Origin of the sequence: Modestobacter altitudinis, from assembly GCF_005930475.1 — a bacterium.
GTDB lineage: Bacteria > Actinomycetota > Actinomycetes > Mycobacteriales > Geodermatophilaceae > Modestobacter > Modestobacter altitudinis.
In genome coordinates this window covers 1-50,713 of sequence record NZ_SJEW01000034.1, presented here as the reverse complement: position 1 = coordinate 50,713, position 50,713 = coordinate 1, and the positions used below count along the sequence as shown (strand labels likewise).

Here is a 50,713-nt window from a genome sequence, read left to right as displayed (position 1 = left end):
CTCCGGCCCGCCCCAGGACCGTCCGGCCGCCCCGGCGCCGCCGCCCCCGCCTGGCTGGCGCCGCTGGCTGATCCCGATCGGGGTGGGCATCACCGCGCTGCTGCTGCTCCTCCCGCGGATGGGCGCCGCGCCGGAGCAGGTCGACTACGGCCAGCTGTCGCAGCAGGTCGCGGCCCGGCACGTGGAGTCGCTGACGCTGACCGCCGACGGGGCGATCAGCGGCGCCTACCGGTCGGACTACCGCGGCGGGGACGAGTTCACCTCGCACTACCCGACCGGCGTCCAGGGCGTCGACGAGACGTTCCTGACCCAGGTCAGGGACCCCGACGTCGTGCCGCACTTCTCCGCGACCGGCGCGACCGGGTCGCTGCTGGGCACGCTGCTGTCCTTCCTGCCGATCCTGCTGTTCGTCGGCTACTTCGTCTACATCGGGCGGCAGGCCCGCAAGGGGGCGCTGGGCGGCGGGCTGGGTGCGATGGGCGTGGGCCGGTCCAAGGCGAAGGTCATCGACGCCGACCGGCCGACCACCACGTTCGCCGACGTCGCCGGCTACGAGGGCGTCAAGCGCGACGTCACCGAGGTCGTGGACTTCCTCCGGTCCAACGAGAAGTACGCCGCCGCCGGGGCGATCGCCCCGCGCGGCGTGCTGATGGCCGGCCCGCCCGGCACCGGGAAGACGCTGCTGGCCCGCGCGGTCGCCGGCGAGGCATCGGTGCCGTTCTTCTCCATCACCGGCTCGGGGTTCGTCGAGCTGTACGTCGGGGTCGGCGCCTCACGGGTGCGCGACCTGTTCGCCGAGGCCCGCAAGCGGGCCCCGTCGATCATCTTCATCGACGAGATCGACGCGATCGGCCAGCGCCGCGGGGCCGGGCTGTCGGTCAACGACGAGCGCGAGCAGACGCTGAACCAGCTGCTCGCCGAGATGGACGGCTTCGACCCGGCCACCGGTGTCGTGGTGATGGCCGCGACCAACCGGCCCGAGACGCTGGACCCGGCGCTGCTGCGCCCCGGGCGCTTCGACCGGCAGGTCGTCGTACCGCTGCCCACGCAGCCCGAGCGCGCCGCCATCCTGGCCGTGCACGCCGCGGGCAAGCACCTCACGGCCGACGTCGACCTGCAGGCGACCGCCCGGGCCACCCCGGGGTTCTCCGGCGCGGACCTGGCCAACCTGATGAACGAGGCGGCGATCGTCGCCGTCCGCGACGACCGCAGCGAGATCACCGCCGCCGACCTCGCCCAGGCCCGCGACCGGATCCTGCTCGGCCAGCGGCAGGGCTCGAACTTCCTGCTCGAGTCGGAGAAGCGCAACGTGGCCGTGCACGAGTCCGGCCACGCCCTGGTCGCCGCGCTCTCCCCGGCGGCCGACCCGGTCGACCGGGTCACCATCCTGCCCAGCGGCATGGCGCTCGGGGTCACCGAGCAGGTGCCCGAGGAGGAGCGCCACCTGTACTCGGCCGAGCACCTGACCACGAGCCTCGCGGTGCGGCTGGGTGGCCGGGCCGCCGAGCTGGTCGTGTTCGGCCAGGGCTCGACCGGCGCGTCCAACGACCTGGCCGGCGCCACCGACCTGGCCACCCGGATGGTCCGCGAGTTCGGGCTCTCCGCCGCGCTCGGGCCGGTGGGCTACGGCAACGACTCCCCGCAGTACCTCGGGGGCGGCGCGTCGGCGAACCGGGTCTACAGCGAGGAGACCCAGCGGGTGATCGACACCGAGGTGGCCCGGCTGCTGCGTGAGGCCGAGGAGCACGCCGTCGCCCTGCTGACCCGGCACCGCGGCGCGCTGGACGCGCTGACCCAGCAGCTGCTGGAGCGCGAGACGGTGTCCGGCGACGTCGTCCGCGAGGTCGCCCGGGCCGGTGCTCCGGCGGGGGCGGGCAGGCCGACGGCCTGACGGCTGATCCGGTCCGTCCGCGGACTGGTCGTGTGCAACCGGTCACCCCCCGTCATGCCGACTGGTGGACGTACGGATACGGTCGAGCGCGAGGACCACGGGGCCGGCTCCGGCCTGCACTCCGTGGGACCAGTCGCACTGCCCGTCCACGGGGGTGGAACGGAAGGACCTCGCATGTCGCTGTTCGAACGTCTCGGCCAGGAGGCCGGGATCGGCACCGCGGTCGACGACTTCTACGTCCGGGTCGTCGCCGACCCGCAGCTGGCGCCGTACTTCGAGGGCATCGACCTGCCCCGGCTGCGCCGCCACCAGACCGCGCTGCTCTCCCAGGTCACCGGGGGTCCGGTCGAGTACTCCGGCCGGGACCTCGCGGCCGGCCACGCCGGCCTGGGCATCACGCCGGAGGACTTCGACCGGGTCGTCGGCCACCTGGTCGGCACGCTCACCGCACTGGGCGTCTCCGGCGAGGACATCGGTGCGGTGGGGGAAGCGCTCACCGCGCACCGCGACGACATCGTCACCGCCGCCGAGCGGGTCGGCTGACCGCCGGGCTGCGAGGAGGAGTCGACGCGTGGACATCCCCGCGATGCGCGCCAGCTTCGGCAAGGCGGCCACCCACGGCGACCAGGTGCCGTCGTGGTTCTACGCGCACCTGTTCCTGACCCACCCGGAGACCCGGGACATGTTCCCGGTCTCGATGGCCCACCAGCGGGACCGCCTGTTCGCCGCGCTGGGCGAGGTCATGGCGCGGGTCGACGACCTGGACGCCCTCGTGCCCGTCCTGCAGCAGCTGGGCCGGGACCACCGCAAGTTCGGCGCCCTCGCCGCGCACTACCCGGCGGTCGGGGCGAGCCTGCTCGCGACCCTGGAGCACTTCGACTACGACTGGGACGACGCGCTCGCCGCGTCCTGGACCGAGGCCTACGGCGTCATCGCCGACGTGATGATCGGCGCGGCCGACGCCGACGCGGCTTCCCCGGCGTGGTGGGACGGCGAGGTGGTCGCCCACGACCGGCGCACCGTCGACGTCGCCGTGCTGACCGTGCGGACGACGGCGCCGCTGCCCTACCTCCCTGGTCAGGCGGTCTCGGTGGAGAGCGAGCTGCGCCCGCGGCTGTGGCGCTGGTACTCCCCGGCCAACGCCCCGCGGCCGGACAACGCCCTCGACCTGCACGTCAGGGCCCGCGACGGCGGACCGGTCAGCAGCGCGCTGGTCCGGCTGGCCCGGGTGGGCGACGTGGTCCGGCTGGGCCCGCCGGTGGGCCACCTCGCGCTGGACACCGGCTCCGACCGGGACCTGCTGCTCGTCGCCGGCGGTACCGGCCTGGCGCCGATGAAGGCGCTGGTCGACCAGGTGGCCCGGCAGGGCCCACCGCGGCGGGTCGACCTGTTCGTCGGGGCGCGCACCGAGGACGGCTTCTACGACCGGGCCGACCTGCGCCGGCTCGAGCAGGAGCACCCGTGGCTGACGGTCACCTGTGCCGTCTCCCAGGAGAAGGGCTCGGCCGTGGAGCACGGTGACATCGCCGACGTCGTCCTCCGGCACGGTCCCTGGACCAGCCGGGACGCCTACGTCGCGGGCAACCCGGCGACGGTCGAGGACACCGTCGTCCGGCTCCACCAGCACGGCGTGCCGATGGCACGCATCCGCACCGAGGTGTTCGCCCCCAGCCGACCGAGCCCGACCGTTGACGGGAAGGTGACCGAATGACCACCAGCACCACGGGCCACGGGCACGAGGTCGGGCCGCCCACGGCCGATGACCTCCGCGCCGTGCACTTCACCCCGGCGAGCATGCTGCACCCCGGCTACACCGACCGGGAGGTCGACTCCTTCGTCGCCCGGGCCGCCGATGAGCTGGCCCGGCTCTCCGAGGAGAACGCGCAGCTGCGGGAGCAGGTGCAGGCACTCCGCCGGCAACTGGACGCCGTCGCCGCCCGCCCCTCCCCCAGCGACCAGGCCGTCGGCATCCTGGCCACCGCCCAGCTGACCGCCGACCAGTACGTGGCCGAGGCCGAGGACTTCAGCCGGCAGATGACCAGCGAGGCCCGCGCCCAGTACGAGGAGCAGCTGACCGAGGCCCGGGAGCGGGCCGGGGCGATCGTGCAGGCGGCGGCCGAGGCGCGCGCGGCCATCGTGGCCTCGGGCGGTGGTGGCGCCGGTGACGCCCCGGGCACCCAGGAGCTGCAGGACCAGATCGCCTACCTCAAGGCGTTCGGCCAGGCCACCCGGGTCCAGCTGCGCTCCTACCTGGAGGCGTTGCTGGCCGACGTGGAGATCGAGTGGGGCCGGGCGCACCCCGCGGTCGTCCCCCCGGCGCTGGTCGCCGACCGGGAGCCGCACGGTGCCACGGCCCTGGACGCCGCCGTCGCAGCGGTGCCGGCCACCCGGTCGCCGTACTGACCGGCCGACCGGGTGACCGGGGCGGTCAGCCGGCCGGGGTGCGGTCCCGCGGCTGGGGCGCCACCACGTTGGGCGGGTCTGCCGGCATGCTCGCCGCCAGGGTCTCCAGCGCGTCGCCGATCCGTCCGGTGAGCAGCCGGAGGGACTCGGTGGCCCGGTCCCGCTGGCCGTGCAGCTGCTCGATCTCCCGCCGGGCCGCGGCGACCACCTCGGCTGCCGCCGCCATCTCCTGCTCCTGCTGCCGGCGGGCCTTCTCCTCGGCCGCCGCCCGAGCCGCGGCGGCCTCCTCCTCGAGCCGGCGGCGCTCCTGCGCCGCCTCCGCCGCCAGCCGCTGCTGCTCGCGCGCGGCGGCAGCCCGCAGCTCCCCGGCCTCGGCCCGAGCGGCCGCCAGCGCGTCCGCGGCCTGCACCCGGGTCGCGGTCGCGGACTCGCGCTCGGTCGCCGCCGCGTCCTCGGCCTCCCGCGCGTGCTGCATCATCGCCGCCGACCACGTCCGGGCGGCGGTCACCAGCCCGTCGGCCTCGGCCGCGCCGGCGGCCCGGGTCTCCGCGGCCTCCTCGGCGGCGAGCTCCAGGATGTGCGCCACCCGGTCGGAGACCTGGCGGGCCTCCCGGCTCGCCGCGGAGCGGGACAGCTCCTCCCGGACCCGGTCCAGCTCCGCCGAGACGGCCGCGAAGCGGGCCGCCATCTCGTCCGCCGACCGGCGGGCCGCCCGGAGCTCCCGTTCGGCCCAGGTGACGTAGCTGTCCACCTGGGAGCGCTCGTAGCCGCGGACGGCGCCGCGGAAGCTGGGCAGGAACTCCAGCACACTGTCCAGGTCGCCCTTGAGGTTCGGTCTGCGCGGTTCCGGGACGGCGGAGGGGGCCTCGGAGGCGGCACCCGGGCCGGCCGCCGGCAGGGTGGTCAGCGGCTGGGTCGTCGGCGTCTCAGGGGTCTGGGGTCCAGCGGTCTGGGGCATGGGTCCTCCCGCATCCGGTCCTGCCGGGTGGCGCCGTCCGTGGCGTCCCCGCCATGGTGGGGGCCGGGCGGTGGCCGGGCCAACCAGTCGTCGGAGCGCCGTGAGCGAAACGTGACCTGACGGAACCGGCGCGCTCAGCCCGCCGTCTCCCGGTACCCGGTGAGCCGGCGCCAGAGCCAGCCCGACGGCACCCGGCGGCCGGTGACCAGGTAGGCGGGGACGGCGTCGACCATCAACGTCTTCTCCAGCGCGCGGCGGGAGACCGGGCGCCCGGCGAGCAGCAGCTCGTCGTCGGCGCGCAGCACGAACGCGTCGTCGGGAGCCAGCACGCTCTCCCCGTCGCGGAGCAGGAGCAGCGGCACCGCCGGCAGCCGCTGGTCCCGGTCGTCGGGACTGCGCAGCAGGTCGCCCAGCACGAGGGAGCCCTCGGCGAGCCACGGGCCCAGGGACGGCGCCTCGGTGCTGTTGAGCCGCACCTTGAACAGCGCGCCGAGCCGGTCGCCGCACTCGTCGCGCAGCAGGTCGATCAGGGCGGCCGCCCACTCGTCGTCCCGGCCGGTGAGCTCGCGGACGAAGCGCCAGAGCAGCGGCGTGCTCAGCCGGGCGTAGACCTCGTGCGCGATCACCTCGGTGGGCACCAGCAGGGCGTCGACGTCCATGGCGGCGAACAGCGCCGCACTGGTCGGCTGGTTCTGCCGGGCGGCGACGAACAGGTCCGGGTTCACCCGGCGGGCCGCGGCCACCAGCGAGAGGTTGGTGGTGTCGTTGTCCGTGCCGGCCACGAAGCCCACGGCCCCGGGGAGGTCCGAGGCGGCCATCACCGCCGGGTCGGACTCGTCGCCCACGAGGAGGTGCAGCAGCGGGTCAGGCGCCGGGTCCTCCCCCGGCCGGGGCTCGATGACCGTGACCTCCAGCCCCTCGGCGCGCAGGTCGGCGGCGAAGTGCCGGCCGAAACGGCCGTACCCGCAGACCACCCACCGGCCCGGTGCCGGCGCGGAGCGGCGCGGCGGCAGCTGCGCCCCGGGCCCGCTCTCCAGCCAGGTCATCAGCTGGTAGGCGGCCGGGGAGTGCAGCGCCAGCCGCAGGTGGTCGCCGAACCGGTCGAAGGGGTTGATCACCGTCGGGCTGCCGAAGGCGCTCATCCGCTCGGCCACCACGGCCGAGGTGGTGCGGGTGACGACGGTGAGCTCCGGCCGCAGCAGGGCGGCGGTCATCGTGACGGCGAGGTTGGCCTCGTCGTCGTCGGTCAGCGCGAGCACGGCCTCGCAGCACGGGTGGGTCAGCCCGGCCACCTGCAGGTCGTGCGGGTTGCGCGCGTCGCCGGCCAGGCCGGGCACGTCGGCGCGGAGCGTGTCCAGCTCGAGGGCGTCGATCCGGGCGTCGGAGACGTCGACGACGGTGAACCGGCGGCCCAGCTCGTCGAAGGAGCGGCCGAGCAGCTCACCGGTCTGCCCGTAGCCCACGATCAGCAGGAACGGCTCGCGCAACCGGGAGACCTTGCGGCTGAAGTGCTGCAGCGCCAGCGCCGCCCGGAACGCCCGGTCCTGCAGCAGGGAGAGCAGCGCGCTGATCGCGTAGGCCCAGCCGATGACCGACAGGTAGATCGTGCCGGTCACCCACAGCCGCTGCGCGGCGGTGAACGGGAACGGCAGCTCGCCGAAGCCGATCGTCGTCGCGGTGTAGCTCATCACGTAGAACGAGTCGAAGATGCTCAGCCGGTACGGCCGGCCGGCGTCGTCGACCCCGGTGATCAGGCTCAGGCCCAGCACGCTCACCGCGAAGATGAGGACCAGCGTGATCAGCGGCGCCCGCATCCGCCGCAGCACCAGGAAGATCGGCGCGGAGGCCTGCACCCCCGAGACCAGCCCGGCCGGCACCGGCCGCTTCCCGGGCAGCTGCCGCTCCCCCATGGCCGGCCGGCGCCCGCTGCCGGGGGTGCTGGTCACCGCGGTCCGTCCTCAGGAACGACGGAACGAGCTGGTCTCGATGACCAGCAGCACCAGCGACACGACGTTGGCCAGCAGCGCGCCGCCGGACAGCGAGACGATGCTCGCGGTCGCCCCGGCGGTGAGCCCCGCGCTGGACACGTGCGCGGCGAACACCCAGAACACCGTGGCCGCGATGAGCTGCAGGTCGGCGACCAGGCTGGTGGCCAGGTGCACCGCGCCGATCTGGGTGCGGTCACCGAACTTGAGCACCGTCGCGATCAGGTTGACCACCACCGCGGCGAACAGCTCGTACTCGTTGTGCAGCTGCGGGTCGGAGATGTCACCGATGAAGAAGCCGAAGTTCAGCGTGGCGGCGAGCGTCACGAAGAACCCGAAGACCACCTTCTCGAGGTTCATCCCGCGCCCCGTCCCCTGCGGTTGATCACCGTCGGACCCTAACGCCGGTCCTCAGGAGCCCGCCGAGTGGAAGGCCTGCAGCGCCGCGAGCGTGGCGGCGGGCGCCTCCTCGACCATGAAGTGCCCGCTGTCGACGGCCTGCCCGGTGACGTCGGTGCCCCACGCCCGCCAGACCTCCAGCGGGTCGTACCAGGCAGGGAGCGCCCCCCGTCCGGCCCACAGCACCTGCAGCGGGCTGGTGATCCGGCGCCCCGCGGCCCGGTCGTCCTCGTCGAGCTGCCGGTCGCACCCCGCTCCGGCGCGGTAGTCCTCGCAGATGGCGTGCACCACCGCCGGGTCGTGCAGGGCCCGGGTGTAGTCGGCGACCGCCTCGGGCCGGAAGCCCCGGAGCACCCCGCCGAACTGGGCGTCGAGGAAGAAGTGCTCCGGGTCCCGGCCGATGATCGTCTCGGCGATCGGCTCGGGCTGGGCCAGGAAGCCCCAGTGCCAGTAGCCGAGGGCGAAGCGCGCGTCGGCGCGGGCCCACACCTCCGCGGTGGGCACCACGTCCAGCACGGTCAGCCGGCGGACGACGTCCGGGGTGTCCAGCGCCATCCGGTAGGCCACCCGGCCACCGCGGTCGTGGCCGGCCACGTCGAACCGGTCGAAGCCGAGCCGGCGCATCAGCGCGACGCCGTCGGCGGCCATCGCCCGCTTGCCGAACGTCTCGTGGGTGGGCACCGTCGCCGGCGGCGAGCTCTCGCCGTAGCCGCGCAGGTCTGGCGCCACGACGGTGAACGCGCGCGCCAGGTCGGCTGCGACGCCGGCCCACATCAGGTGCGTCTGGGGGTAGCCGTGCAGCAGCAGGAGGGGTGGACCCGAGCCCCCGGTGCGGACCCGCAGCGTCACCTCCCCGACGTCGACCCGGGAGAGCTCGAACCCCTCGAAGCCGGGCTGCGGCGCAGCCGTCATCGGTCCTCCTCGATCGCGGGCGGGTGCCGGCCGCCAGCCTCCCGCACCAGCCGCCGCCGTGGACGTCCTGCTGCGCCCGGCGCGGACCCCCGGTAGACACGGGGTCGTGACCGCGGACGCCGGCGACACCCGGACCCCCCTGCCCGCCGACCGGCACCACCTCGACCAGCTGCGGGCGGCGACCGAACGGGCGGCGGTGACCGCCGAGCCGCTCTCCTCCCCGCACACCGGCGCCCCGGCCGCGCTGCTGGACCGCGCCGAGCAGGCCGTCGAGGCGGCCGGACCCGACCTGCTCGCGCTCAGCGCCGACCTGCACGCCCACCCCGAGGAGGGCTACGCCGAGCACCGGTCGGTGCGGGCGGTGGCCGACCTGCTGGCCCGGCACGGCATCGACGCCGAGGTCGGCGTGCACGGCCTGGACACCGCGCTGCGGGCGAGCGCCGGCAGCGGGAGCCCGACCGTGGCGGTGCTCGCCGAGTACGACGCGCTGCCGGGCATCGGCCACGGCTGCGGGCACAACGTCATCTGCTCGGCCGCCGTCGGGGCGTTCCTCGGCCTGGCCGCCGTGCTGGCCGACGGCAGCGTCCCCGGGACGGCCCTGCTGCTGGGCACCCCGGCCGAGGAGGGCGGCGGCGGCAAGGAGCTGATGGCCCGCGACGGCGCCTTCGACGGCGTCGACGCGGTGGTCATGCTGCACCCCTTCTCCTACGACGCCGCCGTGCAGCCCTTCCTGGGCCGCCGCCAGCTGCGGGTGACCTACACCGGCATCGCCGCGCACGCCTCCGCGCAGCCGTTCATGGGCCGCAACGCCCTCGACGCCGTGGTCGCCGGGTACCAGGGGGTGGCGATGCTGCGCCAGCACGTGCCGGACACCGACCGGGTGCACGGGGTGATCACCGACGGCGGGCAGCGGCCCAACGTCGTCCCGGAGACCGCGAGCGCGCTGTACTACGTGCGCTCGGCGACGCCGGAGACGCTGGCCGACCTCAGCCGCCGGATGGAGGCGATCGCGGTGGCCGCGGCCGCGATGACCGGCTGCGGGTACGAGCTGCACTGGGACGAGATGCCGGCCTACCTGCCCATCCGCGCCAACCTCGAGCTCGCCGCGCGCTGGACCCGGCACCAGGCCCGCCGAGGTCGCACCGCGCTGCCGCCGGGGGTCACACCGGCGTCGCTGGCCGGGTCGACGGACCTGGGCAACGTCAGCGTGCGGGTGCCCTCGATCCACCCGATGATCGCGATCGCCGGCCCGGACACCTCCATGCACACCACCGACTTCGCCGCAGCCGCCGCCTCCCCGGCCGGGGACCGGGCGGTGCTGGACGGCGCGGTCGGCCTCGCGCTGACCGCGCTGGACGTGCTCGCCGACCCGGCGGTGCTGGCGGCCGCCCGGGCGGAGTTCGAGGCGGCCGGCGGGGTGCTCGACCTCGACGCCGTCCTCGACCGCCCGTGATCAGCAGACTGCTGCTGCTCGGCGCCACCGGCGACCTGGCCGGCCGCTTCCTGCTGCCCGCGCTGGGCTGGCTGACGGCCGCCGGAGAGCTCCCCGACGACCTGCAGGTGGTGGCCGCCGGGGTGCAGGACTGGGACGACCAGGCCTTCCGGGACCACGTCGCCGCCCGCTGGGAGTCCTCCGCCGGGGACCTCCCGACGGCGGCGCGCGAGGCGACGCTGCGCCGGCTGCGGTACCGCCGGTTCGACGCGGACGACCCCGTGACCGTCGCCGCTGCGGTCGGGGCCTTCGCCGGCGGCGGCCCGGTCGCGGCCTACCTGGCGCTGCCCCCGGCCTTGTTCCCCGCCACCCTGCGCGCGCTGGGCTCGGCCGGCCTGCCGCCGGGGAGCCGGATCGCCGTCGAGAAGCCCTTCGGCGCCGACCTGACCACTGCCGTCGCGCTCAACCGGCTGCTGGCGGAGGTGAGCGGTGGCGACGAGGCGGCGGTGACCCGCGTCGACCACTTCCTCGGCATGCCGGTCGTCACCGGGCTGCTCACCCTGCGGGCACCCGACGGCGAGCTGGGGCCGGGGTGGCACGGCGAGGAGATCGCCGAGGTGCACGTCGTCTGGGAGGAGACACTCGGCCTGGAGGGCCGGGCGGACTTCTACGACCGGACCGGCGCGGTCCGGGACGTGCTGCAGAACCACCTGCTCCAGGTCCTCGTCCTGCTCACCCTGGAACCGCCGCCGAGCCCGGGCGAGGCAGGACTGCACGCGGCGAAGCTGACCCTGCTGCGGGCGCTGCAGCTGTCCTCCTCCGACCCGGCCGCCTGCACCCGCCGTGCCCGGTACACCGCCGGCGTGCTGGCCACCGGCGACACCGTTCCCGACTACGCCGCCGAGGACGGTGTGGACCCCGCACGGGGCACCGAGACCCACGCCGAGCTGGTGTTCGGGATCGACACCCCGCGCTGGGCCGGGACGCGGTTCCTGCTGCGCACCGGCAAGGCCGTGGGGACCTCCCGGAAGGTCGTGGCGGTGCACTTCCGGGACGCCGGCCGCGAGCCGCTGGAGATCTCGCTGGAGCCTGCGCAGCACGGGCCCCGGCCGGGTGCCACCCAGGCGCCCGGCGAGCTCACCGCGTACTGCCGCGTGCTGGGCGACGTGCTCGCCGGCGGCAGCGCGACGTCGGTCAGCGCCGGGGAGGCGGAGCAGGCCTGGCGGGTCGTGGACCCCGCGCTGGCGGCCTGGGCGGCCGGGACGGTGCCGCTGCAGGAGTACGCCGCCGGGTCGGCCGGGCCTCCCCCGCTTGCACCGAGCGCTCAGCCGAGCCGACGCAGCTCGCCGTAGCGCCGGGCCAGGTCGGGGAGCTGGTGGTGGGCGTTGAGCCCGCTGGGGTTCGGCGCGACGCAGGTCACCGCCCCGCCCACGCGTTCGGGCTGGACGCCGAGCACGGCCCTCGGCCGGTCGAACGCCAGCCGCCACGCGGTCACCCCCAGCACGGCCAGCACCCGTGGCCGGTACCAGGCGACCAGCTCGGCCAGCGCGGCCGCCCCCTCCCGCAGCTCCGCGCGGCTCAGCTCGGCGGCGGTACGGGTCGGCCGGGCGACGACGTTGGTGATGCCCAGCCCGTACCGGGGAAGGGTGGCGTCCTCGTCCGGGGCGAACTGCCGCGGGGTGAGGCCACCGAGGTGCAACGCCGGCCAGAACCGGTTCCCCGGCCGGGCGAAGTGGTGGCCCCGCTCCGCGGACATCAGCGAGGGGTTGATGCCGCAGAAGAGCACGTCGAGGTCGGGCGCGACGACGTCGCGCAGCGGCTTGGCCGCACCCCCGCCCTCCACGCGACCCAGTGTGTGGCATCCACCGCGCGCGATGTCGGCCCGTCCCCGGTAGACACGGCTCACACCGCGGACGACGACTGCCACGTCGAGGAGCTGCTGCCATGAGCACACCGGTGACCACCACCCGCACCGACCGGCTGCTCGGCGGCATCGAGCGGGTCGGCAACAAGATCCCCGAGCCGTTCCTGCTCTTCGTCGGCCTCTTCACGGTGCTCGCCGTGGTGTCCACCGGACTGGCCTGGGCGGGGGTGCAGGCCCAGGTCGAGGGCACCGGGGAACCGACCGTCGTCCGCGGGTTCTTCACCGGCGAGGGGATCCGCTGGTTCACCACCACGCTGGTGGACAACTTCGTCGGGTTCCCGCCGCTGGGCACCGTGGTGGTGATCCTGCTGGCCGTCGGGATCGCCCAGCGCAGCGGACTGCTCTCGTCGGTGATCAAGCGGAGCTTCTCCGGCTGGCCCTCGTGGGCGCTGCCCTACGCGGTCGCGCTGGTCGGCACCGTGGGCAGCGTCATGGCCGACTCGGTGATGATCGTGCTCCCGCCGCTGGCCGCCATGGTCTTCGCCGCGGCCGGCCGGCACCCGGTGGCCGGGCTGCTCGGCGCCTTCGCGGCCGCCGGCGCCGGCTACTCGACGTCGCTGGTGGTCACCAGCCTGGACGCGCTGTTCGCCGGGATCACCTCCGCGGTCACCGGCTCGCTGCCCGACCCCGGCACGCCGGTCACCCCGGTCTCGAACTGGTTCTTCAACATCGCGAGCTCACTCGTGCTGACCGTGGTCTGCGGGTTGCTCATCACCCGGGTGCTGGAGCCGCGGCTGGAGCGGCTGCGGGTGCCCAGGGAGCAGAGCGAGGACGCCGAGGACGGGATCGGCGCCGTGGAGGACGTCACCGACCTGACCATCGACGACCGGGCCCGCCGGGGCATGCGGCTGGCCGGCCTGGCCTTCCTGGTCACCGCCGCCGCGATCCTGCTGCTGACCGTGCTGCCCGGGGCGCCGCTGCGCAACGAGACCGGCGGCTACCTGCCCGAGTCGCCGTTGCTGGACTCGGTCGTGTTCATCGTCTCGGCGCTGCTGGCCGTCCCCGGGATCGTGTACGGCTACGCGACCGGTTCGTTCCGCAGGGCCGCCGACGTGCCCGTGGCGATGGCCGAGGCGGTCAAGGACATGGCCTCCTTCATCGTGCTGGCCTTCGTGCTCGGCCAGTTCATCGCGCTGTTCAACTGGTCCGGCGTGGGCACGGTCCTGGCGGTCTCGGGGGCCGACGCGCTCGCCTCGCTCGGCTTCACCGGGTTCCCCGCCGTGCTCGCCTTCGTGCTGCTCTGCTCGCTGCTCAACCTGTTCATCGTCTCCGGGTCGTCGATGTGGACGATCATGGGCGCGGTCTTCGTGCCGCTGTTCGCCCTGCTGGGCTACGAGCCCGGGTTCACCCAGGCGGCGTTCCGGATCGGTGACTCGGCGACCCAGATCCTCACGCCGCTGAACCCCTACCTGGTGATCGTGCTGGCCATGCTGCGCCGCTACGAGCCGCAGGCCGGCTTCGGCACGCTCATCTCCCGCTTCCTGCCCTTCACCGTCGTCTTCTGGCTGGCCTGGGCCGCCGTGCTGGCCGTGTGGTTCTTCCTCGACCTGCCCTTCGGCCCCGGCCAGCACGCCCGCCTGCCCTGACCGCCCGGCGTGCGCACCCGGACGCACCGGGTGAAGCTGTGCCGGGCACGACGGTCGGACGGCAGGACATCGACAGTGGGGCGGACATGGCGCGAGTGGCGGTCACCGGCAGCAGCGGCAAGCTCGGCAGGGCGGTGGTCGGCGACCTGCTCGCGCACGGCTGGGACGTGGTGGCGCTGGACCGGACGCCCAGCCCGCGCACGGACGTCGTCTCCTCCGTCGTCGACCTGACCGACTTCGGGCAGGCCGTCGAGGCGCTGAGCGGCATCGACGACCGGCACACCGGCGTGGACGCCCTGGTGCACCTGGCCGCCGTCCCGGCGCCCGGGCTGCTGCCCAACGCAGCGACGTTCGCCAACAACATGACCGCGTCCTACAACGTCTACAGCGCAGCACTGCGGGCCGGCGTCCGGAAGGTCGTCTGGGCCTCCAGCGAGACCGTCCTCGGCCTGCCCTTCGACACCCCGCCGCCCTACGTGCCGGTCGACGAGGAGTACCCGCCGACGCCGACCACCACGTACTCGCTGGTCAAGACGATGGAGGAGGAGCTGGCCCGGCAGTTGTGCCGGTGGCACCCCGACCTGTCGATGACCGGGCTGCGGTTCAGCAACGTCATGTACCCCGAGGACTACGCCGAGTTCCCCGGCTTCGACGCCGACCCGGCGCTGCGCCGGTGGAACCTGTGGGGCTACATCGACGCCCGGGACGGCGCGCAGGCGGTGCGGCTCGGGCTGGAGCACACCGCCCCGGGCGCGGACGTCTTCATCGTCGCCAACGCCGACACGGTGATGTCCCGGTCCAACGCCGAGCTGCTGGCCGCCGAGTTCCCCGGTGTCCCGGTGACCCGCGAGCTCGGGCCGAACGAGACGCTGCTGTCGATCGACAAGGCCCGCCGGGTGCTGGGCTTCGAGCCGCAGCACTCGTGGCGGGACGAGGTCGGCGCCCAGCCCGTCTCCTAGCCGGGCTCGCGGCCGGGCACCCGCAGGCCGTACTGGGCGATCTTGCGGTACAGCGTCGCCCGGGAGACCCCCAGCTCGGTGGCCGCCTGGGTCGCGGTGGTCCCCGGCCGGGTGAGGCAGCGCAGGATCTCGTCGCGCTCCAGCTGCTCGAGCCGGCTCAGCGACCGCGACCCGGCGCTGAGCACCGCGGGCGGCAGGTGGTGGACGTCGACGACGTCGGTGCGGGCCACCGCCTCCCGGACGACGGCGCGCAGCTCCCGCACGTTCTCCGGCCAGGAGTGGGCCGCCAGCGCCCGCAGCGCCCGCGGGGTGAACGGCACGTCGCGGTGTCGGAGCTCGCGGGCGAAGGCCAGGGCCAGCGGCTCGACGTCCTCGGTCCGGTGCCGCAGCGCCGGCACCTCGACGACCGAGTCGACCAGCGCCGCCAGCGACGCCGGGACGGCGGCCAGCGACGGGGCGGTGAGCACCACGGGCCGCACCGGGCCGGCCGGCGCCGTGCCGAGCACCGCGGCCAGTTCGTCGGCCGCCCATGCCGGCAGCACGTCGGCGCCGGAGACGACCACGCAGGTGTCGGGGCTGGTCAGCTCCGGGGCCCACAGCGCGAGCCAGGAGTCGACGTCGGCGGCCTGCGGCGGACGGGCGACCAGCACCCGCTCGCGCCGCCGGCCGCCGTGCCGGGCGAGGCTGGCCACCGCGGACTTGCCGGCACCGGGCTCCCCCACGACCGCCAGCAGCCGGCCGGCCGCGACCGCGTCCCGGGCCGCGGCCACGGCGTCCCGCCACGCGCGGGAGGGGCACGGGTCGGCGCCGGGCAGCCGGTCGGCGAAGACGTGGAAGACCTCGCCGCGGGGCATCGGCCGCTCCGGGTGGCCGCCGGAGCGGACGTGCATGAGCGCGCTGGTGTTGCCCGCCGCCGACTGGGCCAGTGCCAGCAGCAGGTCGGAGGAGGCGTCGGACCAGGTGGTCATGTTGATGCTGCCGACCAGGTCCCCGGTGCGCGGGTCGAGCACCGGCACCGCGGCGCAGGTGTAGCGGCGCAGCGGTGCGACGAAGTGCTCGCCGGCCCGCACCAGCGACGGCACCCGGTCGGCCAGCGCGAGCCCGAGGCCGTTGGTGCCGGCGGTGCGCTCGCCGAAGTAGAAGCCCGGCGCCAGGTGAACCCGGTCCAGCGAGCGGCTGATCTCCCGGTCACCGGACCACCGGGCCAGCACCAGCCCCTCGGCGTCGGTGATCATCAGCCCGACCGGTTCGGCGGCGAGCGTGCCGTGCAGCCGGCCGAGGACCTCCGCGCCGCACTCGTAGAACAGCGAGTCGGTGCTCAGCGCCGGGCTGTAGACCGCCTCGACCGCCTCGGGTGAGACGCCGTACCGCTGGCTGCGCGCCCAGGACGCCCGCACCCGGGGGCGCGCCCGCGGCAGGGAGAGGTCACCCGGCGGCAGGGGCACCGGCGCGGGGACGGCGGGACGGTCGGTCACGGGACACCTCCTGACGCGCCGTTGCGTCGCCGTGGATGCTAGGCCGCCGGCTGGCTGCGCGAGAGCGCTCGGCTGTCCCGGTGTCTCAAAGTGAGACAGCGGGACCGGGGGCACCGGGGTCCCGGCGTCCTAGCGTCCGGTGTGACCCAGCTCGCAGCGGTGCGAGCCGGACCCTCGAGGAGGACCCCGATGTACAGCAAGGACGGCGAGGACTACTTCGTGGTCGACGCGCACATCGCACTGTGGGACGCGCGCCCGGAGAACCAGCTGAACGTGCACGGCAAGCAGTTCATCGACTGCTTCTACGACTACCACCGCAACCTCAGCCCGGAGTCCGAGGTCTGGCCCTACGAGGAGTACCTGTACCAGGGCGGCGAGCGGTTGATGCGCGACGTCTTCGTCGACGGCATCGTCGACCACGCCATCTTCCAGCCGGCCGCCCTGGGCGAGTTCTACGCCCGCGGCTTCGGCCAGACCGAGGAGGCCTGGGCGCTGACCCAGGCCCACCCGGACAAGCTCACCTACAACCACAACTTCGACCCGCGCAACGGCGAGGCGGGCCTGGACCAGCTGCGTGCCGACGCCGAGCGCTTCGGGCTGAAGGGCGTGAAGCTCTACACCGCCGAGTGGCACGGCGACTCCCGCGGCTACAAGCTCAGCGACCCGTGGACCTACAAGTACCTCGAGGTCTGCCGGGAGCTCGGCATCAAGAACGTCCACGTGCACAAGGGCCCCACGATCCGCCCGCTGGACCGCGACGCCTTCGACGTGGCCGACGTCGACCACGCCGCCACCGACTTCACCGACCTCAACTTCGTGGTCGAGCACTGCGGCCTGCCCCGGCTGGAGGACTTCTGCTGGATCGCCACCCAGGAGCCCAACGTCCACGCCGGCCTGGCGGTGGCGATGCCGTTCATCCACACCCGGCCGCGCTACTTCGCGCAGATCATCGGCGAGCTCGTCTACTGGCTCGGCGAGGACCGGATCCAGTTCTCCAGCGACTACGCGCTGTGGACGCCGAAGTGGCTGGTCGAGGCGTTCGTGGACTTCCAGATCCCGGAGGACATGACCGAGTACGCGCCGCTGACCACGGCGGTGAAGAAGAAGGTGCTCGGGCTCAACGCGGCCAAGCTGTACGACATCCCGGTGCCGGAGCGGCTGCAGCTCCCCGACGCCGACGAGACGGCGACCGGTCCCCGCGAGCCGGGCAGCGCCGACCTGGCGATGGCCCGATGACGGCGATCCTCACCCGACCGCTCACCGAGCCGCCGACCGAGGCCGACGTCCGGCGGGCGCTGGACAGCGTCGTCGACCCCGAGCTCGACGAGCCGATCACCGACCTCGGCTTCGTCCGCTCGGTCGCCGTCGAGCCGGCCGGGGTGACGGTGCACCTGCGGCTGCCGACCTCGTTCTGCGCGCCGAACTTCGCCTGGCTGATGGTGTCCGACGCCCGGGACGCCGTCGTGGCGCTGCCCGGCGCCGGGCGGGTGGTGGTGGAGCTCGACGACCACCACGACTCCGACCTGATCAACCGGGGTCTGGCGGCCGACGCCGGCTACCGCGGCACGTTCGGGCACGAGGCCGATGACAGCCTCGACGAGCTGCGGGCGACGTTCCAGCGCAAGGCGCACACCGCCGCCATGGAGCGGGCGCTCACCGGCTGGCTGCGCGCGGACCCGTCCCGGACCGAGGCCGCGGTCCTGGACGTCACCCTCGGGGACCTGCCGGCCGGGCCGGTCACCGAGGCGCTGCGGCAGCGCCGCGCCGTCCTCGGGCTGTCGGTGGCGGACACCGCCCCGGTGCTGCTGGCACCGGACGGCTCCCGGCCGAGCGCGCAGACCGCGGCGCTGACGCTGCGCCGGGCCCGGTCGGTGCGCATCTCGGTCGACGGCAACGCGCACTTCTGCCGCGGGCTGCTGGCCACCCGCTACCCCGGCGCCGAGGACGACCAGGTCCCGCGCGCCGATGCCCACCATCCCGCACTCCCGTTGGAGGTCCTGCCGTGAAGGCAGTACGCGTGCACGAGTACGGCAAGCCCCCCTCGATCGACGACATCCCGGAGCCGACGCTGCAGGGCCCGCTCGACGTCCTGGTGCACGTCGACGCCGCCGGGGTGTGCCGGACCGACCTGCACATCATCGAGGGCCAGTGGGCCGAGGCCAGCGGCGTCGGCCTGCCCTACGTGATCGGCCACGAGAACGCCGGCACCGTCGTGGAGGTCGGCGACGCGGTGCGCAACGTCGCCGTCGGCGACAAGGTCATCCTGCACCCGCTGGTGACCTGCGGCCTGTGCCCGCCCTGCCGGCGCGGGGACGACGTGCACTGCGAGAACGGCGAGTTCCCCGGCATCAGCCGGGACGGCGGGATGGCCGAGCTGCTGCGCACCAACGCCCGGTCGGTGGTCACGCTCGCCGAGGGGCTGCAGCCGGTCGACGTCGCCGCGCTGGCCGACGCCGGGCTCACCGCCCAGCACGCCGTCCGCAAGGCCGTGCCGCTGCTGCCCGCCACCGCCCGGGCGGTGGTGATCGGCGCGGGCGGCCTCGGGCACATCGGCCTGCAGTGCCTGCTGGCGATGACCCCGGCCGAGATCACCGTCGTCGACCGGTCGGCCGAGGCGCTGGCCAAGGCCGCCGAGCTCGGCGCGCACCGGACCGTCCAGGCCGGGGACGACACGGTGGCCGAGGTGCTGGACGCGCTGGGCGGCACGGGCGCGGAGGTCGTCTTCGACTTCGTCGGCGAGCACGGCACCGAGGCCCAGGGCGTGGCGATGACCCGGGACACCGGGTCCTACTACGTCATCGGCTACGGCGGTGCGGTGGAGGTGCCGACCCTGGAGATCATCAACCGGGAGATCAGCATCGTCGGCAACAAGGTCGGCTCGTACACCGACCTGCGCGAGCTGATGGCGCTGGCGGCCCGCGGTCTGGTCACGCTGTCCACGAGGACGTACCCGCTGACGTCGGCGCTGGAGGCGCTCGACGACCTCGACGGCGGCCGTCTCCCGGGGACCCGGGCGATCCTCGTGCCGTGAGAGTCGGGTGCCCCGCTGCCGGCGGGGCGCCCGACCGCGGCGGCGGGCTCAGCCGAGGGGTGGTTGCACCCGGTCGACCCGGCGCTGCACCACCAGGGCGCGCTGCTGCCGGCGGCGGCGCTCGGCGACCGCCCGGCCGAGGCCCCGGGGACGGCGCGGGTGCCGCGCCGCCTCGTCGGAGAGCTGCTGCGCGGCCAGCAGGACGGCGGACGGGCGGGCCGGGACGGCGGGGAGCGCGACCACCACGAGGCGGTCGCCGCCGCCGTCGGTCAGCGGCTCGGGCGCGACCGGCAGCGCCGGACCGGCCGTCGACGGCGGCACGGGGTCGGCAGTGCCGCCCAGGAGGGGGACGGGGACCGTCAGCACGGGCAGGGTTCCTCAGCGGTCACGAGTGCGGCAGCTCGCTGCCGGCGTCGGTGTCCGGGCCGGGCGCGCCGACCGGGCGCGCCACCAGCGGCGTCCGCTTCGGCACGTCCCGTGGGGTGGGACGCCGGGGACCCGACCCGGGCTCGCCGGGAACTGCTGCCGGAGCTGCGGGGGGACGTGCAGGCGTGGTGCTCATGGAGGACGCGCCGATCTCCCTCCGCCAGCGGAGGGGCTGAACGCCGGGCGGCGCCACGGAGGACGCTACCCACCAGCCGGCCCGTTCATCCGTCGACGGGCCGGTCCGGCTGGTGCACCTCACCGAGTTCCGTCACAGCCACCACCTGGGCGGTCGGGAACAGCTCGATGGGCCGGCCCGGGTCGGCACCGTCGGCGACGGTGAGCCAGCCGGGCGGCCCGAAGCGGACCACCCGGTCGACGAGCTCGACCACGGCCCCGGGCCGCGCGGGGTCCCGCAGCCGGACGGTGCCGGAGTACAGGTGCCGGTCGTTGACCGTGGTGATGTCCATCGCGCCAGCCTCCTCCCGGCGTCGTCCCGGCGCGCTGCCTCAGGCCGAGTTGGCGGCGTCCGGCGGGGGCTCGCCCGTCGGCCCGGTGCCCTCGTCGACGTCCGGTTCCTCCTCCACCAGCTCGTAGCCGTGCCCGTAGGTCTCCAGGACCGCCTGCACGGCGGCGACCACCGGGATGGAGACCAGCGCGCCCATCGGCCCGAACAGGGCCGCACCGGCGATGACCGCGCCGAAGGCCACCGCCGGGTGCACGGCGACGGTCATCGCGGTGATCCGCGGCGCCAGCAGGTAGTTCTCGACCTGCTGGTAGACGGTGCCGAAGAGGACCACCCAGACGGCGTCGACCGGTTGGTCCGACAGGGCGATCAACGCCGGCAGCGCGATCGCCAGGTAGGTGCCCACGGTGGGGATGAACTGCGACACGATCCCGGTCCAGATGGCCAGCGGCAGCCAGTACGGGACGCCGATCCCCCACAGCAGCACGCCGGTCGCCGCGGCGTTCACCAGCGCCAGCACCAGCCGGGACAGCAGGTAGCCGCCGGTCTTGTCCACCGCGATCTCCCACACCGTGGCGATGACCCGCTGGTGCCGCGGCGGGAACCAGGTGGAGACGACGGCCCGCATCCGCGGACCCTCGGCCGACATGTAGTAGGCGAACAGCAGGAACGTCAGGACCTGGAACAGCAACCCGACGAGCGAGGAGAGGATCCCGACCAGCCCGGGCGCGAGGTCCTGGACCAGCCCCTGGACCCGCTCCGACGTCAGGTTCAGGGAGTCCACGACCTCGGCGGCCCGGAAGTCCGTGCCGAACGTCTGGTTCACCCAGCGCACCACGTCGGCGACCGCGTCGGGCAGGACGGTCACCAGCTGGCTGAGCTGGTCGACCAGCAGTGCGCCGAAGACCGTCACGAAGCCGATCGCCACGGCGAACAGGCCGACCATCACCAGGCCGGTGGCCGCCCCCCGCCGCAGGCCGCGGCGGACCAGCGCCTCCACGATCGGCTCGATGCCGACGGCGAACAACCAGGCCAGGAAGAGCAGGCCGAGGAAGCCCCGGAGGTGGCCGAAGAGCCACGTCGCGAGCTGGTAGCCGGTGACGACGGCGAGCACCAGCAGCACGCCGCGGCGCAGCCACGGCGGTTCCTGTCGCGGCCAGCCCGCTGAGTCGGTGGGTGCCCGCTGCAGGACCTTGGGGACGACGGGGCTGGGCGGCACTGCCCGCGGGCGGCGCAGACCGGGCACGGGGTCACCGCCTCTCCCCGGCACCCCCGCTCGGGGGCGGCCGGCTCAGCCGCGCAGCGCGCGCACCACCCGGCGCACGCCCAGCACCATTCCAGCACCGGCGAGGACCCAGGGGCCCGCCACGACCACCGGGTCGAGCAGCTGGTGCCGCCGATCGGAGCGGCCGCTGCGCGCCGTGCCCTCGGCGGTCAGCTCCGTTCGCACGCCGGTCTCGGTGATCGGGTTGTCCGGGTGCAGCGTGGCGAACGAGCGCAGGTGGCTGCCCCAGGCGTCGACCCGGTCACCGAGGACGAGCAGCAGCCAGTGCGCCAGCCGGGCCTCGCTGAACCGGGCGTAGGCGAGCCTGCGGATGGCGCCGGAGAGACCGTGCAGCGGCTGCGCGGTGCCGAAGACCGGCGTGACGAAGGCGTGCTCGATGGAGTGCTCGCGCCCCTCGGACCCCGGCTGCCGGTCCGGGAACTGCCAGTGCGCACCGGTCGTGCCCGGGGCGTACTGCAGCTTGGGGTGCGACGGGCGGTCGGCCGGGTCGAGGTCCACGCCCCATCCGGGGATGCGGGCACGCATCTCCTCCCGGCTGGGCATCGGGGTGCGCTTGTCGGAGACGTAGGCACTGGGGATGTCGTCGGCGGCCATCGGGATGTCCCCTCTCAGGACGTGCTGGGCACGATGAGCGGCTTGATGCAGCCGTCGAGCTTGGCGGAGAACACGTGGTAGGCCTCCGAGATGTCCTCCAGCGGGAACCGGTGGGTGACCATCTCCCGCGGCGTGAGGTGGCCGTTGCGCACGTGCTCGAACATCCGCGGCCACTGCCGCTTCACCGGCGTCTGGTTCATCCGCAGCGTGAGGCCCTTGTTCAGCGCGTCGCCGAACTTGACCATGTTCGGGATCGGTCCGTAGGCACCGACCACCGAGATGCTGCCGCCCTTGCGGACGCCGTCGATGGCCCAGTTCAGCGCGATCGGCGAGCCGCCCTGCAGCTTCAGCTTGGTGCCCGTGACGTGCATCAGCAGGTTGCCGTCGGCCTCCGCGCCCACCGCGTCGATGACGACGTCGGCACCGAGGTGGTCGGTCTGCCGCTTCATCTCGAGCACCACGTCGTCGATCTCGTCGTAGTTCCACACCTCGGCGTGCGCCATGGTGCGGGCCTTCTCCAACCGCTCGGTCAGGTGGTCCACGACGATCACCCGGCCGGCGCCCATCAGCCAGGAGGACTGGGCGGCGATCAGCCCGACCGGCCCGGCGCCGAGGACGACGACGGTGTCCCCCTCGGCGATGTCGCCGAGCTGGGCGCCGAAGTAGCCGGTCGCGGCGGCGTCGGTGAGCAGCACGGCGTCCTCGTCGTGCATCCAGTCCGGGATCTTCACCGGGCCGACGTCGGCGAAGGGGACCCGGACGTACTCGGCCTGACCGCCGTCGTAGCCGCCGGTGGTGTGCGAGTAGCCGTAGATGCCGCCGACCGCCGTGGCGTTGGGGTTCACGTTGTGACAGTTGGAGTACAGGCCACGGGAGCAGTACCAGCAGGACCCGCAGAAGATGTTGAACGGCACCATCACCCGGTCGCCGACCTGCAGGTCCTGCACCGACGACCCGATCTCGTCGACGACGCCGATGAACTCGTGGCCGAACGTGTGACCGATCCGGGTGTCCGGCATCAGGCCGTGGTACAGGTGCAGGTCCGAGCCGCAGACGGCGGCCAGCTGGACCCGGATGATCGCGTCGTTGGGGTGCTCGATCCGGGGCTTGTCCTTCTCCACCACCCGCAGCTTGTACGGGCCGCGGTACGTCATCGCGCGCATGGGTCCTCCTGGGGGACAGCTCGTCTGCTGGCCAGTGCCCCGGTCCCGACGTCGGCAATCCCTCAGGGCACCTGGACGGTGGTGGTCACCCGCACCACCGACGGCCACGGCGGCACCGAGCCGAAGCCGAAGGTGACCGGTGGGCGCACCGCGGTCAGCTCCCCCAGCGGCTGGCCGTCCCAGGTCGCCGCGACGCCGGCGAGGGCGTGCAGGTCCTGCACGCCGTACCACTCCGTCCGCCCGTTGCCGGCCGACCCCCGGGTGCGCAGCCCGGTGGTGAGCCGGGCCGGCAGGTCCAGCAGGCCGACCCAGGCCGGTGCCCGGGCCAGCCGGGCCGGCACCGCGTGCAGCAGCCGGCCGAGCACCGGCCGCGGCCCGGTCCGCGCCTGCAGGTCCAGCGGTCCGGCCTGCACCGACCACGTCCGGTCGTCCGGCCGGGCGACGGTCACCGGCACGATCCGCACCTCGTCGAAGGTGTAGGTCGTGCCGACGAACTCGGCGACCTCCGGGCCGGGCGCCAGCAGCACGCGGTGACCGCCGGGCCGCTGCACCATCACGTCCGAGATCGGGCCGAGGGGGGAACGCGGCCAGTGCCCGACCACCACGCGGGTGCCCGACGCGGTGCCGAGCCCGAGGATCCAGCCGTCGAACGTCAGCCGCGTCGTCACCGACGCCCTGTATCCGGTCGCCGCGGCGCCGAACCCGGGCCGCGGTGGCCCGGGTGGTGACACGTGGGGCGCAGGGGGTGCGCCGGTGCGCGGAGCGGGCGTGGCAGCCTTGATCACGGTCGTCGTGCTGGAGTACGAAGACAGCATCGTCCTCGACACCCCGGAAGGGGCCACGTGTTCGGCACCCCGGACCGGTTGCAACGCCTGCGCACCGACCCCTCGGCCCACGGCCGTCGGCAGGGCCATCGGGTGGCACCCGCGGTACGGGCCCGCGCCCGCGCGCTGGCCGGCCGCCTGATCACCCGGCGCATCCAGCGCAAGGGCATCGACCTGTCGGCGATGACCTTCATCCCGGAGCGCTCGAAGGTCCCGCTGCAGCGCATCGGCACCGATCCGGTGCCCCGGCTGGCGCAGCTGCGGGCCACCGACCCGGTGCACCGGCTGAAGTTCCCGTTCGACTTCCGGGTCTACCTCGTCACCGGTCACGAGCAGGTGCGTGCCGTGCTCGCCGACCGGGAGAACTACAGCAACGACATCCGCCACCTGCTGCCCGGCACCGGCCCGGGCACCGGGGAGGACGTCGGCGGGCTGGGCTTCACCGACCCGCCGGTGCACACCCGGCTGCGCAAGATCGTCACCCCCGAGTTCACGATGCGCCGGCTGGCCCGGCTCGAGCCGATGATCGAGGGGATCGTGGCGCAGCAGCTCGACGAGCTGGCCGCCGCCGGCCCGACCGCCGACCTCGCCAAGCTGGTCTCCTTCCCGGTGCCGTTCCAGACCATCTGCGCGCTGCTGGGGCTCGACCTCGACGACCGCGAGGCCTTCGCCCGGCTGGGTGTGCAGCGCTTCGACGCCACCGGCGGCGCGGCGGGTGCCTTCGGCGCCGTCTCCGAGCAGCGGGAGTTCCTCTTCGACGCGGTGGCTCGCCAGCGCAAGGAGCCCGGACCCGGCCTGATCGGCCAGATCATCCGGGACGAGGGCGACCTGATCTCCGACGTCGACCTGGCCGGGCTCGCCGACGGCGTCTTCACCGGCGGCTACGAGACGACCGCCGGGATGATCTCGCTGTCGACGATGGTGCTGCTGCGCGACCCGGCGCACGCCGAGCTGATGCGCACCGGCACCCGCGCCGACGTCGACCGCGCCGTCGAGGAGCTGCTGCGCCACCTCTCGGTCGTCCAGCTGGCCTTCCCCCGCTTCGCCAAGCACGACATGGAGATCGCCGGGCACCCGCTGCGCGCCGGGGACGTCGTCCTCGCCTCGCTCAGCGGCGCCAACCGCGACCCGGCCACCGCCGGCGCCGACCCCGACACCTTCGACCCGGCGCGGAGGCCCACCAGCGGGCACTTGGCGTTCGGGCACGGCATCCACCGCTGCATCGGCGCCGAACTGGCCCGGATGGAGCTGCGGATCGTGCTGCCGGCGCTGCTCCGGCGGTTCCCGGACCTCGCCCTCGCCGTCCCGCCCGAGCAGCTGGCCTTCCGGCCGCTGTCCTTCGTCTACGGGCTCGACGAGCTGCCGGTCCGGCTCTGGTCCCGCGGCACGCCGTCCGGGTTGGCCCAGCGCTGACCGGGTAGCCGTTCCTCGGCACGTCCACGTCGAGGAGGACACATGACAGCGAGCACCCCGGGCAGCTCGACGGCCGACCTGGTCCAGTCCCTGACCAACGACGTGGGTGCCCTGGTGCGCCAGGAGCTGCGTCAGGCTCAACAGGAGCTGGCCGACAAGGCCAGGCAGGTGGGCCGGGCCGGCGGCCTGCTCGGCGCAGCAGCGGTGCTCGGCACGCTGGCGGTCGGGACGTCGGGCGCGCTGGTCCTGCGGGTGCTCGAGCGGCGGTTCTCCCCCACCACGTCGGCGCTCCTCGCGACGGGGATGTTCGGAGGTGCCGCCGGCGCGCTGGCGGCCACCGCGGTGCAGCAGCTCCGCGAGGCCGCGCCGCTGGTGCCGACCGGGACCGTGGCGAGCCTGCGCGAGGACGTCCGCGCCGCCACGGCCACGACGCCACCTGCGGGCGGGACGCCACCGCAGCCCTGAGCCGCGCGGCAGCGGATCCCCTCAGCGGGCGTCGCTGACCTGCAGTTCCCGGGTCACCCGGCCGATCGCTGCGTCCAGCAGAGCCCGGACCTCCTCCAGCGAGCGCCCGGAGGTGTCGTTCCACCGGGTCAGGTCCTGCACCTGGAGCGTCCGGAGGGCGGGTGCGGGGCACCACCGGACGGGGCCGGGGTCCGTCGCCCGGTGCAGGGTGTGCCACAGCAGGTCGAGGCTGCGCTGGGCTCGCTGCCCGCGGACGGCAGCCCGCCCACCGGCGGCCAGGACCACCGCACCCACGAGACAGACCGCCGCCTGCGCACCGGCGCGCTCGGGCCCAGGTCCGGCGACCGCGGCCAGCGGCGGAGCGGTGGTCCATGTCCCCTGCACCCAGCCCCGCCCGAGCACGGCACGCGCCTCGACCAGCACCTCGCGGATGCCGTGCAGCTCCGCCCGGCGGGCCGCCGCCCGGCCGGCGCGCGCGGCGGCCCGCCGGCGCTGCCGCGCTCCCCGCCGACCGGGCGGTCCCGGGCGCGCGGCGGGGAGGGCTCCGTCGGTGCCCGGGTGGAGCGGGGGCGCCGGGACGATGACGGTCATGACAGGTCCTCGTGGCTGCAGGGAGGTCCGGGCCAGCACCGTAGGGCAGCGCCGGGTCCGGGAGGAAGGGCCGCCGTCGCGTCAGCCCGGTCGAACGCGACCGGCGTCGACCGGCGTCCGCGACCCCGGGCTCAGGGCAGCCCGGGCAGCAGCTTGTCCAGGGTGACCGGCAGCGACCGGACCCGGACGCCGGTGGCGTGGTGGACGGCGTTGACGACGGCCGCGGCGGTGCCGGTGATGCCGATCTCGCCGATGCCCTTGGCGCCCATCACGTTCACGTACGGGTCGTGCTCGTCGAGCCAGTGCGCCTCGATCTGCTGCACGTCGGCGTTGACCGAGATGTGGTACTCGGCGAGGTCGTGGTTGGCGACCTGACCGATCCGGGTGTCGAAGACGCTGTTCTCGTGCAGCGCCATGGACATCCCCATGGTCATCCCGCCGATCAGCTGCGACCGCGCCGTCCGCGGGTTGATGATCCGCCCGCAGGCGAAGACCCCGAGCAGCCGGGGCAGCCGGATCTCGCCGGTGTCGGCGTGCACCCGCACCTCGGCGAACTGGGCGCCGAACGCGTAGGCGGCGTGGTCCTCGTTCGGTGAGGCCTGGTCGACGTCGCCGGAGGCCTCGTCACCGTCGCGCGGGTCGGCGCCGTACTTGCCGCGGAACTCCCGGGCGGCCTGCACGATCGCCGAGCCCCAGGTGTTGGTGCCCGACGAGCCGCCGGCCACCGAGGCGGTCGGGTACCGGGTGTCACCGATCCGGACCTCGACGTCGGCGACGTCCGCGTCCAGGGCGTCGGCGGCGATCTGCGGCAGGATCGTCCAGGCGCCGGTGCCGAGGTCGGCGGCACCGATCTCCACGGTGTAGCGGCCGTTCGAGTGGCGCACGGTCGCCGTGGACGTCGCCTGGCGCATGGTCGGGTAGACCGACGAGGCGACGCCGCAGCCGACGAACCAGTCGCCCTCGCGGCGCCGGCCCGGGCCGCGGGAGTCCCAGTCGAAGCGGTGCGCCCCGTCGCGCAGGCACTCGACCAGGTGCCGGCTCGACCAGGGCTTCCCGGTGTCCGGGTCGACCTCTGGCTCGTTGACGATCCGCAGCCGCACCGGGTCGATGCCCAGCTCCACGGCGAGCTCGTCGAGGGCGACCTCCGGGCCGAACATGCCCGGGCACTCCCCCGGCGCCCGCATCCAGGAGGGGATCGGCACGTCCAGCGGCGCCAGCCGGTGGGTGCTGCGCCGGTTCGGGGAGGCGTACATCATCCGGGTCGGCACCCCGGTCTGCTCCGCGAACTCCTTGACCTTCGAGGTCTGCTCGACCACGTCGATCGCGATCGCCTGCAGCCGGCCGCGGTGGTCGGCGGCCAACTGCATCCGCTGGATGGTCGGCGTCCGGTAGCCGGTCAGGAAGAACATCTGCTGCCGGGTGAGGGCCAGCTTCACCGGGCGGCCGGGCAGCGCCCGGGCGGCCATGGTGGTGAGCATGACGTTGGCGTGCGGGTTGCCCTTGGACCCGAAGCCGCCGCCGACGTAGGGGCAGACCACCCGCACCTGCTCCTCGTCCAGGCCGAACACCTCGCTCACCGCGGCGCGGTCGGGGTGCACGCCCTGGGTGGAGTCCCACAGCGTCAGCGGCACGTCGGCGCCCGGCTCCCACAGCGCCACGGTGGCGTGCGGCTCGATCGGGTTGTTGTGCAGCATCTGCGTCTGGTAGGTGTGGTCGACGGTGACCTCGGCCGACCGCATCGCCGCCTCGACGTCACCGTCGACGACGTCGGTGGGGTGCCCGGCGTTGACCTGCTCCGGCGCGTAGAGGTCGGGCCGGTCGGTGCGCAGCTCGCTGTCGTGCGGCTGCTCGGCGTAGGTCACCGCGATCGCGTCGGCGGCCTGCCGGGCGACCTCGGAGGTCTCCGCGACCACCACGCCGATCAGCTGCCCGCGGAAGGCGACGTCGGGCGACTGCAGGACGGCGTACTCGGCGTCCTCGACCGACGCCAGCCGCTCGGCGGTGAACGGGGTCAGCACCGCGAGCACCCCGTCCAGCGCCTGGGCCGCGGCGGTGTCCATCGCGGTCACCCGGCCCCGCGCGATGGTGGCCTGCACCGGGTGCGCGTACGCGGGGTGCTCGACCGGTGTCTCGAAGGCGTAGGTGGCGGTGCCGCGCACCTTCTGCTCACCGTCCCGGCGGACCAGCGACTGCCCGATCGCCCGTGGCTCGAGGAGATCGGTCATCGGGTGGCCTCCGAGGTGAGCTCGCGCAGGGTGGCGACCACGGTGCGGGCGGCCAGCGGGATCTTGAAGCCGTTGCCGCCGCCGACGCCGGGCTGCGGCTGGGCGCCGGCCAGCTCGGCGTCCATCGCGGCGCGGACGGCGTGGTCGGTGAGCGGGCGACCGCGCAGCAGCTCCTCCGCCCGGGTGGCCCGCCAGGGCTTGTGCGCCACGCCGCCGAGGGCGATGCGCACGTCGTCCCCGCTGACCACCGCGGCCACGCTCACCAGCGCGTAGGCGTAGGAGGCGCGGTCGCGGACCTTGCGGTAGCTCGACCGGGTGCCGGCCGGCAGCGGCGGGAGGTCGATCGAGGTGATCAGCTCGCCGTGCTCGAGGGTGGTGTCCGTCGACGGGTCGTCGCCGACCAGCCGGTGCAGCTCACCGAAGGGGATGGTGCGGGTGCCGGCGGGCCCGAGCACCTGCACCTGCGCGTCGAGCGCGGCCAGCGCCACCGCCATGTCGGAGGGGTGGGTGGCGATGCAGGTCTCCGGGGCGGTCGGGTCGGGCAGCGCGGCCGGGACGCCGAGCACCGCGAGGTACCGGGTGTAGCCGCCGACGGCGGAGCAGCCGCTGCCCGGCTCGCGCTTGTTGCACGGGGTGGTGACGTCGCCGAAGTACACGCAGCGGGTGCGCTGCAGCGGGTTGCCGCCGGTGGTGGCCATGTTGCGCAGCTGGCCGGTGGCGCCGGCCAGCAGCGCTTGCGCCAGCACGGGGTAGCGCTCGCGCACCCGGCGGTCGGCAGCGACCTCGCTGTTGGTGGAGGCGGCACCCAGCCGCAGCCCGCCGTCCGGGAGGTCGGTGACCTCCCGGGAGGTGAGGGTCCGGACGTCGACGACCAGGTCGGGGGTGGCGATGCCGAGCTTGAGGTGGTCGACGAGGTTGGTGCCACCGGCCAGGAACACGGCGTTCGGCTCGGCGGCGACGTCGCGGACGGCCTCGGCGACGTCACCGGGGTGCGCGTAGGCGAACGGCTTCATCGCGCGCCGGCCTGCTGGACGGCGGGCGTGATGTTCTCGTAGGCGGCGCAGCGGCAGAGGTTGCCGCTCATCCGCTCGGACACCTCGGCGTCGGAGAGCTCGACGTCGCCGGTGAGGTCCTCGGTGACGTGGCTGGGCCAGCCCCGGGCGACCTCGTCCAGAACGCCCACGGCCGAGCACACCTGACCAGGGGTGCAGTAGCCGCACTGGAACGCGTCCTGCTCCAGGAACGCCTGCTGCACCGGGTGCAGCTCGCCGGCCGGGGCCAGCCCGTCGGCGGTGGTGATCTCCGCCCCGTCGTGGGCGACCGCGAGCGCCAGGCAGATCAGCGACCGCTGCCCGTCCAGCAGGACGGTGCACGCCCCGCACTGCCCGTGGTCGCAGCCCTTCTTCGGGCTGGTGTTCCCCAGCCGTTCGCGGAGGGCGTCCAGCAGCGTGGTGCGGGTGTCCACGGTGAGCCGGTGGCTCTCCCCGTCGACCCGCAGGGAGATCTCGGCGTCCATGGCCTCCCGGTGCCCGCCGGGCCGGTGGCGGCAAACGGATCGCCGGGGAGGTGCGCGGCGTTCACGGTCCGGTCGCGGGTCGTGCACGCAGCGGTCGCCCGCCGGACGTCCCGCGCCGGGAACGTCCGGGCGTCAGCTGTGCGGCCCCCTCAGGAGGCCCGCTGTGCGCCGTCCCCGTCCCGCTCTCGTCCTCGGCGCATCGGCGCTGACCGGTCTGCTCTTCGGCGGCCTCGCCGTCCGGACGACGTGACCGAACCAACACGCAGGTGGACGGCGTGCGGCATACCGGTGGCCGAGCCGGGTACTGACTGACGGAACAGGGCGGCGTACGTGGAAGAGTCGGCCCTCTCGACGACTGGACCCGCCCATGAGTGGCAATGCCACGCACCGTTTCCGCAACACCAGCGTCTTGACCGTGCAGACGGCCGACGCGTCCCAGGTGGTCACCTCCGACGACCTGGACGACCAGCTGGTCGACACCTACCGCCGGGTCGGGCTGCGCCCCGGCCTGCTCGAGCGGCTCTGCGGCATCCGCGAGCGCCGCTGGTGGGCCGACGGCGTCACCTTCGTCGACGGCGCGGCGATGGCCGGCGCCAAGGCGATCAGCGAGAGCGGCGTCGACCCGGCGGGCATCGGCGTCATGATCAACACGTCGGTGAGCCGGAAGTACCTCGAGCCCTCCACCGCCGTCGCCGTGCACGACGCGCTCGGCCTGCCCCGCTCGGCGCAGAACTTCGACGTCACCAACGCCTGCCTGGGCTTCATGAACGGCATGGAGCTGGCCGGGGCGATGATCGACTCCGGCCTGGTCGACCACGCGCTGATCGTCAACGGTGAGGACGCCCGGGCGGTCCAGGAGCGCACCATCGACCGGCTCAACCGCCCCGAGACGGTGGCGCGGGACGTGCTCTCCCAGTTCGCCACGCTGACCCTCGGCTGCGGCGCGGTCGCCATGGTGCTCGGCCGCACCGACCAGCACCCCGAGGGCCACCGCATGGTCGGCTCGGTCAGCCGCGCCGGCACCGAGCACCACGAGCTGTGCGTCGGCGACAACGACATGATGCGGACCGACCTCAAGGGCCTGCTGGACGCCGGGATCGCGCTCGGCGTCGACATGTGGACCGAGGCCGGCGAGGAGTTCGACTGGCACGGCGGCATGTCGCGCTACGTCATGCACCAGGTCTCGAAGGTGCACACCGCGGCGATGTGCGAGAAGTTCGGCATCGACGAGTCGCAGGTGCCCAAGACCTTCCCGACCCGGGGCAACCTTGGTCCGGCATCGGTGCCGTTCACCCTGGCGACCGAGTCCGACGCGCTGGACGACGGCGACCGGGTGCTGCTCATGGGCGTCGGCTCGGGCCTGAACACCGCGTGCCTCGAGATCGAATGGTGACCGCACCCCCCTCCGTCCCGCCGGGTCTGCCCGGGCTCGACCCCGCCTGGTCGCGGCACCTCACCGTCGCCGACGCCACCGGCAGCAAGCACGAGTGGCACCTGCTCGACAACGGGGTGCCTGAACCGGTCGGCACGCTGCTGTGCGTGCACGGCAACCCCACCTGGTCCTACCTGTGGCGCCGGTTGCTGGCCGCAGCACCCCCCGGCTGGCGGGTGATCGCCCCCGACCAGCTCGGCATGGGCTTCTCCGAGCGGCTGACCGGCCTGCGCCCGCTGGCCCAGCGGGTCGCCGACCTCGGCGACCTCACCGCGGCCCTCGGCGTCACCGGACCGGTGGTCACCGTCGGCCACGACTGGGGCGGCGTGATCTCCCTGGGCTGGGCGCTGCAGCACCGCGCGCAGCTGCGCGGCGTCGTGCTGGGCAACACCGCCGTCGCCATGCCCGAGGGCGACCTCGGTCCCGCCCTGATCCGGCTGGCGCACGCCCCGGGCGTGCGTGCCGCCGTCACCGTCGGCACCCCGGTCTTCGTCCGCGCGACCACGGCGCTGTCCTGGCCGCCGCTGCCCGCCGCCGTACGGGACGCCTTCGCCGCCCCCTACGGCACCCCGGCCCGGCGACGCTCGGTCGGCGACTTCGTGGCCGACATCCCGTTCTCCCCCCGCCACCCGTCGCGGTCGGCGCAGGAGCAGGTCGCCGAGGGCATCCGCGACCTCGACGTGCCGGCGCTGCTGATGTGGGGGCCGCGCGACCCGGTCTTCGGCGAGCGCTACCTGGCCGACCTGCGGGAGCGGCTGCCGCAGGCGCAGCTGCACCGCTTCGAGGGCGCCTCGCACCTCCTGCCGGAGGACGCGCCGCAGTACGCGGACGCGATCGCCCAGTGGGTCACCGACCTCGACAGCGACCGCAGCGCCCCGCCTCCGGCGGCTGCGCTCCCCGGGCACCCCTGGTCGGCACTGACCGAGCGGGCCGGCGACGACTCCCCCGCCGTGGTCGAGGTCGGTGGCGGCACGGTCAGCTGGGCGCAGCTGCACCACCGGGTCGAGCACCTGGCCGCCGGGCTGGCCGACGCCGGCGTCCGCCCCGGGCACCGGGTCGCGCTGCTCGTCGAGCCCTCGGCCGACCTCACCGCGTGCGTCTACGCCGTCTGGCGGGCCGGTGCGGTGATCGTCGTCGCGGACAAGGGGCTGGGGCTGGCCGGCATGCGCCGTGCGCTGCGCAGCGCCGGTGTCGACGCCGTCATCGGCAGCGCGCAGGGGCTGGCCGCGGCCCGGGTCATGCGGCTGCCCGGCACCCGCATCGCCGCCGGCCGGGTGCCGGGCGCGCGGCACACCCTCCAGGGGCTGGAGGCCCGTGGTGCCCACGCGCCCGCGCCGCCGGACTCCCCGACCGACGCCGACTGCGCCGTGCTGTTCACCTCCGGGGCGACCGGGCCGGCCAAGGGCGTCGTCTACACCCAGCGGCAGGCGCTGGCCCAACTGGAGCTGGTGCGCAGCACCTACCGGCTCACGTCGGAGGACCGGCTGGTCGCCGCCTTCGCGCCGTTCGCCATCCTCGGGCCGGCGCTGGGCATCGGCTCCGCGGTGCCCGACATCGACGTGACCGCGCCCGCGTCGCTGACCGCCGCGAGACTGGCCGACGCCGCGGCCGCCGTCGGCGGCACGGTCGTCTTCGCCTCACCGGCCGCGCTCCGCCGGGTGGTCGACACCGCCGCGGAGCTGACCACCGCGCAGCGGACGGCGCTGGGCCGGGTGCGGCTGCTCATGTCGGCCGGCGCCCCGGTGCCGCTGCCGTTGCTCACCGCGCTGCGGGCGGTGCTGCCGGCCGCCGAGGCGCACACCCCGTACGGGATGACCGAGGCGCTGCCGGTCACCGACGTGACCGCGGCGGAGATCGCGGCCGCCGGACCGGGCGACGGCGTGTGCGTCGGCCGGCCGCTGACCGGGGTCGAGGTCCGGGTCAGCCCGCTGACCGCGCTCGGGGCCGCCGACGGCGCGCTGACCGCCGACCCGGGCACGACCGGTGAGGTGTGCGTGCGCGCCCCGCACGTCAAGGACCGCTACGACGCGTTGTGGATCACCGAGCGCGCCGCCTCGCGGGACCCTGGCTGGCACCGCACCGGCGACGTCGGGCACCTCGACGACGCCGGCCGGCTCTGGATCGAGGGCCGGTTGCCGCACGTGGTCACCACCGCCGCGGGCGTGGTCACCCCGGTGGGCGTCGAGCAGCGGATCGAGGCGCTGGACGCCGTCTCCGCCGCGGCCGTGGTCGGCGTCGGACCGGCCGGTGCACAGGTGGTCGTGGCGGTCGTCGTCCCGGCGGCGGGTGGTCCCCGGCGGCTCGGCCTGGCCGGCCCGGAGCTGGCCGACGCGGTGCGGCTGGCCGCCGGGACCGAGGTGGCGGCGGTGCTGGTCACCCGCCGGCTGCCGGTGGACATCCGGCACCAGTCCAAGGTCGACCGGCGCGCGGTGGCCGACCAGACGGCCCGGGTGCTGGCCGGCGCCCGCCGGTGAGGGTGCTGGTCACCGGCGCCAGCGGCATGCTGGGCCGGGCCACCGCGACGGCGCTCGCCGACCGGGGTGACGAGGTCACCGTGCTGCAGCGGCGGCCCGCCGGGCTGGCCTGCCGCGAGGTGCTCGGCGACGTGGCCGACCCGGCGGTGGTCGGGGCCGCGGCCGCCGGGCAGGACGCCGTCCTGCACCTGGCCGCCAAGGTCGACGTGACCGGCCGCTGGGCCGAGTACGCGCGCGCCAACATCGAGGGCACCCGCACCGTGGTCGCCGCCTGCCGGCGGGCCGGGGTCCGCCGGCTGGTGCACGTCTCCTCGCCCTCGGTGGCGCACGGCGGGTCGGCGCTGGTGGGCGTGGGCGCCGGGCCCGCCGACCCGGAGCGGGCGCGCGGGCACTACTCCCGCTCCAAGGCGGTCGCCGAGACCGCGGCGCTGGCGGCGGACTCCGCCGCCCTCGCGGTGCTGGTGGTCCGGCCGCACCTGGTCTGGGGACCGGGTGACACCCAGCTCGTCGAGCGGGTCGTGGAGCGGGCCCGCGCCGGCCGGCTGCCGGTGATCGGCTCCGGCGCGGCGCTGATCGACACGACCTACGTGGACAACGCCGTCGACGCCCTGGTCGCCGCCGTCGACGCACCGGCGCACGGTGAGGCGCTGGTCGTCTCCAACGGAGAACCGCGGCCGGTGGCCGAGGTCATCGCCCGGCTGTGCCGGGCCGCCGGGGTCCCCGCGCCGCGCCGCCGGGTGCCCGTCCCGGTCGCCTGGGCCGCCGGGGCCGCGGTCGAGGGGGTCTGGGCGGCGACGCAGCGGCGGGACACCCCGCCGCTGACCCGCTTCCTCGCCGAGCAGCTGTCCACCGCGCACTGGTTCGACCAGCGCCGCACCCGCTCGGTACTCCGCTGGACGCCCCGGGTCACCCTGGACGAGGGCTTCGCCCGGCTGGCCGCGACGTACTGACCCTCAGCCGGTCCACGGGGGCGCGACGCCCCAGCCCCAGTGCGGCACCGGCGCGTCCCGCACCACCTCGGCGCCGGGCTGGGAGTTGGTCAGCGCCAGCAGGGTGCCCCACTCCACGTAGCCGACGAACGCCGCCCGGAACTCCGGGTCGGCGGGCAGCCCGGCCTCGTCCAGGGAGTCCAGCAGCAGGGCGACCCAGCGCCGGCGCTGCGGCTCAGTGATCGCCTTGCCCAGGTGGTGGCCGAGCATCGCCGGGTACCCACCGCGCTCGCGGGTGTAGCGGTCCGGGCCGCCGAACACCTCGGCCAGCCACATCGCCACGTGCCGGGGGTGCTCGTCGTCCATCTGCGCGAACAGCGGGCCGACGAGGTCGTCGGCGAGGACGTGCCCGTAGAAGACCTGGGTCAGCCGTTCCAGCGCCGCCGTCCCGCCGGCCCAGTCGTACAGCGTCGGCACCGCGGCGCCCGGGCCGTGCACCGCCGTGGGTGCGTAGTGCCGCATCTCCTCGATGTCCCCGACGTAGGGCCGGACGGCGGCGAGGAACTCCCCGAACAGGTCCCCGCCGCGGAAGCCCTGGAGGTGGTCCGCCGCCGAGGTCCAGCTGATCCGCAGGACCCAGCAGGCGGGTTCGTCGACGCTCTGGCTGAGCTCGTAGTCGACGCACTGCGGCGCCCGGGCCAGCACGCCGGCCGCGCGTGCGTAGTCGGTGAGGAACGCTGCGCGGCGCTCCTCGGGGGCCCGGTACCGGATGTACTCGACGATCATGTCGGCTCCTGCCGTCGGCCCTTCGATTACACCGTTACACGCCCGACCGGTCAAGGACCCCGGACATGACGGACCATGGGGGGCGAACCGGCTGCCGTCCCGGGTCCGAACACCCCACCACCGAGGCGAGGAGGACGGGTGGACGACGTTCCCCGCTCCGTCGCCGACGTGCGACCGGCGCTGCTGCGGACCGCACTGCTGCTCACCGGCGACCGGACCACCGCCGAGGAGCTGGTCCAACGCGCGCTCACCCGGACCCGCCGCCGCTCCGGGGACCCGGACGCCGTCCTGGCCGCCGTGGTGCGCGGGGCCACCGGCCGGTGGGCCCGGCTCGGCCGCGCCGAGCAGGTCATCGAGGCGCTGCCCGACCCGTTCCGCCCGGCGGCAGCGCCGGACCAGGGCCCCGACCTCGCCCGGGCACTGCGCGAGCTGCCCGCGCGCACTCGCGCCGCCGTGGTGCTGCGCTGGCACGACCGGCTCCCGGACACCCGGATCGCTGGCCTGCTGCGCTGCCCGGAGACGGAGGTGGCCGCCCAGGCCGCCCGCGGGCTGGCGCAGCTGAGCCCGGCGCTGGCTCCCAGCGCCTTCGAGCGGGCCGCGGCCGACGTCCCGGTCGAGCGGCGGCTGGCCGACCAGCTCACCCGGCTCGCGGACCCGCCCGGGTCGTGGCGGCTGGACCCCGCCGCCGCCGACGACGACGTGCGGGCCCGCCGGGCCGGGGTCCGGCGGCGGCTGGCCGGCACCGCCCTCGCGGCGCTGGCGGTGGCCGGCATCGCCGTCCCGCTGGCCCGCTGGGCGCCCGATCCCCCGGCGATCACGGCGACCGCGCCGTCTCCCGCGCCGGCCGCGCCGACGACGCGGGCCGTGCCCAGCGTGCCGGTGCTGACCGGCCCGACCCGGGGCTCGCTCGCCGACGACGCGGCGTTCCTCGACGCCGTGCGCTCGGTGGGCTGGGGCGCGCAGGAGGCCCCGCCGCCCGCGGACCGGGAGGTGGTGTTCGCCGCCGACACCCCGCACGGCCGGGTCGCGCTCGTGGTCGGCACCGTCCTGGAGGACTTCCGCGGCGTGTGGCTGACCGGACCCACCGGCGCCGCCGCCGCGGACCTGGTGCCGCACCTGCCCACCCAGCTCGGCCGGGACCGCCCGCTGGCCCTGCTGCTCGGCGGCCCCGGGGACGCGACGCTGGTCGTCGTCGCCGCGCCGGGCGACGCGGTCGCGGTGTCCGACCGGCTGATGACCGGACCGCGCGGCACCGTCGGCCGCACCTACACCGCTCTCGACGCCGCCACCGGCGTGGCCGTCGTCCCGGCCCGCACCACCACGGTCGGCTCGGCGGTCAGCGTCCGGGTCGAGCGCGACGGCCGCGAGGTCTACCGCTCGGCCGCGGACTGGCTGGGCGCCGGCACGCGCCAGCCCGCGCCGGTGGGCGGGCTGTCCCCGCTCCGCCCGGGCGCGCCGCCCGCCGCCGGGCACCTCGTGGACGCCGCCCTCCTCGACGTCGCCGTCCCGCTGGGGGTCGAGCCGGCCCGGTTGCAGCCCGCCCTGCTGTGGTCGGCCGAGGTGCCGCTGAGCCGGGGCACCGGCCGGGTGGTCGTGATGGTGGCGTACAGCCCGGGCGGGGCGCTGGTGGTGACCACCTGGGCCGGGGTGAACAGCGGCGCGGTCTCCTGCGGCGTGCAGACCCCGCCTGGGACGACGGACGTCGCCACCCTGACGGTCGCCCGGATCTGCGACGTCGCCCTCCCCGGCCTCGGCCAGACCGACGACGGCCGCTGGCTGGTGGTCACCGCTCCCCCGACCGCCGCCTCGGCGCAGCTGCTGGGCAGCCGCGGCCAGGTGCTCGGGCCGCTCCCGCTGACCGGTGGCAGCACCGTGGCCCCGATGACCGACGGCGCCCGGTCGGTGCGCACGCTGGACGCGGCGGGCCGGTCGCTGGCCGAGACGCCGATCGCCCCGGTGCCCACCGCGCCGTTCGGTGACTTCGGGCCCGGGCCGGCGCGCTGAGCGCTCAGAAGGCCGCGCCGGTCCGCCACGGCATCTGCTGCAGGGTCAGCGTGTTGCCGTCCGGGTCCTCGATCGCGGCGTACAGCACCCCGCCGCCGACGTCGGTGACCGCGCCGACGTCCACGCCGCGGCCGACCAGCTCGGCCCGGGCCGCCGCGATGTCGTCCACCACCAGGTGCAGGCCGCGGACCGACCCGGGCGGCGCCTCGTAGGCGCCGAGGCCGGTGCCCAGGCCGATCGAGCAGGCCGAGCCCGGCGGGGTCAGCTGGACCACCCGCACCCCGTCGGCCGGGCGGACGTCGACGTCGACGACGAAGCCCAGCTGCTCGGCGTAGAAGGCCTTGGACCGGTCGACGTCGGTGACCGGGACCGGCACCAGTTCCAGCTTCATCTCCACCGCGTGCTCCTCTGCACCGTGCGGCCGGCACCAGCTCGGCCGGGTCCGCGGGGTACGGACACTAGGCTGCCCGCCGTGCCGGAGCCGGTGCGCGACCAGCGCGGACCCCAGCGCGCCCGGGTGCCCGCCGCCTCCCAGGTGCTGGCCCTGCTGCAGGCGCTGGCCCGGCAGCCCGGCGCGGTGCCGGCCGCCGCCCTGGCCCGCGACCTCGGCCTCCCCCGGTCCACGACCTACGCGCTGCTCGCCGAGCTGGTCGACGCCGGGTTCGTCGTCCACCTGCCCGAGGAACGGCGCTACGGGCTGGGGGTGAGCGCGTTCGAGATCGGCAGCGCCTACTCCCGGCAGGAGCCGCTGGCCCGGCTGGCGCGCCCGGTGCTGGCCCGGCTGGTCGACGCGGTCGGCCACTCCGCGCACCTGGCCGTGCTGCACGGCCGGGAGGTGCTCTACGTCGTCGAGCAGCGTGCTCCGGGCCGCCCGCCGCTGGTCACCGACGTGGGCGTCCGGTTGCCCGCCCAGCTCACCGCGAGCGGCCGCGCGCTGCTGGCAGACCTGCCGGCGGCCCAGGTCCGGGCACTGTTCCCGGACCCGACCGCGTTCGTCGACCGGCACGGCTCCGGGCCGCGGCGGCTCTCCGAGCTGCGCCGGCTGCTGGGCGAGGTACGCCGGACCGGGCACGCCGGCGAGGACGGCGAGGTGACCCCCGGCTTCGCCTCGGTGGCCGCGGCCGTGCACGACCACACCGCCCGGCCCGCGGCCGCCGTCGCGGTCACCTTCCCCACCGAGGACGTCGACGGAGCCGGCCGGGTCGAGCTGGCCCGCCGGGTGGGCCGGGCCGCCACCGAGCTGACCCGGCGGATCAACGGCCACCCGCCCGGCTGAAGTGTCCGGCATCCCGGACACCAGTGGTCCCCGGGCTCTGGTGACCGGGTGCCCAGAGCGTGTGCGATGGGCCCATGAGCACCCCGCAGGTCGTCGTCGGCACCGGTCCGGTCTCCCCCGACGACGTCGTCCGGGTGGCCCGGGACGGCTGGGGGGTCCGGTTGGCCGACGAGGCGCTGACCGCGATCGCCGCCAGCCGGGACGTCGTCGAGAGGCTGGCCGGGGACGACCGGCCGCACTACGGCATCTCCACCGGCTTCGGCGCGCTGGCCACTCGGCACATCCCGGTCGCGCAGCGCGCGCAGCTGCAGCGCAGCCTCATCCGCTCGCACGCGGCCGGCTCCGGCCCCGAGGTGGAGCGGGAGGTGGTGCGGGCGCTGGTGCTGCTCCGGTTGTCCACGCTGGCGACCGGCCGGACCGGCGTGCGCCCGGAGACCGCCTGCGCGTACGCCGCCCTGCTCGACGCCGGCCTCACCCCAGTCGTGCACGAGTACGGCTCGCTGGGCTGCTCCGGCGACCTCGCCCCGCTCTCGGCCGTGGCGCTGGCGGTGATGGGCGAGGGCACCGTGCGCGACGCCGCCGGCATGCTCCGCCCGGCCGCCGACGCGCTCGCGGCCGCCGGCATCGCGCCGGTGCAGCTGGCCGAGAAGGAGGGACTGGCGCTGGTCAACGGCACCGACGGGATGCTCGGCATGCTGCTGCTGGCGGTGGCGGACCTGCGCCGGCTGCTCACCACCGCCGACGTCGCCGCCGCGATGAGCGTCGAGGCGCTGCTGGGCACCGACGCCGTCTTCGCCGCCGACCTGCAGGCACTGCGGCCGCACCCCGGGCAGGCCGCCTCAGCGGCCAACCTGCGCGCACTGCTGGCCGGCAGCGGGGTGCTGGCCAGCCACCGCGGGCCGGAGTGCACCCGGGTCCAGGACGCATACTCGCTGCGCTGCGCCCCGCAGGTGCACGGCGCCGCCCGGGACACCCTCGCGCACGCGGCCTCGGTCGCCGACCGGGAGCGCGCCGCCGCCGTCGACAACCCGGTGATCACCCCCGACGGGCGGGTGGAGTCCAACGGCAACTTCCACGGCGCCCCGGTCGGCTACGTGCTGGACTTCCTGGCCATCGCGGTCGCTGACGTGGCCAGCATGAGCGAGCGGCGCACCGACCGGTTCCTGGACGCCGCCCGCAGCCACGGCCTGCCGCCCTTCCTGGCGCACGACGCCGGCGTCGACTCCGGGCACATGATCGCCCAGTACACCGCCGCCGGGATCGTCAGCGAGCTCAAGCGGCTCGCGGTGCCGGCCAGCGTCGACTCGATCCCCTCCTCGGCGATGCAGGAGGACCACGTGTCGATGGGCTGGCACGCCGCCCGCAAGCTGCGCCGCGCGCTGGACGGGCTGACCCGGGTGCTGGCCATCGAGGTGCTCACCGCCGCCCGGGCGCTGGACCTGCGCGCGCCGCTCGCCCCGGCCGCGGCCACCGGCGCGGTGCGTGACGCCGTCCGGGCCGCCGGGGTGCCCGGCCCCGGACCCGACCGGCACCTGGCCCCGGAGATCGAGGCGGTGGTCGGCCTGGTGCAGTCCGGCGCCGTCCTCACCGCCACCGGACTGGACCTGTCCTGACCCGGAGGACCCACCCACCCTGAAGGAGCTCACCATGGACGGCGCCCGACCGGTCCGGTCCCCCCGCGGGACGACGCTCACCGCCCGCAGCTGGCAGACCGAGGCACCGCTGCGGATGCTGCAGAACAACCTCGACCCCGAGGTCGCCGAACGCCCCGACGACCTGGTGGTCTACGGCGGCACCGGCCGCGCCGCGCGGGACTGGCGGAGCTTCGACGCGATGGTCCGCACGCTGACCACGCTGGCCGACGACGAGACGATGCTGGTGCAGTCCGGCCGCCCGGTGGGGGTGCTCCGCACGCACGAGTGGGCGCCGCGGGTGCTGATCGCGAACTCGAACCTGGTCGGGGACTGGGCCACCTGGCCGGAGTTCCGCCGGTTGGAGCAGCTCGGGCTGACCATGTACGGCCAGATGACCGCCGGGTCGTGGATCTACATCGGCACCCAGGGCATCCTGCAGGGCACCTACGAGACCTTCGCCGCGGTGGCCGACAAGAGGTTCGGCGGCACGCTGGCCGGCACGCTCACCCTCACCGGCGGCTGCGGCGGGATGGGCGGCGCGCAGCCGCTCGCGGTCACCCTCAACGGCGGGGTGTGCCTGGTGGTCGACGTGGACGCCGCGAGGCTGCGGCGCCGGGTCGAGCACCGGTACCTCGACGAGGTGGCCGACGACCTGGACGACGCCGTCCGCCGCTGCCTGGACGCCAGGGCCGGCCGCCGGGCGCTGTCGGTGGGCCTGGTCGGCAACGCCGCCACCGTCTTCCCCGAGCTGCTGCGCCGGGGCGTCGAGGTCGACGTCGTCACCGACCAGACCTCCGCGCACGACCCGCTCTCCTACCTGCCCGAGGGCGTCGACGTCGGCGACTGGCGCGACCTCGCCGCCGCCAAGCCCGAGGAGTTCACCGACCGCGCGCGGGCGTCGATGGCGAAGCACGTCGAGGCGATGGTCGGCTTCTCCGACGGCGGCGCCGAGGTGTTCGACTACGGCAACTCCATCCGGGACGAGGCCCGGCAGGGCGGCTACCAGCGCGCGTTCGCCTTCCCCGGCTTCGTGCCGGCCTACATCCGGCCGCTGTTCTGCGAGGGCAAGGGCCCGTTCCGGTGGGCGGCGCTGTCCGGCGACCCCGCCGACATCGCCGCCACCGACCGGGCGGTGCTCGAGCTGTTCCCGGACAACGACCGGCTGCAGCGCTGGATCCGGGCGGCGCAGGAGAAGGTCGCGTTCCAGGGGCTGCCGGCGCGGATCTGCTGGCTGGGCCAGGGCGAGCGGGACGTCGCGGGGCTGCGGTTCAACGAGATGGTGGCCTCCGGCGAGCTGTCCGCGCCGGTCGTCATCGGCCGCGACCACCTGGACACCGGCTCGGTGGCCTCGCCCTACCGGGAGACCGAGGCGATGGCCGACGGCTCCGACGCGATCGCCGACTGGCCGCTGCTCAACGCGCTGGTCAACACCGCCTCCGGGGCGACGTGGGTGTCGATCCACCACGGCGGCGGCGTCGGCATCGGCCGGTCGATCCACGCCGGCCAGGTGAGCGTCGCCGACGGCACCCCGCTGGCCGCGCAGAAGCTGGCCCGGGTGCTCAGCAACGACCCGGGCACCGGCGTGATCCGGCACGTCGACGCCGGCTACGACCGCGCCGCCGAGGTCGCCGCCACCCACGGCATCCGCGTCCCGATGACCGAGACCCCCTGACGGCCATGTTGGCCGACATGGCCCCCGAGGGCTTCCGGTCGATGTGGGCCGAGCTCTGGGAGATCGGGCGGGCCTCCTCGGGGGGCTACCGGCGGTTCGCCTGGACCCGCACCGACGCCGCCCTGCGCGAGTGGTTCGCCGCTCAGGCGCAGGCCCGCGGGATGGACGTCGTCGGCGACCGGGCCGGCAACCTGTGGGCCTGGACGGCCGACCCGGACGCGCACGGTCCCGGCCTGGTGCTCGGCAGCCACCTGGACTCCGTCCCGGACGGCGGCGCGTTCGACGGCCCGCTGGGCGTGGTCTCGGCGTTCGCGGCGCTGGACCTGCTGCGCGCGTCCGGGCACGCCCCTCCCCGACCGCTCGGCATCGCCTGCTTCGCCGACGAGGAGGGTGCCCGGTTCGGCGTCGCCTGCGCCGGGTCGAAGCTGCTCACCGGCGCGCTGGACGCCGACCGGGCCCGGGGCCTCCGGGACGCCGAGGGGACGACGATGGCCGAGGCGATGCGGGGGTCGCTGGACGTCGCGGCAGTGGGCCGGGACGAGGAGACGCTGCGCCGGATCAGCACCTTCGTCGAGCTGCACGTCGAGCAGGGCCGGGCGCTGGTCGACGTCGGGGCGCCGGTCGGGGTGGCCACGTCGATCTGGCCGCACGGGCGCTGGCGGCTGGACCTGCGCGGGCGGGCCGACCACGCCGGCACCACCCGGCTGACCGACCGCGACGACCCGATGCTGGCGCTGGCCGCTGCGGTGCTCACCGCGCGGTCCGCCGCGGAGCAGGCCGGCACGGTGGCCACGATCGGCAAGCTCGCGGTCACGCCCAACGGCGTCAACGCCATCCCGTCGTCGGTGACCGCCTGGCTGGACGCCCGCGGCGCTCGCGAGGCCGACGTCCGGGCGGTGGTCGCCGCGGTGGGAGACGCGGCCGGTGCCGAGCCGGTCGAGGAGTCGTGGACCGGGCCGACGGTCTTCGACGCCGGGCTGCGGGACCGGCTGGCCACGGCGCTGGGCACGGACGGCGTCCCGGCGCCGGTGCTGCCCACCGGGGCCGGCCACGACGCCGCGATCCTGGCCGCGGCCGGGGTGCCGACCGCGATGCTGTTCGTCCGCAACCCGACCGGGGTCTCGCACTCCCCCGCCGAGCACGCCGAGGAGGCCGACTGCCTGGCCGGGGTGGCCGCGCTGGCCCGCGTCGTGCAGGAGCTGAGATGACCACGTGGTGGTGCGAGTCGGCCTGGCTGGACTCCCCGACCGACGGCGTCCGGGTCACCGAGGACGGCGGCCGGATCACCGCCGTCGAGGTCGGCGACCCCCGCCCTGGGGACCGGCGGCTGACCGGGCTGGTGCTGCCGGGGCTGGCCGACGCGCACTCGCACGCCTTCCACCGCGCGCTCCGCGGCCGCACGCACGACGACGGCGGCACCTTCTGGACCTGGCGCCGGCAGATGTACGCCGTCGCTGCTCGCCTCGACCCCGACACGTACCTCGCGCTGGCCCGGGCGACGTACGCCGAGCTCGCGCTGGCCGGGGTGACCTGCGTCGGGGAGTTCTCCTACCTGCACCACCCGGCCGGCGGCGGGCGCTACGCCGACCCGAACGCGATGTCCGAGGCCCTTGTCCAGGCCGCGGCAGACGCCGGAGTGCGGCTCACCCTGCTGGACACCTGCTACCTCAGCGGCGGGCCGGACGGCGCCCCGCTGGACGACGTGCAGCAGCGCTTCTCCGACGGCGACGCCGACGCCTGGGCCGCCCGGGTCGCCGGGCTGCCGGAACGGGACGGGCTGCGGATCGGTGCGGCGGTGCACTCGGTGCGCGCCGTCCCTGCCGACCAGCTGGCCACCGTGGCCGCCGCCGCAGCGGGCCGCCCGCTGCACGTGCACGTCTCCGAGCAGCCGGCCGAGAACACCGCCACGCTGGCCGCCACCGGCTGCACCCCGACGGCGCTGCTCGCCGAGCACGGCGTGCTGGGCCCGGACACCACGGCCGTGCACGCCGTGCACCTGACCGACGACGACGTCGCCACGCTGGCCGCCACCGGCACCGGGGTCTGCGCCTGCCCGAGCACCGAGGCCGACCTGGCCGACGGGATCGGCCCGTTCCGCCGGCTGGCCGACGCCGGGGTGCCGCTGTGCCTGGGCAGCGACCAGCACGTCCGCGGGGACCTGCTCGGCGAGGCGCAGGCGCTGGAGGCCACCGCGCGCCTGGTCAGCGGCGAGCGCGGCCGGTTCACCCCCGCCGAGCTGGTGACCGCGCTGACCGCCGCCGGGCACCGCGCGCTGGGCTGGCCGGACGCCGGGCGGCTCGCCGTCGGGCAGCGGGCCGACCTGGTCGCGGTCCGGCGGGACTCGGTGCGCACGGCGGGCTGCGCGCCGGGCGAGCTGCCGCTGGTCGCCGCCGCCGCGGACGTGACCACCGTCGTGGTCGAGGGCCGGGTCGTGGTCGAGGACGGTCGGCACGTGCTCGGCGACGTCGGCGCGTTGCTGGCCGCGGCGATCGGGGACCTGCGGTGAGCACGCTGGTCACCGGGATCGGCGAGCTGGTCACCAACGACGACACCGTCGGCCCCGGTCTCGGCGTGCTGCCGGACGCCGCGCTGGTCGTCGAGGACGGCGTCGTGGCGTGGGTGGGTCCGGCATCGGTGGCCCCGGACGCCGACCGGCGGGTCGACGTCGGCGGCCGGGCGGTCGTGCCCGGGTTCGTCGACAGCCATGCGCACCTGGTCTTCGCCGGGGACCGGGCCGCGGAGTTCGAGGCCCGGATGACCGGTGCCCGGTACGACGGCGGCGGCATCGCCTCGACCGTCGCCGCGACCCGGGCGGCCTCGGACGCGCAGCTGCGCGCCCGGCTGGCCGCGCTGGTCGCGGAGATGCGCGCGCAGGGGACGACGACCGTGGAGGTGAAGAGCGGCTACGGGCTCACCGTCGCCGACGAGGTCCGCAGCCTGCGGCTGGCCGCGGAGGTCACCCCGGAGGCGACCTTCCTCGGCGCGCACGTCGTCCCGCCCGGGGCCGACCGGGCCGAGTACCTGGCGCTGGCCACCGGCCCGATGCTGGCCGCCTGCGCGCCGTACGCCCGGTGGGTCGACGTCTTCTGCGAGCCGGCGTCGCCGCACGCCTTCGACGGCGAGGAGGCCCGGGCGGTGCTCACCGCCGGCCGCGCGGCCGGGCTGGAGCTGCGGGTGCACGCCAACCAGTTGTCGGCCGGCCCCGGGGTGCAGCTGGCGGTGGAGCTCGGCGCGGCCAGCGCCGACCACTGCACCCACCTGACCGCCGCCGACGTCGACGCGCTGGCCGGCGGGACGACGGTGGCCACCCTGCTGCCCGGGGTCGAGTTCTCCACCCGCTCGCCCTATCCCGACGCGCGCCGGCTGCTGGCCGCCGGGGTGACCGTGGCGCTGGCGACCGACTGCAACCCGGGCAGCTGCTTCACCTCGTCGATGGCGTTCTGCCTGGCGCTCGCGGTGCGGGAGATGGCGATGACCCCGGCCGAGGCGTTGTGGTCGGCGACCGCGGGCGGTGCCGCGGCGCTGCGGCGGACCGACGTCGGGCACCTGGCCGTCGGGGCCCGGGCCGACCTCGCCGTCGTCGACGCGCCGTCCTGGCTGCACCTGGCCTACCGCCCCGGCGTCCCGCTGGTCCGCACCCTCGACCTCTGACCCCCACGGTCTTGCGCGAGAAGGCGCGGGGCTTTCGCGCGCGAGAGTGCGCGGGGTCTCGCGCGCGAAAGCGCGGGAGGAGGACTAGAGCAGGCCGCGCAGCTCCTCGGCGTTGCGGACGGCGTGGCCGTGCCCGTCGTTGTTGAAGTAGACGAACACGTCGCGCCCGGACGCCGACCACTCCCGCACCCGGTCGGCCCACCAGCGCAGGTCGTCGGTCGAGTAGGACCCGGCGTAGAGGTGCGCGGGGTCCGGACCGTGCATCCGCACGTAGACGAACGGTGCGGTGGCCCGCAGCACGCACGGCAGGCCGGCGCCGCTCATCACCGTGTACGCCGCCCCGTGCCGCTCGAGCAGCGCGTACACCGCCTCGTCGTGCCAGCTGGGGTGCCGGAACTCGACCGCCACCCGCATCCAGCCGGGCAGCAGGCCGAGGAACCAGTCCAGCCGGGCGTCGTCGCGGGCGTGCCCGGGGTGCAGCTGGACCAGCAGCACGGCCCGCCGGTCGCCCAGCTCGTGCCAGCAGGCCACCAGCCGGTCGACCCACACCTCGGGGGCGTACAGCTTCTTGGCGTGGGTCAGCCCGCGGGGGGCCTTGACCGACAGCTGGAAGCCCGGCGGCAACCGGCGCCGCCAGCTCGCGAACGTCGCCGTCCGCGGCCAGCGGTAGAAGCTGGCGTTGAGCTCGACGGTGCCGAAGCGCCGCACGTAGTGCGCGAGCCGGTCCCGGGGCGGCGTGCCCGGTGGGTACAGCACGCCGTCCCAGTGGTCGTAGCTCCAGCCCGACGTCCCGACGTGGACCGTCATGCGGCGCTCAGGTCAGAGCGGGTCCACCGAGTCGGCCTGCAGGCCCTTCTGACCGGGGCTGGCGGTGTACTCCACCCGCTGGCCCTCGTCCAGGCTGCGGTAGCCACCCCGGTCGGCGATCGCCGAGTAGTGCACGAACACGTCGTCGCCGCCGTCGTCGGGCTCGATGAACCCGAAGCCCTTCTCGGCGTTGAAGAAGCGGACGGTGCCCTGCCCGCCACCGCCGCCGCCACCGCGCGGAGCCCGCGGGGCGCGGTCCCGGTCCCGCGGGGCGCTCTGCCGGCGGTCGTCCCGGGCCGGCGGCCGGCCGCCGCCACCGCCGCCGCCGCCGCCGCTGCCCAGGGGCTGCACCGAGTCGGCCTGCAGGCCGCGCTGGCCCGGGCTGGCGGAGTACTCGACCCGCTGGCCCTCGTCCAGGCTGCGGTAGCCGCCGTCGTCGACGATCGCGGAGAAGTGCACGAACACGTCGTCCCCGCCGCCGTCGGGCTCGATGAACCCGAACCCCTTCTCGGCGTTGAAGAAGCGCACCGTGCCCTGCGAGCCGCCGCCGCCGCGCGGTGCGCGGTCGGAGCCGCGGTCGCGCGGTGCGGACTGCCGGCGGTCGTCGCGGGCCGGCGGCCGGCCGCCGCCACCGAGCGGCTGGACGGAGTCGGCCTGCAGCCCGCGCTGCCCGGGGCTGGCGGTGAACTCGACCCGCTGCCCCTCGTCCAGGCTGCGGTACCCGCCGTCGTCGGCGATCGCGGAGAAGTGCACGAACACGTCGTCCCCGCCGTCGTCGGGCTCGATGAACCCGAAGCCCTTCTCGGCGTTGAACCAGCGGACGGTGCCCTCGGACCCGCCACCGCCCCGGCCGGCCCGCGGCGCGCGGACCTGCCGCGGGTCGTCCCGGTGGCCGCGCTCCTCGCGGGCCGGGGGCCGCCCGCCGCCGCCGAGCGGCTGGATGGAGTCGGCCTGCATGCCCCGGTCCCCCGGGCTGGCGGTGAACTCGACCCGCTGCCCCTCGTCGAGGCTGCGGTAGCCCCCGTCGTCGGCGATCGCGGAGAAGTGCGCGAACACGTCCTGCCCGCCGTCGTCGGGCTCGATGAACCCGAACCCCTTCTCCGCGTTGAACCACTTGACCGTGCCCTGCGGCATCCTGCTTCTCCTGCACATCTCGACGTCCTCGGCCCCGTGCCGGGGCCGATCGCCCCATCCTCCCAGCCTCCTGCCCGTCCGTGCCGGGCGGCGGCGGATCAGCCGCCGCGGTGCCCCGGCGCTCGGGCCGGGGGCCCGCCCTCCGAGGTCAGCAGAGGCAGCGTGCGCAGCGGCACGAGCTCGGACAACGCGACCACGCTCGTGGACCGCACCACCGACGCGGAGCGGCCCAGCTGCAGCAGGGTCTGCTGCAGGTCGCCGTGCGAGCGGGCCGCCACCCGGCACAGCACGTCACCCGACCCGGTCGTCGCGTGCGCCTCCAGCACGCCGGGCATCGCCGCCAGCTCCGCGGTCAGGTCCCCCAGGGCGCCCTGGGCGATCTCCAGGGTGACGAAGGCCTGGACGCCGAAGCCGGCGGCGGTCAGGTCGACGTCCGGGCCGTACCCGGTGACGACGCCGGTGTCCTCCAGCCGCTGCAGCCGGGCCTGCACGGTGCCGCGGGCCACCCCGAGCCGGCGGGACAGCTCCAGCGCCCCGGCCCTCGGGTGCTCGGTCAGCGCCCGGAGCAGCGCCAGGTCCAGGGTGTCCAGCCGGGCCCCGTCGGTCGACATCGGAGCCTCCTGGGTGATCGCGGTCACAACTGATCGATCTGCACAGTAGCGGCGTGGGCGGACCGTACGGGGTGTACCGGTTGCCCACCCGTCGCCCTGCTCGTTGCGCAGCGCGGAGCGGATGCGGTGCGCTCTCCCCACCCCGAGCCGAGGAGGCGCGCCGTGAGCATCGAGCAGACCCTCACCGACGACGAGAAGCTGGCCGAGCTGAGCCTGGAGCAGCTCCAGCAGCTGGTCGGCCTCGTCGAGCACGACCCCTCGCGCGACCCCTTCCCGGTCAGTGGCTGGGACGCGCTGGTCTGGGTCGTCGGCAACGCCACCCAGGCCGCGCACTTCTTCCAGTCCGCGTACGGCATGGAGCTGGTCGCCTACTCCGGACCGGAGACCGGCAACCGGGACCACCACGCCTACGTGCTCACCAGCGGCGCCGCGCGCTTCGTCGTCACCGGCGCCTACGACCCGGCCAGCCCGCTGGCCGACCACCACCGCCGGCACGGCGACGGCATCGCCGACATCGCGCTCAGCGTGCCCGACGTCGACGTCTGCGTGGCGCACGCCCGGGCGACCGGCGCGACGGTGCTCAGCGAGCCGCACGACCTGACCGACGAGCACGGCACCGTGCGGCTGGCCGCGATCGCCACCTACGGCGACACCCGGCACACCCTGGTCGACCGGTCCCGCTACCGCGGTCCGTACCTGCCCGGCTTCGTGGCCCGGACGTCGTCCTTCGTGCGGCGGCCGGGCGCCCCCAAGCGGCTTTTCCAGGCCATCGACCACGTGGTGGGCAACGTGGAGCTCGGCGCGATGGACCGGTGGGTGGACTTCTACAACCGGGTCATGGGGTTCACCAACATGGCCGAGTTCGTCGGCGAGGACATCGCCACCGACTACTCGGCGCTGATGAGCAAGGTGGTGTCCAACGGCAACCACCGGGTCAAGTTCCCGCTCAACGAGCCGGCCGTCGGCAAGAAGAAGTCGCAGATCGACGAGTACCTGGAGTTCTACGGCGGCCCCGGTGCCCAGCACGTCGCGCTGGCCACCAACGACATCGTCGGCACGGTCGACGCGCTGCGCGCCGAGGGCGTCGTCTTCCTCAGCACGCCGGACTCCTACTACTCCGACCCGGCGCTGCGAGCCCGGATCGGCGAGGTCCGGGTGCCCATCGAGGAGCTGCAGCGGCGCGGGATCCTCGTCGACCGGGACGAGGACGGCTACCTGCTGCAGATCTTCACCAAGCCGCTCGGCGACCGGCCGACGGTGTTCTTCGAGCTGATCGAGCGGCACGGCTCGCTGGGGTTCGGGATCGGCAACTTCAAGGCCCTGTTCCAGGCGATCGAGCGCGAGCAGGAGCTCCGCGGCAACTTCTGACGATCTGGCAGGAACGACGCGCAGGACGCCGCCGCGGTCATGGACGCCGGCCGACCGGAGCGCCACGCTCGGGGGCATGGCCCACAGACTCTCCCGGCTGCTCCGCACGCAGGAGCAGCTCTGGGACCGGTACCTGACCAGCTCCGGGGCGTCCGGCCGCGAGGCCCGGGCCGCGCTGGGCGAGCCTCCGCTGCGCTGGAGCGGCGGGCGGCTGCGCGGGTGCGTGCTGCCGCCGCCCTGATCAGCTGCGCCGGTCGGCCAAGAAGCGGAACCGTTCCCGGGTGGCGGCGACCTCCGCCGGGTCGACGTCGGCCAGCACGACGGTCTCCACGCCCGACGCCGTGGCCAGCAGCTCACCCATGGGCGAGACGATGCGGCTGTCACCGGCGTGCTCGGTGCCGTCGCCGGCGGTGCCGACCCGGTTGCCGCCGACCACGTAGGCCTGGTTCTCGATGGCCCGGGCCTGCAGCAGCGTCGTCCAGTGGTGCCGCCGCGCGGCGGGCCAGTTCGCCGGCACCAGGAAGACGTCGGTGTCCGGGCCGGTCTGCCAGAAGACGTCCGCGAAGCGCAGGTCGTAGCAGATGAACGGGGTGACCCGCAGGTCCCCGACCTGGACGGTCACCGGGCCCTCGCCGGAGCGGAAGCGGTCCCGCTCGGACGCGAAGGGGTGCAGCTTGCGGTACCGGTGGGTGCTGCCGTCGGGTCCGGCCAGCACGAAGGAGTTGTAGGGCAGCTCGCCGTCCGGGCTCACCTCAGGGCAGGTGCCCGCCACCCAGACCCCGTGCTCGGCGGCCTGGCCGCTGAGGAACTCCGAGGACGGCCCGCCCTCGGGCTCGCCGATCCCCGGGGTCATCGAGAAGCCGGTGGAGAAGGTCTCGGTGAGCAGCACCAGCTCCGCGCCGCCGCCCACCGCCCGGGCCACCTGCGGGGCGAGCCGGGCGAAGTTCGCGTCCCGGTCCTCCCAGACGATGTCGTGCTGGACCGCCGCGATCCTCATGCTGCCCCCATCCCGTCC

Annotated in this window: 47 protein-coding genes; 25 read left to right on the top strand and 22 right to left on the bottom strand. The window is 75.3% G+C overall.

Annotated features, from left to right (window positions below; genetic code table 11):
• From ftsH to FHL79_RS14030, 4 genes are all read left to right on the top strand, one after another.
• Nucleotides 1-1,891 (top strand): ATP-dependent zinc metalloprotease FtsH (gene ftsH / locus FHL79_RS14045; RefSeq protein WP_138759208.1); only part of this gene is annotated, 1,891 nt, incomplete at its 5' end.
• Nucleotides 1,892-2,065: 174 nt separating this feature from the next.
• Nucleotides 2,066-2,434 (top strand): group I truncated hemoglobin, encoded by a 369-nt coding sequence (locus FHL79_RS14040; protein ID WP_138759207.1) that lies wholly within the window; start codon nucleotides 2,066-2,068, stop codon nucleotides 2,432-2,434.
• A 28-nt stretch (nucleotides 2,435-2,462) separates the two neighbouring features.
• Complete coding sequence (locus tag FHL79_RS14035) at nucleotides 2,463-3,602, top strand: globin domain-containing protein (protein WP_138759206.1); 1,140 nt, start codon at nucleotides 2,463-2,465, stop codon at nucleotides 3,600-3,602.
• Nucleotides 3,599-4,294, top strand: coding sequence for a DivIVA domain-containing protein (locus FHL79_RS14030; RefSeq protein WP_138759205.1), 696 nt, complete (start codon nucleotides 3,599-3,601; stop codon nucleotides 4,292-4,294). Before FHL79_RS14035 ends, FHL79_RS14030 begins: the two co-directional genes overlap by 4 nt.
• A gap of 25 nt (nucleotides 4,295-4,319) precedes the next feature.
• On the opposite strand, the gene FHL79_RS14025 is transcribed toward FHL79_RS14030, so the two are convergent.
• From FHL79_RS14025 to FHL79_RS14010, 4 genes are all read right to left on the bottom strand, one after another.
• Nucleotides 4,320-5,252, bottom strand: a complete 933-nt coding sequence (locus FHL79_RS14025; protein ID WP_138759204.1) for a hypothetical protein — start codon at nucleotides 5,250-5,252, stop codon at nucleotides 4,320-4,322.
• A 134-nt stretch (nucleotides 5,253-5,386) separates the two neighbouring features.
• Nucleotides 5,387-7,198, bottom strand: a complete 1,812-nt coding sequence (locus FHL79_RS14020; protein ID WP_138759203.1) for a potassium channel family protein — start codon at nucleotides 7,196-7,198, stop codon at nucleotides 5,387-5,389.
• Nucleotides 7,199-7,210: 12 nt separating this feature from the next.
• Nucleotides 7,211-7,597, bottom strand: a complete 387-nt coding sequence (locus FHL79_RS14015; protein WP_138759202.1) for a DUF6394 family protein — start codon at nucleotides 7,595-7,597, stop codon at nucleotides 7,211-7,213.
• Nucleotides 7,598-7,648: 51 nt separating this feature from the next.
• Complete coding sequence (locus FHL79_RS14010) at nucleotides 7,649-8,548, bottom strand: alpha/beta fold hydrolase (protein WP_138759201.1); 900 nt, start codon at nucleotides 8,546-8,548, stop codon at nucleotides 7,649-7,651.
• Between the two features lie 106 nt (nucleotides 8,549-8,654).
• Here FHL79_RS14010 and FHL79_RS14005 point away from each other — a divergent pair, with 106 nt between their 5' ends.
• The gene (locus FHL79_RS14005) at nucleotides 8,655-10,001 is read left to right on the top strand and encodes a M20 family metallopeptidase (RefSeq protein WP_171058163.1); all 1,347 of its coding nucleotides are present in this window, start codon (nucleotides 8,655-8,657) and stop codon (nucleotides 9,999-10,001) included.
• Nucleotides 9,998-11,332 (top strand): glucose-6-phosphate dehydrogenase, encoded by a 1,335-nt coding sequence (locus FHL79_RS14000; protein WP_138759200.1) that lies wholly within the window; start codon nucleotides 9,998-10,000, stop codon nucleotides 11,330-11,332. Before FHL79_RS14005 ends, FHL79_RS14000 begins: the two co-directional genes overlap by 4 nt.
• Here the strand turns inward: FHL79_RS14000 and mug are convergent.
• A complete protein-coding gene (gene mug / locus FHL79_RS13995) occupies nucleotides 11,305-11,823 on the bottom strand; it encodes a G/U mismatch-specific DNA glycosylase (protein WP_218938467.1) in 519 nt (172 codons plus the stop codon). The two genes, FHL79_RS14000 and mug, sit on opposite strands and share 28 nt — an antisense overlap.
• A 101-nt stretch (nucleotides 11,824-11,924) precedes the next feature.
• Between mug and FHL79_RS13990 the strand changes: the two genes are divergently transcribed.
• Both FHL79_RS13990 and FHL79_RS13985 read left to right on the top strand, forming a co-directional pair.
• Nucleotides 11,925-13,490, top strand: a complete 1,566-nt coding sequence (locus tag FHL79_RS13990; RefSeq protein WP_138759199.1) for an AbgT family transporter — start codon at nucleotides 11,925-11,927, stop codon at nucleotides 13,488-13,490.
• 86 nt (nucleotides 13,491-13,576) lie between these two features.
• Entirely contained in the window at nucleotides 13,577-14,449 is an 873-nt protein-coding gene (locus FHL79_RS13985) for an NAD-dependent epimerase/dehydratase family protein (RefSeq protein WP_138759198.1), read from the top strand.
• On the opposite strand, the gene FHL79_RS13980 is transcribed toward FHL79_RS13985, so the two are convergent.
• A complete protein-coding gene (locus FHL79_RS13980) occupies nucleotides 14,446-15,924 on the bottom strand; it encodes an AAA-type ATPase lid domain-containing protein (protein ID WP_218938466.1) in 1,479 nt (492 codons plus the stop codon). The genes FHL79_RS13985 and FHL79_RS13980 overlap by 4 nt on opposite strands.
• Nucleotides 15,925-16,113: 189 nt before the next feature.
• Here FHL79_RS13980 and FHL79_RS13975 point away from each other — a divergent pair, with 189 nt between their 5' ends.
• From FHL79_RS13975 to FHL79_RS13965, 3 genes are read left to right on the top strand one after another with little or no spacing between them, the layout of a single operon-like run.
• Nucleotides 16,114-17,160: an amidohydrolase family protein gene (locus FHL79_RS13975; RefSeq protein ID WP_138759197.1), complete on the top strand. Its 1,047-nt coding sequence runs from the start codon at nucleotides 16,114-16,116 to the stop codon at nucleotides 17,158-17,160.
• Nucleotides 17,157-17,930: a metal-sulfur cluster assembly factor gene (locus tag FHL79_RS13970; protein WP_138759196.1), complete on the top strand. Its 774-nt coding sequence runs from the start codon at nucleotides 17,157-17,159 to the stop codon at nucleotides 17,928-17,930. Before FHL79_RS13975 ends, FHL79_RS13970 begins: the two co-directional genes overlap by 4 nt.
• Nucleotides 17,927-18,955 (top strand): NAD(P)-dependent alcohol dehydrogenase, encoded by a 1,029-nt coding sequence (locus FHL79_RS13965; protein WP_138759195.1) that lies wholly within the window; start codon nucleotides 17,927-17,929, stop codon nucleotides 18,953-18,955. Before FHL79_RS13970 ends, FHL79_RS13965 begins: the two co-directional genes overlap by 4 nt.
• Before the next feature lie 48 nt (nucleotides 18,956-19,003).
• Here FHL79_RS13965 and FHL79_RS13960 read toward each other — a convergent pair whose 3' ends face one another.
• From FHL79_RS13960 to FHL79_RS13935, 6 genes are all read right to left on the bottom strand, one after another.
• Nucleotides 19,004-19,321, bottom strand: coding sequence for a hypothetical protein (locus tag FHL79_RS13960; RefSeq protein WP_138759194.1), 318 nt, complete (start codon nucleotides 19,319-19,321; stop codon nucleotides 19,004-19,006).
• 281 nt (nucleotides 19,322-19,602) lie between these two features.
• Nucleotides 19,603-19,848 carry a hypothetical protein gene (locus FHL79_RS13955; RefSeq protein WP_138759193.1) on the bottom strand — a complete coding sequence of 82 codons (246 nt, stop codon included), beginning with the start codon at nucleotides 19,846-19,848 and terminating at the stop codon, nucleotides 19,603-19,605.
• Nucleotides 19,849-19,887: 39 nt separating this feature from the next.
• On the bottom strand, nucleotides 19,888-21,090 hold the full coding sequence (locus tag FHL79_RS13950) for an AI-2E family transporter (RefSeq protein ID WP_138759192.1): 1,203 nt from the start codon (nucleotides 21,088-21,090) through the stop codon (nucleotides 19,888-19,890).
• 45 nt (nucleotides 21,091-21,135) lie between these two features.
• Nucleotides 21,136-21,723 carry a hypothetical protein gene (locus FHL79_RS13945; RefSeq protein WP_138759191.1) on the bottom strand — a complete coding sequence of 196 codons (588 nt, stop codon included), beginning with the start codon at nucleotides 21,721-21,723 and terminating at the stop codon, nucleotides 21,136-21,138.
• 14 nt (nucleotides 21,724-21,737) lie between these two features.
• The gene (locus FHL79_RS13940; RefSeq protein WP_138759190.1) at nucleotides 21,738-22,886 is read right to left on the bottom strand and encodes a zinc-dependent alcohol dehydrogenase; all 1,149 of its coding nucleotides are present in this window, start codon (nucleotides 22,884-22,886) and stop codon (nucleotides 21,738-21,740) included.
• Nucleotides 22,887-22,948: 62 nt separating this feature from the next.
• Nucleotides 22,949-23,554: a hypothetical protein gene (locus FHL79_RS13935; RefSeq protein WP_138759189.1), complete on the bottom strand. Its 606-nt coding sequence runs from the start codon at nucleotides 23,552-23,554 to the stop codon at nucleotides 22,949-22,951.
• 174 nt (nucleotides 23,555-23,728) lie between these two features.
• On the opposite strand from FHL79_RS13935, the gene FHL79_RS13930 reads away from it, so the two are divergent.
• Nucleotides 23,729-25,123: a cytochrome P450 gene (locus FHL79_RS13930; protein ID WP_138759188.1), complete on the top strand. Its 1,395-nt coding sequence runs from the start codon at nucleotides 23,729-23,731 to the stop codon at nucleotides 25,121-25,123.
• 42 nt (nucleotides 25,124-25,165) lie between these two features.
• Complete coding sequence (locus FHL79_RS13925) at nucleotides 25,166-25,588, top strand: phage holin family protein (RefSeq protein ID WP_138759187.1); 423 nt, start codon at nucleotides 25,166-25,168, stop codon at nucleotides 25,586-25,588.
• Nucleotides 25,589-25,609: 21 nt separating this feature from the next.
• Here the strand turns inward: FHL79_RS13925 and FHL79_RS13920 are convergent, their stop codons facing one another.
• The 4 genes from FHL79_RS13920 to FHL79_RS13905 all read right to left on the bottom strand — a co-directional run bounded on the left by FHL79_RS13920 (nucleotide 25,610) and on the right by FHL79_RS13905 (nucleotide 29,920).
• Entirely contained in the window at nucleotides 25,610-26,179 is a 570-nt protein-coding gene (locus FHL79_RS13920; RefSeq protein WP_138759186.1) for a DUF6197 family protein, read from the bottom strand.
• Nucleotides 26,180-26,310: 131 nt separating this feature from the next.
• Nucleotides 26,311-28,404, bottom strand: a complete 2,094-nt coding sequence (locus FHL79_RS13915) for a xanthine dehydrogenase family protein molybdopterin-binding subunit (protein ID WP_138759185.1) — start codon at nucleotides 28,402-28,404, stop codon at nucleotides 26,311-26,313.
• Entirely contained in the window at nucleotides 28,401-29,417 is a 1,017-nt protein-coding gene (locus FHL79_RS13910) for an FAD binding domain-containing protein (protein ID WP_138759184.1), read from the bottom strand. The genes FHL79_RS13915 and FHL79_RS13910 overlap by 4 nt, the downstream gene beginning before the upstream one ends.
• Nucleotides 29,414-29,920 carry a 2Fe-2S iron-sulfur cluster-binding protein gene (locus FHL79_RS13905; RefSeq protein WP_138759183.1) on the bottom strand — a complete coding sequence of 169 codons (507 nt, stop codon included), beginning with the start codon at nucleotides 29,918-29,920 and terminating at the stop codon, nucleotides 29,414-29,416. The genes FHL79_RS13910 and FHL79_RS13905 overlap by 4 nt, the downstream gene beginning before the upstream one ends.
• A gap of 415 nt (nucleotides 29,921-30,335) precedes the next feature.
• On the opposite strand from FHL79_RS13905, the gene FHL79_RS13900 reads away from it, so the two are divergent.
• The 3 genes from FHL79_RS13900 to FHL79_RS13890 are packed head-to-tail and all read left to right on the top strand — an operon-like array spanning nucleotide 30,336 to nucleotide 34,776.
• Complete coding sequence (locus FHL79_RS13900) at nucleotides 30,336-31,313, top strand: 3-oxoacyl-ACP synthase III (RefSeq protein ID WP_246080771.1); 978 nt, start codon at nucleotides 30,336-30,338, stop codon at nucleotides 31,311-31,313.
• Nucleotides 31,307-33,826, top strand: coding sequence for an alpha/beta fold hydrolase (locus tag FHL79_RS13895; protein WP_138759181.1), 2,520 nt, complete (start codon nucleotides 31,307-31,309; stop codon nucleotides 33,824-33,826). Before FHL79_RS13900 ends, FHL79_RS13895 begins: the two co-directional genes overlap by 7 nt.
• Nucleotides 33,823-34,776 carry an NAD-dependent epimerase/dehydratase family protein gene (locus FHL79_RS13890; RefSeq protein WP_138759180.1) on the top strand — a complete coding sequence of 318 codons (954 nt, stop codon included), beginning with the start codon at nucleotides 33,823-33,825 and terminating at the stop codon, nucleotides 34,774-34,776. Before FHL79_RS13895 ends, FHL79_RS13890 begins: the two co-directional genes overlap by 4 nt.
• A 3-nt stretch (nucleotides 34,777-34,779) precedes the next feature.
• On the opposite strand, the gene FHL79_RS13885 is transcribed toward FHL79_RS13890, so the two are convergent.
• Complete coding sequence (locus FHL79_RS13885) at nucleotides 34,780-35,541, bottom strand: group II truncated hemoglobin (RefSeq protein ID WP_138759179.1); 762 nt, start codon at nucleotides 35,539-35,541, stop codon at nucleotides 34,780-34,782.
• Between the two features lie 138 nt (nucleotides 35,542-35,679).
• On the opposite strand from FHL79_RS13885, the gene FHL79_RS25415 reads away from it, so the two are divergent.
• The gene (locus FHL79_RS25415; protein ID WP_179966095.1) at nucleotides 35,680-37,545 is read left to right on the top strand and encodes a SigE family RNA polymerase sigma factor; all 1,866 of its coding nucleotides are present in this window, start codon (nucleotides 35,680-35,682) and stop codon (nucleotides 37,543-37,545) included.
• Between the two features lie 4 nt (nucleotides 37,546-37,549).
• On the opposite strand, the gene FHL79_RS13875 is transcribed toward FHL79_RS25415, so the two are convergent.
• Entirely contained in the window at nucleotides 37,550-37,936 is a 387-nt protein-coding gene (locus tag FHL79_RS13875; protein ID WP_246080774.1) for a VOC family protein, read from the bottom strand.
• A gap of 81 nt (nucleotides 37,937-38,017) precedes the next feature.
• Here FHL79_RS13875 and FHL79_RS13870 point away from each other — a divergent pair, with 81 nt between their 5' ends.
• The 6 genes from FHL79_RS13870 (at nucleotide 38,018) to hutI (ending at nucleotide 45,778) form a co-directional block, all read left to right on the top strand.
• The gene (locus tag FHL79_RS13870; protein ID WP_138759177.1) at nucleotides 38,018-38,821 is read left to right on the top strand and encodes an IclR family transcriptional regulator; all 804 of its coding nucleotides are present in this window, start codon (nucleotides 38,018-38,020) and stop codon (nucleotides 38,819-38,821) included.
• 74 nt (nucleotides 38,822-38,895) lie between these two features.
• A complete protein-coding gene (gene hutH, locus FHL79_RS13865; protein WP_138759176.1) occupies nucleotides 38,896-40,434 on the top strand; it encodes a histidine ammonia-lyase in 1,539 nt (512 codons plus the stop codon).
• A gap of 34 nt (nucleotides 40,435-40,468) precedes the next feature.
• The gene (gene hutU / locus FHL79_RS13860) at nucleotides 40,469-42,127 is read left to right on the top strand and encodes a urocanate hydratase (RefSeq protein WP_138759175.1); all 1,659 of its coding nucleotides are present in this window, start codon (nucleotides 40,469-40,471) and stop codon (nucleotides 42,125-42,127) included.
• A gap of 5 nt (nucleotides 42,128-42,132) precedes the next feature.
• Nucleotides 42,133-43,335: an allantoate amidohydrolase gene (locus FHL79_RS13855; protein ID WP_218938465.1), complete on the top strand. Its 1,203-nt coding sequence runs from the start codon at nucleotides 42,133-42,135 to the stop codon at nucleotides 43,333-43,335.
• Entirely contained in the window at nucleotides 43,332-44,633 is a 1,302-nt protein-coding gene (locus tag FHL79_RS13850) for a formimidoylglutamate deiminase (RefSeq protein ID WP_138759174.1), read from the top strand. Before FHL79_RS13855 ends, FHL79_RS13850 begins: the two co-directional genes overlap by 4 nt.
• Complete coding sequence (gene hutI / locus FHL79_RS13845; RefSeq protein ID WP_138759173.1) at nucleotides 44,630-45,778, top strand: imidazolonepropionase; 1,149 nt, start codon at nucleotides 44,630-44,632, stop codon at nucleotides 45,776-45,778. Before FHL79_RS13850 ends, hutI begins: the two co-directional genes overlap by 4 nt.
• 84 nt (nucleotides 45,779-45,862) lie before the next feature.
• On the opposite strand, the gene FHL79_RS13840 is transcribed toward hutI, so the two are convergent.
• The 3 genes from FHL79_RS13840 to FHL79_RS13825 all read right to left on the bottom strand — a co-directional run bounded on the left by FHL79_RS13840 (nucleotide 45,863) and on the right by FHL79_RS13825 (nucleotide 48,330).
• Nucleotides 45,863-46,585, bottom strand: a complete 723-nt coding sequence (locus tag FHL79_RS13840) for a DUF72 domain-containing protein (RefSeq protein ID WP_138759172.1) — start codon at nucleotides 46,583-46,585, stop codon at nucleotides 45,863-45,865.
• 12 nt (nucleotides 46,586-46,597) lie between these two features.
• A complete protein-coding gene (locus tag FHL79_RS26605; protein ID WP_439331131.1) occupies nucleotides 46,598-47,719 on the bottom strand; it encodes a cold-shock protein in 1,122 nt (373 codons plus the stop codon).
• 98 nt (nucleotides 47,720-47,817) lie between these two features.
• Nucleotides 47,818-48,330: an Lrp/AsnC family transcriptional regulator gene (locus FHL79_RS13825; RefSeq protein WP_138759171.1), complete on the bottom strand. Its 513-nt coding sequence runs from the start codon at nucleotides 48,328-48,330 to the stop codon at nucleotides 47,818-47,820.
• Between the two features lie 162 nt (nucleotides 48,331-48,492).
• Between FHL79_RS13825 and hppD the strand changes: the two genes are divergently transcribed.
• Both hppD and FHL79_RS25125 read left to right on the top strand, forming a co-directional pair.
• Nucleotides 48,493-49,698, top strand: a complete 1,206-nt coding sequence (gene hppD, locus FHL79_RS13820; protein ID WP_138759170.1) for a 4-hydroxyphenylpyruvate dioxygenase — start codon at nucleotides 48,493-48,495, stop codon at nucleotides 49,696-49,698.
• A gap of 76 nt (nucleotides 49,699-49,774) precedes the next feature.
• A complete protein-coding gene (locus FHL79_RS25125) occupies nucleotides 49,775-49,939 on the top strand; it encodes a hypothetical protein (RefSeq protein ID WP_171058162.1) in 165 nt (54 codons plus the stop codon).
• Here FHL79_RS25125 and FHL79_RS13815 read toward each other — a convergent pair whose 3' ends face one another.
• On the bottom strand, nucleotides 49,940-50,695 hold the full coding sequence (locus FHL79_RS13815; protein ID WP_138759169.1) for a nitrilase-related carbon-nitrogen hydrolase: 756 nt from the start codon (nucleotides 50,693-50,695) through the stop codon (nucleotides 49,940-49,942). It abuts the gene before it with no gap.
• Nucleotides 50,696-50,713 lie beyond the last annotated feature (18 nt).

Bases quoted from the DNA above. Each gene is read 5' to 3' on its own strand.
- FHL79_RS13815 (WP_138759169.1), bottom strand. From the start codon at position 50,695: ATGAGGATCGCGGCGGTCCAGCACGACATCGTCTGGGAGGACCGGGAC.
- FHL79_RS13895 (WP_138759181.1), top strand. From the start codon at position 31,307: ATGGTGACCGCACCCCCCTCCGTCCCGCCGGGTCTGCCCGGGCTCGAC.
- FHL79_RS13990 (WP_138759199.1), top strand. From the start codon at position 11,925: ATGAGCACACCGGTGACCACCACCCGCACCGACCGGCTGCTCGGCGGC.
- hutH (WP_138759176.1), top strand. From the start codon at position 38,896: ATGAGCACCCCGCAGGTCGTCGTCGGCACCGGTCCGGTCTCCCCCGAC.
- FHL79_RS13925 (WP_138759187.1), top strand. From the start codon at position 25,166: ATGACAGCGAGCACCCCGGGCAGCTCGACGGCCGACCTGGTCCAGTCC.
- FHL79_RS13885 (WP_138759179.1), bottom strand. From the start codon at position 35,541: ATGATCGTCGAGTACATCCGGTACCGGGCCCCCGAGGAGCGCCGCGCA.
- hutU (WP_138759175.1), top strand. From the start codon at position 40,469: ATGGACGGCGCCCGACCGGTCCGGTCCCCCCGCGGGACGACGCTCACC.
- FHL79_RS13915 (WP_138759185.1), bottom strand. From the start codon at position 28,404: ATGACCGATCTCCTCGAGCCACGGGCGATCGGGCAGTCGCTGGTCCGC.
- FHL79_RS13825 (WP_138759171.1), bottom strand. From the start codon at position 48,330: ATGTCGACCGACGGGGCCCGGCTGGACACCCTGGACCTGGCGCTGCTC.
- FHL79_RS13985 (WP_138759198.1), top strand. From the start codon at position 13,577: ATGGCGCGAGTGGCGGTCACCGGCAGCAGCGGCAAGCTCGGCAGGGCG.
- FHL79_RS13855 (WP_218938465.1), top strand. From the start codon at position 42,133: ATGTTGGCCGACATGGCCCCCGAGGGCTTCCGGTCGATGTGGGCCGAG.
- FHL79_RS13955 (WP_138759193.1), bottom strand. From the start codon at position 19,848: ATGGACATCACCACGGTCAACGACCGGCACCTGTACTCCGGCACCGTC.
- FHL79_RS14025 (WP_138759204.1), bottom strand. From the start codon at position 5,252: ATGCCCCAGACCGCTGGACCCCAGACCCCTGAGACGCCGACGACCCAG.
- FHL79_RS13875 (WP_246080774.1), bottom strand. From the start codon at position 37,936: ATGAAGCTGGAACTGGTGCCGGTCCCGGTCACCGACGTCGACCGGTCC.
- FHL79_RS13920 (WP_138759186.1), bottom strand. From the start codon at position 26,179: ATGACCGTCATCGTCCCGGCGCCCCCGCTCCACCCGGGCACCGACGGA.
- FHL79_RS13850 (WP_138759174.1), top strand. From the start codon at position 43,332: ATGACCACGTGGTGGTGCGAGTCGGCCTGGCTGGACTCCCCGACCGAC.
- FHL79_RS14030 (WP_138759205.1), top strand. From the start codon at position 3,599: ATGACCACCAGCACCACGGGCCACGGGCACGAGGTCGGGCCGCCCACG.
- FHL79_RS14010 (WP_138759201.1), bottom strand. From the start codon at position 8,548: ATGACGGCTGCGCCGCAGCCCGGCTTCGAGGGGTTCGAGCTCTCCCGG.
- FHL79_RS13940 (WP_138759190.1), bottom strand. From the start codon at position 22,886: ATGCGCGCGATGACGTACCGCGGCCCGTACAAGCTGCGGGTGGTGGAG.
- FHL79_RS13905 (WP_138759183.1), bottom strand. From the start codon at position 29,920: ATGGACGCCGAGATCTCCCTGCGGGTCGACGGGGAGAGCCACCGGCTC.
- FHL79_RS13975 (WP_138759197.1), top strand. From the start codon at position 16,114: ATGTACAGCAAGGACGGCGAGGACTACTTCGTGGTCGACGCGCACATC.
- FHL79_RS26605 (WP_439331131.1), bottom strand. From the start codon at position 47,719: ATGCCGCAGGGCACGGTCAAGTGGTTCAACGCGGAGAAGGGGTTCGGG.
- FHL79_RS13970 (WP_138759196.1), top strand. From the start codon at position 17,157: ATGACGGCGATCCTCACCCGACCGCTCACCGAGCCGCCGACCGAGGCC.
- FHL79_RS14040 (WP_138759207.1), top strand. From the start codon at position 2,066: ATGTCGCTGTTCGAACGTCTCGGCCAGGAGGCCGGGATCGGCACCGCG.
- FHL79_RS13910 (WP_138759184.1), bottom strand. From the start codon at position 29,417: ATGAAGCCGTTCGCCTACGCGCACCCCGGTGACGTCGCCGAGGCCGTC.
- FHL79_RS14015 (WP_138759202.1), bottom strand. From the start codon at position 7,597: ATGAACCTCGAGAAGGTGGTCTTCGGGTTCTTCGTGACGCTCGCCGCC.
- FHL79_RS13945 (WP_138759191.1), bottom strand. From the start codon at position 21,723: ATGGCCGCCGACGACATCCCCAGTGCCTACGTCTCCGACAAGCGCACC.
- FHL79_RS13840 (WP_138759172.1), bottom strand. From the start codon at position 46,585: ATGACGGTCCACGTCGGGACGTCGGGCTGGAGCTACGACCACTGGGAC.
- FHL79_RS25125 (WP_171058162.1), top strand. From the start codon at position 49,775: ATGGCCCACAGACTCTCCCGGCTGCTCCGCACGCAGGAGCAGCTCTGG.